This window comes from Labilibacter marinus (genome assembly GCF_001659685.2).
GTDB classification, from domain to species: Bacteria; Bacteroidota; Bacteroidia; order Bacteroidales; family Marinilabiliaceae; genus Saccharicrinis; species Saccharicrinis marinus.
Genome location: NZ_LXYE02000024.1, coordinates 1 through 57,671, shown reverse-complemented (window position 1 = coordinate 57,671; position 57,671 = coordinate 1). Strand labels below are relative to the sequence as shown.

Sequence of the window (57,671 nt, the reverse complement as noted above, 5' to 3'; positions counted from 1 at the left end):
GGAATTGGTATTGCGGAGGATAAACAGAACCAAATATTCGAAAGATTTTTTCAAAACGAGAATGGCGAAGTTACCCAGCACAGTGGTAGTGGCATAGGGCTGGCACTTACAAAAGAGTATGTGAACCTACACAAAGGCACCATTGAGGTTAACAGTACCATCGGCAAAGGAAGTTGCTTTTTAGTTAGCATACCTATTGTAATTAACCAAGAAACAATAAACACCAAAGTAGAATCTACTACATTTAGTCTACCTAAGATATCGGTAGAAGATAAGCAACAAAATAGCAAGCCTAATATATTGATTGTTGAAGACAATGACGATTTAAGGTTTTATTTACTTGAAAACTTAAAAAGTAAATATAATACCCTTGAAGCCAGTCACGGTGAACAAGCGTTGAGTATAGTAGAATCGACCCATATTGATTTAGTAGTTAGCGATGTCATGATGCCTATGGTGGGAGGTATTGAGCTATGTTCAAAATTAAAACAGAATAGTAAATATGCGCATATTCCTATAATATTATTAACCGCAAGAACTACCAACGAGCAAAAGCTAGAAGGCTTAAAAGTGGGGGCGGATGATTATATTACTAAACCATTTAGTTTTGAAATATTAGAAGTTAAAATACAGAATATCATCAAGTACCGTAAAAGTTTACAGCGTAAATTTGTCTCTTCTGACCCAATTACCCCATCTGAAATATGTGTTACTTCTTTAGACGAAAAATTCCTTCAGAAAGCACTTGACATTATGGAAGAGAACCTAAGTAACAGTGATTTTTCTATTGAAAAAATGGGGCAATTACTAGGAGTCAGTCGCGCTCATCTATATACAAAACTAATGGCTATAACTGGTAAAACTCCAGCTGATTTCATTAAAATAATGCGCTTAAAAAGAGCTACTCAATTAATTGAAGAAAGTCAAATGACCATATCGGAGATTTCATATGAAGTAGGCTATAACGGTCCAAGGTATTTTACCAAGCACTTTAAGGGTTATTATGGTGTTACCCCTTCTAAATACCTACAATCAAAAAACTCTTCGGAGTAAACAGAATTGCATTTTTCGTTTAGGAGTAGCCATCATACTATAACGAAATACACCAAATAAAAAGGCTATGTTGTAAGTTTTTGCCTATTAAAGCAAATTAACTTAACAACATAGCCTAAAGCAACTAATGGTAGTTTTATATTATTTAATTTCTAGCTTTACTTCTTTTACATCCGCAGAGCTATTGCCTATCATTATCTTAAAGTCACCAGGTTCGGCAACAAACTCTTTATTAATATTCCAAAAGGCAAAATCTTTGCTCGTTAATTGAAACTCCACTGTTTTCTTTTCTTTTGCTTCCAATGTTATTCGCTTAAAAGCTTTAAGCTCTTTTATCGGACGAGTAACAGAACTAACCATATCACGAATGTAAAGCTGAATCACCTCATCACCTTTTATATTACTTGTGTTAGTTACTTCAACCTGCACAGCGATGTTCTCTCCATTAACTAATGTTGACTTTGATAAAACAGGTGTTGACATTTCGAAAGAAGCATAGCTTAAACCGTATCCAAAAGAATATAGCGGAGATATTTCATCATTTAAATAACCCCTTCTATCGAAAGGTTTATAATTGTAATAACAAGGAATATGGCCTACCGAACGAGGTATTGAAATTGGTAATTTACCTCCAGGATTGTATTCGCCGAATAATACTTGAGTAATAGCTGTACCACTCTCCTGCCCTAAATACCAACATTCTAATAATGCGTCAGCTTCCTCCGATACTTTGTTTACCGATAATGGTCGCCCATTATTTAAAACGACCACCACTTTTTTTCCTAAAGCCTTTAAACGATCAAATAATTCTTGTTGGCGTCCAAATAAATCAAGACTGGTTCTATCACCCATGTGATTGTATGCCCATGCTTCTCTTGATGTTTGTTCGTTTCCTCCAATGGCCAAAACAATAATATCCGCTTTTTTAGCTGTTTCAATGGCTTCTTCAATTAAAGCGTCGTCTTGTTCCTTCGTAGGTAATCCAACTTTAGCAGTATTCCACCCATCGGCACTGGCCATTTTATTTCCTTGCTCATCAATACCACTGGTCGTAGTTATTTTACACCCTTCTGCGTATAACACATCAACCTTATCACCTACTGTATTTTTTATACCTTCTAACAGAGAAACATCGAATTGTGGCCAACCACTATAACCTCCTAATAAAGAACGATCGGCATTAGGACCTATAACTGCAATAGACTTGTATTTTTTTATTTCAAGAGGCAAAGTATTATTTCTATTTTCTAATAGAGTAATTGATTTTAAAGCTGCCTCTAAAGCCAACTCTCTATGCGCCTTTCGGTTTACCACCTCGTGCGCCTTATCTGCATTAACATATGGATCTTCAAACAAACCCATTTTAAACTTTTGAATCAATAAGGGTAAAACCAATTCGTTAATCCTTGATTCTTTTACCTTACCTTTTTGAACCATCTCAACTAAATAAGGATAACAATCGGGTTTAGGTAACTCAATATTAACACCTGCATTTACAGCGAGAGCTGCTGCCTCAGATGGACTACCTGCCACCCAATTACCCCAATCTTCTACTTTCTGATATAGTTCAGATACTGCATAATAATCTGACACAACCACTCCTTTAAAGCCCCATTCTTTACGAAGAACATCGTTTAGCAACCATGCACTAGCATGTGAAGGAACCGCATCAATCTCATTATACGAAGCCATTACATTCATTGCATTAGCTTCTTCAATACACCTTTTAAAAGGAGGAAAAAATACTTCACGCAGTACTCTTTCTGAAACATTAACAGGTCCACAATTTGTTCCTGACTCTGGTTGTCCATGAGCAGCAAAGTGCTTAAGGGTAGCCATCACCTTGTCTTTATTTTTAAAGCTGGCATCACCCTGAAAACCTTTTACAGCTGCTACGCCCATTTCCGATACTAGATAAGGATCTTCGCCAAAAGTTTCTTCCACACGTCCCCATCTTGGTTCTCTAGCTACATCAACAACAGGTGTTAAAGCCAAATGACCTCCCCTAGCACGTATCTCAGAAGCCGACATACCATAAAGCTTTTCAATTAACTCAGGATCAAAAGTTCCTCCTAAAGCAATGGGTTGAGGAAAACTTGTTCCTTCAAGTGCGGCATGGCCATGCAAACTTTCCTCATGGAAAATAACTGGAATACCTAAGCGTGTTTCCTCTATAAAATACTTTTGAATGGTATTAGTATACTCCACCATTTCTTTGGCCGTTAGCTTATTTTTAAGCTTACTCGGTCTGCCTAACTGGCCAATACTATTGGGAAAGTTTTGCTTTGCCTTATTGGCATCCCACTGTCCTTTACTATCAAGTAACTCCTGCGCATTTTCTTCCCACACACAGGTCATTTGAGCAATTTTTTCCTCTAAAGTCATATGCTTTATAAGGTCGTATGCCCTTTCCTCTGGAGATAATGAGGAATCCTTGTATTTCAATTCACTTTTAAATGCTCCCATAACGATTATTATCACTAAAGAAGTTATAAGTATTTTATTCTTCATCTTAAATTAACTTATGTTTTTATCTCTATTGATTAATACTCACTTCTTTCGATAGAAGTATATTATCAGAGGAATTACCTATCATCAACTGATAATTACCAGCCTCCAATTTCCAACTATTGGTACTTTCTTCAAAATAAGAAAGATCCTTAGCATCAATTTTTAGTGTGATCGTTTTCGTTGTTCCTGCTTTCAGAAAAACCTTTTTAAAGGCGCGTAGTTCTTTTTCAGAACGTAACACTTTTGAATCCTCCAAATGACTGTATAATTGAACAACTTCCGCGCCATCCGTTTTTCCTGTATTCGTAACAGTTACATTAATACTTATCTCTTCAGAAGAAGATACTTCCTTTTGACTTAAGCTAACATCAGAAAAATCGAAGGAAGTATAGGATAATCCATGACCAAAAGCATATAGTGGCTTTATATTTCTGGTATCAAACCATCTATAGCCAACCAAGATATCCTCTTCATATTTTGCGATGTTGTTTTCTCCAGGAAATAGGTTTAAATGATGCGCAGGAGAATCATCTAACTTAACAGGTAATGTAAATGGCATTTTTCCTGAAGGATTCACCTTTCCAAATAAAACATTAGCCATTGCTCTACCGCCTTCAGAACCGTTTAACCAGCCCCAAACAATACTTGGTACCTGATTAGCAAAAGAGCTCATATCCACGGGCGAACCAGCATGCATTACCACAATAGTATTAGGGTTTGCTTTAAGTACTTCTTGAATAAGTACATCCTGACCGTATGGAAGTTTCATGTCTGGTCTATCTAAACCTTCAGAATCATAATCATGATTTAATCCCCCAAAAATAATGGCTACATCACAGGTCGCAGCTTTCTTAACAGCTTCTTGAATAAGTTTTTCGTTCACCGTATTATTTGCCGATAAAACAAAATTATTCAATTGAGATGTTTTTTCGTAGCCTTGTGCAAACTCCACTTTTACATCCTCATTCAGCTCCTTTTTTAAACCTTCTAAAGGTGTAATTTCATATTTCGCTTTTACACTTGAGCTAAATCCTCCTTCGCAATGCTTGCGGGTAGCATTATCTCCAATTACCGCAATCGATTTAATCTGATTTTTATCTAAGGGAAGTAATGCTTTATCATTTTTTAATAATACAATAGCTTCTGCAGCCACATTGTATGCTGCCTGATAATGTTCTGGAGTATTATAAGATCCTGCATTTCGATTCGCTTCAAACATATTCGTTTTCAACATAACTCTTAGGATGCTCTTTACCTTTTCATCAATTATTTCTTCCTTAACATCGCCATTTTCTACAGCCTTAATTAATGGGTTGGCAAAATAATAATCGTCATAGTTATCAACCACTGTTCCCATTTCTAAATCGAGACCATTATTGGCTGCATCTACAGTACTATGTGTGGCATCCCAATCAGAAATAACGATACCCTCAAAGCCCCAATCATCACGTAAAACATCTCTCAAAAGATATTTGCTTTCGCAACAATATACACCTCTAAATTTATTGTAAGCACCCATTATTGTGTATACTTCACCTTCTTGAACTGCTGCCTTAAAGGCTGGAAAGTATATTTCCTGCAGCGCTCTTTCGCTCAAATAAGTATCAACTGTTGTTCTATTGGTTTCCTGATTATTAACAGCCCAATGTTTTACACAAGCAGCTACATCTTTGGACTGAATCCCTTTAATATAAGGAACACACATTACCGCATTGAGTAATGGATCTTCACTCATATATTCAAAATTTCGTCCGCATAAAGGTGTACGTTGAATATTAACACCTGGTCCTAACAAAATATCTTTATTTCTGGCTCTTGCCTGCTCTCCTAAAGCTTCGCCTGTAGCTAATGCCAACGAAGGATTCCATGTGGCAGAAAGCGCTGTACCAGTAGGAAAATACGTAGAAGAATCATTGGTCCAACCAGCAGGATCCCAAGCGTGTGGTAAAATCTCTTCTCTAACTCCGTGAGGGCCATCACTTAATTTTAAGTTTGGAATTCCCAATCGCTCTACTGCAGCTGTACTAAATTTTGAGTTACCGTGTAACATCGATACTTTTTCCGCCAAGCTTAACTGACTGACTAAACTATCTATTTTTGCATTTACACCTGCATCTATAGTACTAGAATTAGTTGCATTATTTTGACAAGAATACGATCCTAATAAAACTAGGATACAAACCTTTATTATACTTAATCTATAAATACTTTTTATCATTGTAATTTGCTTTATTTAGGATTGGAATACCCTTGGTTTTTGCGTAAAATATCTCTTATATAAATACCCGATTCATTTAACTCATCGCTAGACCAACCTCCTTTAGTATTAGCTCCTGGTAATAATGCGGCTGATGTTTCTGCCTTATCTGCTACCGACCAATTACACCAACTTAGTTTATGCAAATCCATAAAATCAAGCCAATCCTGTGTATAAGTTTTATTAAAGTTACCATCTCCGCTTGCCTCACTTACACCCCACTCTGTAACAAAAACAGGAATGTCTGCATCAATAGCATCGCTAAGCTTATCAAATAAACGGTTATAATGATCTTGTTCCGAAGCATAAAAATGGAATACATAAGCAATGTTTGTTCCTGATATCGTATTACCTATCACATCATCAATGTTTTGCGACCACTTAGGCGTACCTACTAAGATGATATTATCCGGATCTTTCTCTCGAATTGCATTAATAACCCTTTCAGCGTATGGCTTAATCGTTCCATTCCATGAAACATCTAAGGGCTCATTATAAATTTCATAAATTACATTAGGATATTGGCCGTACTTCTCTGCCATTTCGCTAAAAAACTCTACAGCTTCTTGCGTGTAATCTTCAGCATGGTGCGAATGCCAATCTATTAAAACATAAATACCTTTAGCTATAGCTGCATCTACAATGGTTTCTACCTTTTGTTTTTCGGTTGCGTTAAATATGTAGCCTCCGTTTTCATCAACACCCATTGCGGCTCTTACCACATTAACTTCCCAATCAAGCGTCAACCAATTAACCACATCCGTATTCCAATACTTACCCATCCATTGACTCCAAAAAAAACTCATTCCCTTTAATTGAACAGGAACATCGTTTTCATCAATAATGCGTTTCCCTTCTACACTTAAACTACCAAATACATCTACAGGAGTACTTCCATCTGCTCTAAATACCGCTTTTATTGAACGATCCTTTGTGATACTTAATACTGGATTTTCTTCAGGAATATAAGTATCATCTTCCCAGAATCCTGAAAAATTAAATCCATCTTCAGCAACAGGAACTAGTTTAACCTGAGTTCCTTCTGCTATAGAGTCGATATTTGCAATCTCCTCATTATTTGTTTTATCATATACAGCAATACTACCTCCTTCTTCTGGAACAATTTCCAACTCTAATTGGTAATACTCTGTTTTTGCCGTGACTTCTTCTTTGCCACATGAAAAAATCAAATACGCTAATGCTATAAATACTAGTGCTTTAATATTCATTGTATTTTATTTTTATACCCTTTGGCTTCAAAAAACAAATTGAAACCAAAGGGTTTGCCTATGCTTACTTAGAATTGAATCTTCTTATTTATCCTCAAACCTAAAGTTGGTTGTTGAACACTTAATGGTTATTTCAGCATCGCCACTATTGACAAATGCATATTGCAATAGTAAAGGATCATCTGATTCAAACACTTCCTGAGTCATCTGTGGACCATCATCACCTAAAGTGAAATGATTCATTGTGACAGAATATGTATCCCACTTACCTCCAGTTGGTTTTAAATCTTTTACAATAAATTTATATTCTCCTAAAGATGATTTCCATAATAACTGAATCCATGGAGAATCGCCAATTAAAGCATACTCAAACTTAAGTTCCTTGATGGCTGGATTTCCTTGACGATGTTCGTTAGCATCAAACTGAATACCTCCGTCTAAAGTCCACCAAGTATTACCAAAAGTTGCTTCAACATACTTATATGGTCCGCCAACCAGATCAAATTCCTCTTCTGGTCCATCTATAGATGAATTCCACCAAGCACCTTGTGTCGGATAAATGTCACCCCAATTCAACTCAATTACACCATCATCCAATCCAAACATAAAATCAGATTTACTGGCTCCACTTTTTGAACTGGTTACGTAAATATGATCTTTTGAATAACCCTCTGGTACTTTTACAGTGATATAATAAGGATCAACCTCAAGAATTTGGGCTTGGTCATCGCCAAACATCACAGATGTAATGTTGTAGAAATAATCTCCTTTGATTGTTACGATAGCACCTTCTCCAGCATACTGAGGAGAAGTAGTTGTAATTTCTGGCGCAGGAGGAGCTATCTCCAAAACGCTAGTGGCATCTCCTCCATCCGTGCTAACAACAACCTCGTTACTTGCCTCTTCACCTTCAAAAGGCGTATCTGTTGAAACAACCACAACAATACTGTTATTCGTAACCATGGTTGTTTTAAAAACACCTGGATATCCATTAAAAGTGATTTGTTTTACGGTTTGTAAATTCTCACCAATAATAGCAATAGTCTGACCCAGGTTGGCATACGTTACAGGGTCTTCTGATGATGTATACCTTATGTATTCAATACTAGGAACACCTACTTCTTCATCCTTATCACATGCCGTATTAAACAGAATTAAGAATGCCATTGTTGCAGCAAATAAGCAACGTGTTATATTATTTTTACTCATAATAATATCTTTAATAAATAATAACTAAAGCCGATTTAGTAATATGGAACCGGATCTTCTTTTAATAAAGGATTTTGATCAATTTCGGATGTTGGAATTGAGAATTTAACCGCATTACAGGTAAATTTCTGAGATAATAATTCATCTCCAGAGTATCTTCCTCGCTCTACATTACTCAAATAATCTTTGGCTCCTTGTTCTCCTAAAAGTCTTACTAAATCGTATAAAAACTGACTTTCAAAGGCAAATTCAACTCTACGCTCTTGCAATAAATCATCACGTGTAACGGATGTTTTAGTAGCCAAACCAGCTCTTCTTCTAATATCATTATAATAACCTAATGCTTTCGAATCACTCGTATTATCATCATTACCCATAACGGATTCAACATACATCAATAAAACATCAGCATAACGGATAATATCAGTATTTATACCAGTCGACATAAAACCAACATTGTCATCATCAGGACTACCAACCACATATTTCTTTATTCCAGAATTAGTCTCAGAACCATACTCTTCTAAATCAAAAGTAAATCCACCTGTTGCAGATAACAGCTCATCGTAATAGTCTCCATCCTCCATTAAGATTTCGTGCTTTCTTAAATCGCCATTTTCAAAGGCATTTATTAAGTCAACTGAAGGTTTTACTGTTCCCCAGCCATCACCAACCATGGTTATATCACCTGTGATAGCAAAAAATGCTTGATGTGTATTTTGAGTGGCCCATCCTTGATTAGCTACCCAACCCCATGCAAATATTGATTCTGCATTATAGTTACTCTCTGAGGTTAAAAACAAATCGCGATAATTATCAAGCAATTGATATTGATCAGATCCTATCACTTGCTCAATCTTTGTTTTTGCGGCATCGAAATTTTTTAATGACAAATACACTTTTGCCATAATTGCCTTAGCAGCTCCACTTGTAACTCTACCAGCATTGCTACCGGTGCGTTCAACAGGAGAAAATTGCTCTGCATACTCCAAGTCTTTTAATAAGAAAGTATAAATATCCTCCTCAATGATACGAGGGACAATTGGGTTAGCTGCAGCATCTGCTCCATCTTCGATAATAGGTACTGAACCAAACAATTGAACCAAGAAGTAATAGGCTGTACCGCGCATAAACCTAGCTTCGGCTACACATTGATTTATCACAACAGGGTCTACACCATAATCGCCCGCAATACGAGGCAAATTATTGATGATATTATTAGAATGAGCTATAGTTGCATAACATGCACTCCAGGCTTCAAACATTCTAATATTGTTTTGAGCAACAGTGTAATTATGGAAGTTAATAAGTTCGTCACTCGTAGTAAACATATTACCCGAATAAATATCGCCAATAGCGTAAGATGCTTTATCGTTAAAATTAAACCACGAAAAACCATACAACGGGGCAGTAGCCTGCAAGCATTGTGCTTCAGTTTTAAAGTAACCATCTAAGGTTAATTGATCTTCTGGCACTACGGTTAAAAAGTCTTCACATCCCATTAAAAAAATGACCAGAAGAGTAGTGCAAAGAAGTTTTATTTTAGTTTTCATTTTTCTGCTTTTTAAAATTTATAAAACTTTATTAAAAAGTAATATTTAAGCCAAATAAGTATGTTCTTGGCATAGGGAATCGTCCATTATCAACTCCTGTTAGTAGGGCATCTTGATTAAATGAACCAACCTCTGGATCGTACCCGCTATAATTAGTAAAAGTATATACGTTTTGAACTTTTGTAAATATTCGCAGACTTGACAGAGGCGTCTTTTCTAAAATTTTGCCCGGTAGTTGGTATCCGAAAGTGATATTACTAATCCTCAAATAGGAACCATCTTCTACATACCTACTAGAGATTCTAGTATTCTGGTTGGGATCTGATTGAACTAAACGAGGTACATCCGTATTGGTATTTTCAGGTGTCCATCTATTGGCAACTGTCTTTAATTGGTTATTATATAAATCAGACATGGCTTCTGTTTTTATTCTTTGAAAGTTAAAAACATCATTACCGTAAACGCCATTCAAATAAACCGACAAATCAAAATCTTTGTAAGTAAAAGTATTGGTCATACCATAGGTGAAATCAGGATTAGGATCACCGATATAGGTGCGATCGTTATCATCAATAACCCCATCATCATTTAAATCCTTGTATTTGATATCACCTTCCCAAGTACCATTTAATTCATTTACTGGTTTTTGAGTTGGGCTATTACGCACCTCATCTACACTCTGAAAAATTCCCTCTACCTCATAGCCATAAAACTGACCAATTGGTTTTCCTACAGCCGTTTTTGTAACAAAATCATACCATTGTACCTTACGGAAGATAGATGCGTTATCTAACCCTAATGAAGTAATCTTATTTTTATTTTTGGAGAACGTTAAACTCGTATTCCAAGTAAAATTATCGGTTGTAACATTAACCGTATTTAATGTAAACTCAAAACCTGTGTTCTCCATTTCACCTAAGTTAGAATATGGAGGCTGAATCCCTTGCCATCCTTGACCAATACCATTTAAAGTACCTAAATAATCTGGAACCGGTTGAATTAAAAGCATATCCTTAGTATACTTTTGATAATACTCTGCTATTAACTCAACTCTATTATTAAATAGTCCTAAGTCAAGCCCTAGATTCCATTGTGTAGTAGTTTCCCATTTAACATTTGGATTTGGTATATTATTTAATAAAAACCCACCTCCATAAGGAGTTGCTCTTACTTGTAATGAGGATCCATAACTATAGTTACCAATTCCATCGTTACCAACCTGTCCCCAACCTGTACGAAGCTTTAAATTACTTAGCCAGTCAAAATCTTGCATAAAACTTTCTTCTGCTGCTCTCCATGCCAAGGCAAATGATGGAAAATATCCCCATTTGTTATTTGGTCCAAACTTTGATGAACCATCTGCACGATATGTTCCTGTTAATAGATACTTTCCTTTGTAGTTATAATTAAGTCTACCGAAATAAGAAACCTGGGTATTAGAACCCGCATTACTAGTAGCTAATTGATTGTCCGTACCTCCTGCAGCTAACTCTTGTATATCATTGGAAACAAAATCCTGACGTTGTCCATTTAAACTCTCATAACGAAATTTCTGAGACTCTTGTCCTGCCATCACCTTTAATGAATGACTATTAAACTGTTTATCAAAAGTCAAGTAGTTTTTCTGAATCCAGAAAGTATTATTTGAAAATTGTCTTTGCGACTTAGCCAATGAGTTACTACTTTGTCCCCACTCATACATAGGTAAAAATCCGTAGTTATTATTAAAACTCATATCAGTTCCAAATTCTGACCTTAAATCTAAAAATGGAAACAAATTAAAAGTAGCGTATACATTACCTAGCACCCTTGTTCTAACTAAGTCGTTAGAAATTTCGGTGGCTTTAGCCACAGGGTTAATTCCTGTACTAGGATCATTTCCACTTGGCCCGGTCCATGATCCATCCACTGAACGTACTTCCTGATAAGGAGACATTAACAAAGCGGTGGTAATAACACCATCATCTGAATCGGTTAAATTAATTGTTTCTTCACTTCTACTGGCCGAAATATTGATACCAACATTCAACCATTTTTTTGCTTGAGAAGATACATTAACACGACCAGTAACACGATTAAAGTCAGAACCTAAAACCAATCCTTCTTGATCTTTATATCCTCCAGAAATAGAATATTGGGTTTTCTCGGTTCCTCCAGAGATAGATAAATGATGCTCAGACATAATAGCCTGTCTGAATAATTCATCTTGCCAATTAGTACCTTCTTTGGGTACTAAATTTAAATCTTCAAACTCAGGTCTTTGATCAATATAACCTTGGTCTGCCAGTTCATTTTGATATTCAGCAAATTCCTTTAGATTCATTACATCTAAATATTTAGCTGGAGTTTGAATACCATAATTAAAATTGTATGCTACGACGGCATCTCCGTTTTTTCCTTTTTTTGTGGTGACCAACACTACACCATTAGCACCCCTTGAACCATAAATAGCAGTTGAAGAAGCATCCTTTAAAATCTCAATTGAAACAATATCTGCTGGATTAATGGTAGATAAAACATTAACTGCTGTTTGACCATTACCACCTCCGGCCCAATCGAATCCTGATGAAGTTTGAGCTGCATCAGAATTCACAGGAACACCATCAATTACGTATAAAGGCTCATTATTTCTTAATGAATTAGCCCCTCGAATACGAATAGAAGTAGCGGCACTTGGCGAACCTGAGTTTTGAGATACTTGAACCCCTGAAGCTTTTCCTTGGATCGCTTGATCTAAAGAGTTTACTACTTCCGCTTTCAGCGATTTTTCATTGATTGAAGTAACCGCTCCTGTTAAATCACTTCTCTTGCTGGTACCATAACCAACAACAACTACCTCATCTAATGATTCAGTACTTGATGCTAAACTTACATTAAGAATAATCTCATCCTGTAAAATAATTTCTTGTGTGGTAAATCCAATAAAAGAGTATACAAGCGTTTGCCCTTTACTCGCGGATAATGAATACTTACCATCAAAATCTGTAATTGTTCCTTCTGAAGTTCCTTTAATTAATACAGAAACCCCAGGAATTGGACTACCATCAGAAGAGTCGGTAACCAGTCCACTAATTGACTGCTGCGCAAAACTGGAAGTTGTAGATAACACTAGAAAGAGAAATAAAGCTGTGATAACTTTACATCCTTTCCTAAAAAAATACCCTTGATTAAGCTCAAGAGATCTCCTTCTGTTTTTCATAAAATTGATTTTTGATTTAACTTAAAACATTTAGCTAATCGGTGTTTTTTTTATTGGCTTCGGCTCTCTTTTTTCACCAAGTCCATTTTAACAAAACAACCATATTCAAATTAAATCACTTATTTCTCAATAGAGACCACCTATCTGTCTATGAGTACATACCAATGCTCTTAACCTACCTACTTATTTGTATAAAATGACATACTAGTTTATCTAAACTACTCTGATTAGGTGATTTTACACAGAAAAAAACATGACTTTTTTCGTCATTAAAAAATGCTACTTCTCTATAATTTTCATTCCTAATGTAAAGTATCTTTAGCCATACTATAAGCTAATAATTATTTGAGATTAATCATTGTACCGAGTAGTTTTGTGGTGAAGATGACCTAAGAAAAATATCCTTACTGATCGAGTAAATGTTTTAGTAATTTTTATCCTTCTTTATTTATATTCAACCTCGCTGGGATTGCAAGAACTGGAGTAGAATACTAAACTCTATATACACTTAACTTCTCTAAGTTATTTATATTATACCCATAGGGGATACTTGTTTATAACTGTGATATCAACATCACAACGGAAAACCAGAGGAGTTAAAAAAAATTAGCCTGAAGATATTTAAATCTTCAGGCTAATGGGATTTCTGCTATTTATTGATGCAGGAAAGACATGGAACATGTCTAATTATTAATAACTGAATTGTATTACTACAGCATTATTTCTTACTTCCTCCTAGTAAAACAGCACTATTTATACCAGAAGACTTAACGGACAAAGCATAATTGCTTCCCTTACGTTTCACCTTTATTTTTGCATGTCCATTACACATCTGAACCTTTCTGGAACCAGCTATAGTTCCTAGATTTTGTATTAATATAGCATCCCCAACACAGGAAAACTCAAGCTGAATATTTGCATCCAGACATAAAATACCATTTTCATCTAATGCTTTAACAGATAACCAACTGTATTCTTCATCAATATCTATTTCTTCGATATTCATTTGAGAAACCTTTCCCCATTTTGTTGTCTGATAGGTTAAAATAAGCTCATCTTTTACCTCTTTTCCTTTTATTTGACCTACAGCCAACAATGAATTTACTCCTTTTTTAAACTTAATATTCCAGTATAAACCACATGCAGGAAATACATCTGTATTCCTATTTTTACGCCCCAAGCTTTCGCCGTTTAAAAATAACTCTACTTTGTCGCAGTTGGAATATACTTTCACCAAGCGATCTTCACCTTCATCTCCCCACCTAACAGGCCAACTGTGGCCATAAATATGCACCATAGGGTCTTTTGTCCAGTACGATTGAAAAATATAATAGCTTTCTTTTTTCGTTAAATCGCGCTGCACAACTCCTTTCTGGTTCATATAAGGAATAGGGTTTTCAGGACGTACAGGTGTAGAAAAATCCTTAAAAGCCCACTGTGCAGCACCCGTTAGCCATGGCATGTTAATTTGTTCTTTTAAATGCCAATCGAATAAATTACAGATATAAGTCTCTGACCAATTACCATCTTTTGATACACGAGCAGCGCCTCCTATTAACGAGGCATCTCCAGCTCTTTCATCTGCTCCTTGCCCCGTTTGTATCAATTCTAAACCTTTATCTGGGTTCTCATCATGTCGCCCTGCATGACTGCTTCCGCCCCATTCCATATGAAAGAAATGATCTACTGCTTCCATGTTCTTTCGGGATACCTCTTTATACTCTATAAATTTTCCTCGGTACCAACCAGCCCAAATAGATGGCGAATAAACATCAATAATATCTTTACAAAAATCACATCTTCGGATGCCTGTTTTGCGTTCAGCATCTAACTCATGAGAAAAATCGTTTAATTCTCTCATAAAGTCTTTAATTTTTTCTTTGTCAAACTCAGGATAGTCACCAGGCCAATCATTTTCATTACCCAATCCCCATATTATTATTGATGGATGATTAAAATGCTGGTTTATCATGTTACTTAGCATACGTTTAGCTTGAATTTTATATACATCACCTCCTAAGCCACCTCTACACCATGGAATTTCTTCCCACACTAAAATCCCTAAACTATCACACAGGTTCAACACTATCCTAGATTGCTGATAATGGCCTAAACGGATAAAATTAACGCCCATATCTTTCATCAACTGCATCTCCGTTTTTATCATTTCTTCTGTCATTGCGGCAGCCACTCCTGCATGATCTTCGTGACGATGAGTACCGCGCAATAGCAAGCGTTTCTCGTTTAAATAAAAGGGCCCATTCTTCTCAAATCTAAAGCTTCTAAAGCCAAACTTATCAGTATAGGTTTGACCACCACTTTTATTTAATGATGTAATATTTAAACTATATAAGGCTGGATTAACATCAGACCATTTAGTGATTTTTTTCAAATCAAAATTGTGTTCAATTTGGGTGGATGAAGTAGTTAGTTTTGTTACGTAAACCGTATTGCCCAAAGGATCATTAACCTCAACTAACAATTCTAGCTCTGCCTCATCTTTATTTTGCAAATCAATCTTTAAATTTACATGACCTCCTTTTTTGTTTTGGATGCTTGGCTTGGCATGAACTTGCTTGATATAACACTGTGGAACATAGGTTAAATTCACATATCGATAAAGCCCTCCATAAATATTAAAATCAGATAAATCAGAAGGAATCATCTGCAAATCGCGCGAATTATCGCATCTTATTGAAAGAGGAATTTTTCCTTCTTCATTAAGTGCATCCTTAATAAAATCGGTAATATCAACCGTCCACTCATCATAACCTCCAACGTGATAAGCTACTTTGTTTAATCCAATATATACTTCTGTTTTTTGGCCAGCCCCCTCAAAATGTAACAAAGTACGTCCATTAGCATATGGATTTTCAATTTTAAGTTGTGTACGGTACCATCCAGGCCCTTGATAATAGTTCACATCAGGATCAACCGCATCTTCGGCATTAAAACAATGCGGGAGTTCAACCTTTGTCCACAATGGCACCGTTTCTGGTCGGCCTGCTTTTACAGGACGAATAGCTTCCCAAATACCCCCCAAATCCTGACGGACAAATTCCCAATTATGTGAGATTCGATGGGTTTCTTTTGATATAGTTTGAGCATTAACCCAAGAAACAAGAGTACACAAGATACAAAGTAGTAATATTTTCATGGCAATAAGTTTTTCTATTTATCCAATCATTTAGTTTTAGGATGGTTTGTAATTTAATAAACATAGGGCAGGATATACTCCTGCCCTATGCATTTGGAAAACTAAATTAACTAATTAGTAAATCGATGTGAATTTACCAACCTGGGTTATTAGTGTTAATCTCTGTGTTATAATCAAGTTCTCTTTGAGGCAATGGGAATAATGGATCTAAGGTTAAATTACCAATTGGTGCATCAAACTTAGAACTTGAACTAGCATCCATAAAGTCAGAATGATAATGACGCTTCACCTTGGTTCCATCACCAAATACATCATCTACTATTCCCCAACGGATCAAATCATAAAGACGAAGCCCTTCCATGGCTAATTCTACTCTTCTTTCGTGTCTAACGATATCCACTAAATCACCATCAGCAGTAGTTTTATCAGGCATACTTACCGATGCCCTTGAACGCACTTTATTCACCCAAATTAAGGCATCATTATCACCTTGTTCTGCTAATGCTTCTGCCAATATTAAATATACTTCAGCCAAACGGATAACTGGTATATCCATTCCATCCCAACGTACATTTGATAATTCATTTACTGGTTGAACCATCTTTTTTACATTCATACCAGTGGGCGACCAACGATAATCATATTCAACCATATCACCAGGTTTATACGTCACCTCCCACGAAATTTCATTACCGCTTTCATCCATCTTGATATGCGTATAGGTAAAGTCCTCTGCTCCATTATAAACTTCGTAAGGTTTTTCTGGAGAATAAATGGTAAACTCTCTTCTTGGATCACCATTTTCATAGGCATCATATAAATCCCGCTGAGGTAATGCATATCCCCATCCATCGCCACCAATACCAAGTTTTAAAGGCCCTGGTAAATCACGACATAAACGTTGGATAGTCATATTTTGGCTATATTCTTCAATATTTGGAACAAAGGTCCAGGCAAACAATACCTCTTTGTTATCTTCGTTATTCCAGATATCTAAATACTGATCTTCTAACATATGACCTTCTCCTTCGGCTATTGTGATGGCTTCTAACGCAGCTACTTCTGCCTTAGACCAATCTTCTAAAAACAAATATGTTTTAGCTAAAAATGCTGCCGCTGCCGCACTATTAGGAGGTCCTTGAACGGTTTGAGTTGCAGGTAAATTATCCATTGCAAATTCAAAATCGTCTACTACTTGTTGCATTACGGTAGCCTTTGGTGAGCGAGGTGTATTATACGCCTCTACATTGTCGGCAACACTTGTTAATAATGGCACATCTCCATAAAAAGTTGTTAAAAACAAGTAAGAGTATGCTCTAAAGAATCTTGCTTCCGCAATATAAGGTGCTTGTTTCTCGGCCGTAAATCCACCATCTGAAGATAAAGGAATGTTCTCTATCGCAAAGTTAGCTGCATTAATACATTCGTAAGCATACCTCCACCAATCGGTTACATTATTGTGTGTTGGTGTTATATTCCACTGTTCTAAAGCTATAGAAGATCCTCTATTAGGTCTCCAATAACTATCATCAGTCATGGCATCCATCAATATAATCATATCTCTTTTAACCATTTCCCAATCGCCCCATACCCAAGGGTGGTAGCAAGCATTAACTGCCATACGAGCGGAAGTTTCATTCACAAAAAAGTTATCTGGACTAGGTGAATCCTTTGGGTATCTATCTAAAAACTCACTTTCGTTACATGCACCTAACAAAAGAAGCATTGAAATGGCTATCGCCAGTTTTCTATATATTTTATTCATAGTATTATAATTTTTTGGCATTATTAAAATGATGCTTTTAATCCCAGTGTCCATGTTCTTGGTTGAGGAATCGTGTTATATGAGTCAGAAGCTGAAGAATCCACATCAGGACCTGTAAAGCTTGTAAACGTATATGCATTTTGCACACTTAAATAAAAACTTAAGCTTTGCATTCCGACCTTTTCACAATGTTTGGTAGGGACTGTATAATTTAAGTTTACGTTTCTGATACTTAAATAAGAAGCATCTTGCAACCAAAATTCAGAAAACTCAGCATTGCTACCGGATTGATCTTTAGATAAACGCGGCCATTTTCCGTTAGGGTTAGCGGTTGCATGATATCTATCGTAAACACGTGCATCTTCGTTACGAGCCCATGACGACATCAATTGAACCACATCGTTATTGCCTCCCACATGGGTTTCAAAATCGATACCTTGAACTCCTTGTAGCTGCACCTGTAAATTCCAGTTTTTATAACCTACGCTACCTACAATACCATATAAAAAACTAGGGTATCTATCACCTATTAAAGTACGGTCAGCAGCATCTACCTTTCCATCAGGCTTTCCTGTTAAATTACCTTCTTCATCATAACCATCAATATCTAATAAATTAATATCGCCAATTTGCTTTTTACCAAATGGTCCTTCTTGATATACACTGAGCTGACTTTCGTTTTTAATTAATCCATCAGACTTATATCCGAAAAAAGATCTTAATGGCTGTCCTACAACCATACCTGATGTTCTTAAATCGCGACCACCTAAATCAGTTACTTTATTCTTTACATGCGAAATATTTCCGCTGATATCATACGACCAATCACCATTTTTCACTCGGTAACCTAAATCGAATTCAAAACCTGTATTTTGCACTTCACCTGCATTAATAATAGGGCTCTGGTTTAATCCTGTAGAAGCTGCTAATGGATCACGAAAAAGCTGATCGGAAGTTACTTCGTTAAAAATATTTAAACTAGTATATAACTTGCTATTAAATAAGGTAGCATCAAAACCGAAATTTCTTTTTACCGAAGTCTCCCATACTAAATCCTTATTAACCGCAGCAGTTTGAGTATAACCTAATGCTCCACCTTGGTTAAGTACTGCCTGACGAGCTGTTAAAGAAGGAGAAGTTGCATATTCACCAATACTTAATATGTTACCTAAAGTACCAAAACTTGCACGTACTTTTAAATCATCCAACCAGTTTAACCCTTGCATAAAGCTTTCTTCGCTCATACGCCAAGCTAAGGATGCAGAAGGAAAAACACCATACTTATTTCCATCTGCTAATCTTGATGTTCCATCACGACGAACTGTAAAAGACGCTAAATACTTGTTTTTAAAATCATAATTAACTCTTCCAAAAACAGAAGCAAAAGCCCAATCTTTAAAACCATTTTCATTAATCTGGCTCAATGGATCACCAGCGCTTAAAAAACGAATATCATCATTTGGTGTACCTGTACGCGAACCGTATAGATTTTCTCTAGTATCCTCCTCTACCGAATACCCAAGTAATGCTTTCAAATTATGTCCTCCGTTAAATGATTTTTCATAATTGAATAAAAAATCTCCAATCCAGTGCATTCTCTGTACATGTTCTTTCTGTACTGTATTCACAGTAGTTCCTTCCCATCCGTATTGTGGCGGAACACCAGAACTGAAGTACGTATCATAAAGTGTACTATAATCCATACTACCACGAGCCGTAAAAGAAAGCCCCTTTAACAGATCAAGCGTTAAGTAGATGTTACCCTGCACTCCTCTCCCAACACGGTCGTCTTGAATATTTTTAGCCAACCATACTGGGTTTGCATGAATATGCTCCAGATTAGCATTATAAATAACTCCATAATCACCATCATCTTCATAAGCTTTAGACATAGGAGATTTACGCAAGGCATAACGATAAGCATAATCACTTCCTTCTCTTTTGGTACTATATAAATTTAAGGAGTTACCAATTTTTATTCTTTTTCCAATTTTATGGTCAGAGTTAAAATTCAAGGTAAACTTTTCAAATCCAGTTTCTATTACCATTCCTTTTTGATTCAAATAACCTGCCGATAAAAAGAAGTTTGAACTTTCACTTCCACCAGCAACAGAGATATCATAATTTTGAATAACCCCTGTTTGTCTCATCAAATCTTGCCAATCGGTATCAACCCCATCATAATAAGCTAAAATATCATCATCCCAAGGAATATCAAGTCCTGCATTTTCATGCGATTCTGTCCATAACTCAATAAATTGATCCGCATTTAATTGCTCAAATTTTAAGTTACTTTGCGTTTGAATACCATAATAAGCATTTAAACTAATTACAGGAGTTCTTTCTCCTGCACCTCTTTTTGTAGTTACAATAATTACCCCATTGGCAGCACGGGCTCCATATATAGCTGCTGCCGAAGCATCTTTTAATACTGATACCGATTCTATATTATTAGGGTTTAAATTATCAATACCTGTAGTAATAACTCCATCTACTACATAAATAGGTTTATTAGTACCATTAATTGAAGATGTTCCTCTAATTAATACATCACTACTTGAACCAGGCATACCTGAGCTTGTAGTAATTTGTACCCCTGAAGCTCTACCTTGAAGCGCCTGTAAAGGTGAAGTAGCTGGTACTTTATTAAAGTCATCGGTATCAACCGTTGTTACTGCTCCTGTTAAATCGCCTTTTTTAGCTGTACCATAACCAATAGCAACTACTTCTTCGAGACCAACAGCATCGGGTTCCATTGTCACGTTTACTTCTGTTTTTTCAGCTACATCCACTTCTTGAGTTTTCATTCCGATGAAAGAAAAGGTTAACATACTATTACCTTCTACTGCTTTTTTAAGGCTAAATTTCCCATCAATATCTGTAATAGTACCACTTGTGGTGCCTGTAAAAAATACAGTTACTCCTGGAAGTGGAGCTCCTGTCGTATCTGTTACCTTACCTGTAATAACCGTTTGCTGTGCAAAGGTCATCAAAGTAGACATGAACAGACTCATTGCGATGAGTAATCTTAATCTGTTTTTCTTTTTCATAAATTGTAGATTTTATAAAGTGTTTAGATGTGATTTTCGTAGAAACATTTCAATGAAATAATAGTCTGCATAAACTAAGGGTACATCAATTTCTGAATGATGCGGCTTTGAACCTGTTGAATGCATCAGAAGAAATCCATGATTTTTAATCGGGTCAGCTAAAAATTCAGGACTAGATAAACTTTCTAATATTTTATCCGCCGCTTTTAAATATGCTTCTCCATTATTTGAATATGTACTTAGTTCATACAATGCTGAACCAATAACTGCAGCTGCCGAAGCATCATATGGTTCGTTAGGAATTTCTGGAGCATTGAAATCCCAATAGGGAATTTTATGCTCAGGTAAATTCGGATGATTTAAAATGAATGATGCAATCTTTTCAGCCTGAGCTAAGAAAACAGAATCTTGTGTTTCTCTAAATACCATTGTATATCCATATAAACCCCAAGCTTGTCCTCTACTCCATGCACTTTCGTGGGCATAACCTTGATGAGTATGTCTATTCTCTACCTGGCCTGTTTCTGGATGATAATCAACTACGTGATATGTGGAATGGTCCTCTCGAAAATGGTTTTGCATTGTAGTTTGTGCATGACGAATAGCTATTTCTTTATACATCTTGTTGCCAGTTTCTTTTGCAGCCCAAAACAGCAACTCCAGATTCATCATATTATCAATGATAACTGGATAATCCCACTTGTCTGAGTTATGATCCCAAGAACGTATGCAACCCACACTAGGATTAAATCGAGTAGCTAACGTTTTTGCCGATTGAACAAGAATATCCCGATATTGAGGATTTTTAGTTAGCTCCCAGGCTTTGCCAAAACTGCAATAAACCTTAAAGCCCATATCATGGGTTTTTCCATTCAATTTTTCCTGTTCAAGAGGCAAAGTATATTTTGTTGCTACCTCTTTCCAAAACTCATCCTTTGTAAGTTCATACATCATCCAAAGTTCTCCAGGAAAAAATCCGCTAGTCCAATCTTTTGCTGGTACCATAATAATAGAGTCATCTTCTATTGATCGAGGCGATATAAACTTTTCGCTACGCTCTTCATCAAAAATATCAACTGAAACTTTAAGTTTTTCCTCGACCTCGTTAATAGTCAACATTGTGTTATTTGTATCTTTTTTAATACTACAAGCACAAAATATTAAGGCAAGAATTAGAAATTTAATTTTATTCATTTTGTAAGGGATTTTCATTTATTACAACTACTCGTAACTGCTAAAACCATTATTCCATAACTAAGACCTATTTTTAACATGGTCATTATGTATAATCAAATATACCCTTGCATTGCTAACATATTTTTACACTAATGTCTTATTACTCGCATTATTGTTGCGCTTTTTTACTATTGTTTCAACAATACAACAATAGTGATATAGGGAGTTAAGCTACTATTACTATTTTTAGCATCTGTTTACATTTTATTCAAACTATGAGCGAAACAAACTTTAAAAAATATCTGCTTTTATTACTGATAGTTAATTTCACATGTGTCAGTGCTCAGATTAATGATATTAAGTTCCGCAGAATATCACCTGTAGGTGGTTTCACCTTAAAAGGTATTAATAGCATTACTCAAGATAACATTGGATATATATGGATTGGTACAAATCAAGGTTTAATAAGATACGATTCGCAACATACGAATTGGTTTATTCCTTCCATTAAAGAATCCTTAAGTCTCCCTAATGAATTTATAAACGATGTATTTGCTGATGGGGAAAACAATTTATGGGTATCTACTAACCAAGGTTTATGCAGATTTAACCGACAGGAACAAAACTTCAGTAAAATAAAATACACCTACGAAGATCAATCCATAGCGAATGATTCTGTTATTACAGTGGCCAAAACAGCTGACAATAAACTATTAGTAATTGATGCATTTCATTTTGGCATTTTAGATATATCAAGCCAAATAATGACTCGAATCGGCACACATGTTATTCAATCACCCAATTATTTATATACAGATCATCAAAATAGAGTATGGATAGGAACCAGAACTGGTGACGTATTTAGGTTTTATCCTAAAAGCAATAAGCTAACGAAAATAATAACTAAGCAATATAATATTAACTGCATATATTCTGATTATAGACATATATGGGTTGGTACAGAAGGAAATGGAGCTCATTTATATGATATAGAAGGCAATTTTATTCGTAAGATCTCATTCAATAAAAATTGCAAAGCTAACAATGGCCATGTGAGGATAATAAAAAAAGATACCTATGGAAGAATATGGTACGGTTGCTACGAAGGGCTTTTTATGGATAATGGAAAAAAAATTAAGCACTTTAAACAAGATGATTATAATGGTTTACCACACAACTCTATTTATGAAATATTTGAAGATAAGCAAGGTGGTATCTGGATTGGAACTTGGTCGGGTGGCGTTTCCCTTATACACCATTCGGATAACAACTTTAAATCTTTCAGGCACCAACCACTAAATAATTCTATCAGTAACAACACGGTAAGTTCTTTTTTGCAATTAAACGATCAGGAAATACTAATAGGAACTGAAGTTGGTGGCTTAAACACCTTTGATTTAAATACACAAAAGTTTTCAGCTATAGAACTAGGTAATGATGCCAATATTCAAAATATTAAAACTATTTGTAAAGACATAAATAATGATATTTGGGTGGGTACTTTTAGAAATGGTTTATGGCGAAAAAAAGCAAAGAACAAGAAATTCGAACCTATAGATTTATCTATAAATGGTCAGCAATTATCATCTTCTACAAGCGTGTATTCATTATGTGCAGAAGATTCTGGCATTTGGGTAGGTACATTATATCAAGGGTTATTGTTTTATCATTTTAACACAAAAACTACCACACGATGCTTTAACACAACACCCATTGGGAAAACTCTATCAGACAGGCCCATACAATCCATTCTTAAAGATTCTAATTCCAATTTATGGTTAGGAACTTTATTTGGTTTTTTATACAAAATTGATCTTCCTACAGGACAGGTGAGCCGTTTGGCCAACAAGCAGTTTTTATCAGAATATAGGCAAGCGTCTATTTATTGCCTATACGAGTTTTCTTCAGGTGAAATATGGATAGGTACTAAAAACAATGGCATACTTATTTATCATCCGGGTTCTCACGAATACGAAACATTTGATGCTAATGGTTTATTAAAGGGGAAAGATATATATGGTATTATTGAAGATAAGCAGAAGCGAATATGGATTACTTCAAATGATGGTTTAGTATTGTATCATCCAACACAAAATTCCTTTCGTCACTTTTTACATGCCGATGGAATACAGAGTAACCTATTTTGTCCACAATCAATTTACCAAGATAGTAACTCAAATTTATACTTTGGAGGAACCAATGGATTTACCACCATTAACCCTTTCAATGTTAAAATTAACACGAAGAAACCTACTACCTTTATTAATCATATCACATTAAATAACAACGAAAAAATACATTTAAACTATTCCTTTAATAAACTAATTGATCCCATCATACTAAAACCCAATAACAACACCTTTAGGATTCATTTTTCTGCAGATAATTATCTTATGCCGGAAAAAAACAGATATAAATACAGACTTGCAAACTATAATGACAACTGGATACATACCAATAGTGTAGGTTCTGCTTTATTTAATAATATGAAAGCGGGAGATTATATTTTTGAAGTAAAAGCGTGTAATAACGATGGAATTTGGAATGACACACCTACTCAACTTAATATAAAAATTGAAAATTTTTGGTACAAAACCCCTTGGGCACTTTTAATATACACCATGCTATTAGGCTTATTTATTTATTTTATCAGCCATTTTTATATTGAGCGAATAAAGTTACAACGCGCCATTTTACATGAAAAAAACCAACGCGAAAATGAAGAGCAAATACATGAAATGAAACTCAAATTCTTCACAAATATATCGCACGAATTCAGAACTCCATTAACACTTATATCTTGGCCTATTAACAAATTAATAAAAGCCGATAATATTACGCATGACCAACGTGAAGAATTAGAAGTAATTAAATCCAGCTCAAACAGATTATTACAACTAATTAATCAGATTATTGACCTTAGAAAACTGGAACGAGGAAAGAGCAAATTAAATATTTCAAAATTTGATATAATTGAATTCACCAAGCTAATACAAAAAAGCTTTTCCTCAGAATCAAAAGCTCGTCAAATTGATTTTATATTAGACAGTTCCTTTGACTCAATTAGAATTGAAGCCGATCGTGAAAAAGTAGACACCATTATTTATAACCTATTATCCAATGCATACAAATACGTATCAGATGGAGGAACCATAAAAGCTTCTATAAATAATTCTGTTAGCACTAATCGTAGTGATTACAATAGCCAATTAAGCTTTGGTGAATTACATGTGGACGAATATATTGAAATTGCTATTGAAGACAACGGCATTGGTATTGAGAGCGAAAGTCTATTTAAAATATTCAATCGCTTTGAGCAAGTAAATGAAGGCAATAAAAACCGAAAGACAATTAAAGGAAGTGGTATTGGCCTGTCTATATGTAAAGAGTTTACCTTATTACATCATGGTAAAATAATTGTTCAAAGCAATGCTGGAAAGGGTTCTTGCTTTACCTTATTGCTCCCAACCAAGCAAAAAGCACAAAAAATGCTTTATGAGAGTCATCAAGAAGTAAAAAACTATAACAAAGGACAAACGGAGCTTACCGCGATTGAAGCTAACAACACCCCTTTGGATAGTCACACTATTTTGGTAGTAGAGGACAACCCTGATTTTAGCAAATTTATATGTAAATATCTGAAACAGTACTATCAAGTAGTTTATGCCAGTAACGGAGAAGAAGCACTTCAGGTTATAAAAAATAGAAATATTGATTTAATTGTTTCTGATGTGATGATGCCAAAAATGGACGGTATAGAATTTTGTACTATTGTAAAAACCAAAGTAGAAACGAGCCATATTCCAGTTATTTTACTTACTGCTTTATCATCATCCGAAAATATGGTTGCAGGCTTAGATAAAGGTGCAGATGCTTACATTACTAAACCATTCGACGAATTGGTTTTATTAAAACAGATTCAAAATATTTTAAAACAACGCCAACGTATACGCGAAAACTTCAGCAAACAATTTACTTCTGAAAAAACCATAGAAGTGGGAAGTTTAGATAACTTCTTTTTAAACAGAGTGAAGGCTGTTATCGAAAAAAATATCTCAGAGGAAAATTTTGGTATTGAAATGCTCACGGAAGAACTCATGATTAGTCGAAGTCAGTTGCACCGTAAAATAAAATCACTTTCTGGTTTGAGCACATCCGACTTTGTTAATTTAGTACGTGTAAAGTTGGCCATTGAGCTCGTAAAAACCTCAAACTGTACTTTTAACGAGGTAGCCTTTAAAGTAGGTTTTAGCAGTCAATCTTACTTTACCAAATGCTTTAAAAAAGCTTATAATACAACTCCTAAAGCCTACTTTTACAAACACTAACTTTAATGTTAATTTACTGAGCTTCAAAAGTGAATAAAATGTTATAATAGCACCTGAAAGTAAAAAAGCACTCTGAACCCTATCTATCTTCACAAATGAAGCTTTGTAGCTTACGGTAAGATTCATAGATAAACTAAAAAAACATATAATTAAAAAACACCAAGTCATACATTAATACACCAAGTACGTTCTTATATACAAACAAAGAATTATAGGAGTCATAACTAATTAAAGATAAAGTCAAAATCCTTTTTATATCTAAAATAGTTCAGTGAACACAGGAGTGAACACTCCCACTCACAACTACATATTCAACACAAAATGTAACACTTAGACAATTTAGTTCCATTCCCCCTCTATTCTACCAATATACATGCACCTTAAATCTACTATTACTTGATCCGATTCCGACAAGCATAAATTAAAGATAAATTCCGTCGGAGAACATCCTCACCTTACTTAAAAAGGTCTCGATTTAGTCTCGATTGATATGCTACTTATTGTCTTATTTGACCCCCTTTTAAGCAACAAAAGCGCATAAAACCTATGTTTTATGCGCTTTTGTATCAAATTGAGATATTGCGAAGTGACCCCTACGAGATTCGAACTCGTATCGCTGGAACCGGAATCCAGTATTCTATCCATTGAACTAAGGGGCCTATTTGTGGTAGGTACACTAAATATCGTATATACGCTAGCTTTTTCCTAAGACGCGCAAATTTATAAAAACTTTTGAATAAAAGGCATGACATACAATTTACTCATAGCATTAAACCCGCAATATGCATTAGAAAACCTATTACGAAATGAAACTACTTCTAATCAAGAAGTAAACTAACTTGTCTCAACTCACCATAGCGGTGCTATGATTCGTCTCAACAAATCCTTGATTATTTGTATTTTCATTCCTCATTACAATACTCTAATACATAATCCGGGTTTAACTACTTACCAAACTACTTTTATCCTACGCTAAAACTCATTAATCATTTCTCGCTCAAATTCTAAAAGATTTTATAATTTCGCAGCTTCATGCTTAATGAGTAATTATTAAGCTTTATAGAAGAATATTAAGACACATACTAATATGGATTACAATTTTAAAGCCATTGAAACCAAATGGCAGAAGCAATGGGTAAAAAACAAGACCTACAAAGTTGAAATTGACAAAGACCGTCCTAAATTCTACGTTTTGGATATGTTCCCTTATCCATCGGGAGCAGGACTACATGTTGGTCATCCACTCGGTTATATTGCTTCCGACATTTACAGTCGTTTTAAACGATTAAATGGCTTTAATGTATTGCACCCAATGGGTTATGATGCCTATGGTTTGCCAGCAGAGCAGTATGCTATCCAAACCGGTCAGCACCCAGCAATTACCACTGAAAAGAACTTAGAGCGTTACCGCGAACAGTTGGATAAAATTGGCTTTTGCTACGATTGGGATCGAGAAATTAAAACATGTGATCCATCGTATTATCACTGGACACAATGGGCCTTCACCCAAATGTTTGATAGCTACTACTGTAATCAAGCTAAAAAAGCGGCGCCCATTTCAACATTAGTAGAAGCCTTTAATGCTGCGGGTACATCAGGTTTAGATGTAGCACAAACCGAAAAGCTGGCCTTTACCGCTGATGAGTGGAAAGTAAAATCAGAGAAAGAACAACAAGAAATATTATTAAACTACCGTTTGGCTTACTTGGCTGATACCATGGTTAATTGGTGTCCTGCTTTAGGAACCGTATTAGCCAACGACGAGGTAAAAGAAGGTATCTCGGTACGTGGTGGTCATCCTGTAGAGCAAAAGTTAATGCGCCAATGGTTGCTACGCGTTTCTGCCTATTCCGAAAGGTTACTACAAGGCTTAAACGATGTGGACTGGACAGACTCGCTTAAAGAGATGCAGCGTAACTGGATTGGTAAAAGCGAAGGTGCTGAGATGAAGTTTCAGGTAAAAGATTCAGACATTGTAATGGATATTTTTACCACTCGTGCCGACACAGTGTTTGGTGTAAGCTTTATGGTACTAGCACCTGAAAGCGATTTAACAGCTCAGTTAACAACGGCTGATCAAAAAGACGAAGTGGAGGCTTATGTTAAAGCTACTGCAAAACGTACTGAGCGAGAGCGTCAGGCCGAAGTAGATAAGGTAACAGGTGTATTTTCAGGTTCGTATGCTATCAACCCTTTAAATGGTGAAGAGATTCCTATTTGGGTGGGTGATTACGTGTTGGCAGGTTACGGAACAGGTGCTGTAATGGCCGTTCCTGGGCACGATACACGCGACTTTAAATTCGCTCGTCAGTTTAACTTACCTATTATTCAGGTGGTTATTCCTGAAGGAGGAGAAGCCAGCGACACGGCTACTTGGGAAGATTCAAAGGACTCCAAAGCGGGTACTATGATTAACTCTGATTTCTTAAACGGTTTATCTGTACCAGAGGCCATTGCTAAAACCAAAGAATATATTCGCGAGAAGAAAGTAGGCGATGTTCAAACCAACTATCGCTTGCGCGATGCTATCTTTAGCCGTCAGCGTTATTGGGGAGAGCCATTCCCAGTATATTATAAGGATGATATGCCTCAAATGGTAGATGCAGCTGATTTACCTTTGGAGTTACCCGAAATAGATAAGTTTTTACCTACCGAGCAAGGAGAGCCGCCTTTGGGACGTGCTAAAAATTGGGTATATAAAGATGCTTATCCATTGGAGTTAAATACCATGCCTGGTTTTGCAGGTTCATCGGCGTACTACCTACGTTACATGGATCCTAAAAACGACAAAGCATTAGTGGGTAAAGAGGCCAACGAATATTGGCAAGATGTTGATTTATATATCGGAGGAACCGAGCATGCCACTGGTCACTTGATCTATTCACGTTTCTGGAATAAGTTTTTATACGATATGGGTCATGTAATTAAAGATGAGCCATACAAAAAGCTAATTAACCAGGGTATGATACAAGGTCGTTCTAACTTTGTATATAGAATTAATGGTACCAATAAGTTTGTTTCTCTAAACCTAAAAGGAGATTACGATACTACCGCCATACACGTTGATGTAAATATTGTGAGTAACGATGTATTGGATCTTGAAAAGTTTAAAAACTGGAACCCTGAATACAAAGATGCTGAGTTTGTACTAGAAGATGGCAAATATGTATGTGGTTGGGCTGTGGAGAAAATGTCGAAGTCGATGTTTAACGTGGTTAACCCTGATGATATTATTGAGGATTACGGTGCAGATACACTTCGTTTATATGAGATGTTCCTTGGGCCATTAGAGCAAAGTAAGCCTTGGGATACCAATGGTATTGATGGGGTACACAAGTTCTTACGTAAAACATGGCGTTTATTCTACGATAAGGACGAAAAGCTTAACATCTCCGATGAAAAGCCAAGTAAAGATGAGTTTAAAGTATTGCACAAAACCATCAAAAAGATTTCTGACGATATAGAGAAGTTCTCTTTTAACACCTGCGTTAGTGCCTTTATGATTTGTGTAAACGAGTTAGGTTCGTTAAAATGCAACAAACGTGAAATACTTGAGCCGCTTACCGTATTATTAGCTCCTTTTGCTCCACATATGTCAGAAGACCTATGGGAGAAATTAGGTAAAACAGAAACAGTATGTGATGCTGAATGGCCAGTATTTGATGCTTCTCACTTAGCAGAATCTACTTTTAGCTATCCGGTATCATTTAATGGTAAAATGCGCTTTAAGTTAGATATGCCTGTTGATGCTACTAACGATGCCATTGAAGCCGCTGTTAAATCTCACGAAAGTGCTCAAAAATGGTTGGAAGGTAAATCAATTAGGAAAATGATTATTGTTCCTAAAAAGATTATTAATGTGGTAGTTGGATAGGCTTTTAAATGCTTAAGCTGATAGACTTTAGATAAGATACATATTTGCATACAGATGACTGTGCAAGTATGCTTTAAATAGATAAAAAGTATAGGGAACTCCATAATGAGTTCCCTATTTTTTTATCATTAATATACGTATTGTGGTAAATATATTCATATAGGCGTATACTAGTAAACTCCTTACCCCCCTAGTAATACATTAGTTAGCCACTCACTAACTACAAATTAAATACAATAAAACTTTATAAATCATTAGCAATAATTAATAATATACATTAACTTGTTATAAGTGTACTATATCTTAATCTACTTAAAAACTACATTCACTGCCTTAATATGGCAAAGTGTAGTAAGTAATAAAAGATAATTACACTAGCGAATACTCTAACGGAGGTTGTTTGGATACTTTGGAGAACTGGGAAAGTAAAGCATTGAACTTCAATGCTACATTAAACAGCTTGAATAAATAAACTATGTAACATACTAGTACTATTATACCTAAATAGTATGTCATATAATTAATTATTAACCAAATAAAGTATTCTTATGAAATTACCTTATTTTCTTACAAAGTTGTACCTAACAGGTAGCGAAAACAAGTATCGTGCGCAAGTACAAAAACAAGAAGTACTTAGTCGTGAAGAGCTGGCCAAACGTATGGCCAACAAAAACACAGCCTTTTCAACAGCTGACATTAGTGGTGTTTTTAACCTGATGCAAACATGCATTATTGAGGCCATTGAAGAAGGCTATGCAGTAGATGGTATTATGGGCATGCTTAAATACTCTATACAAGGTTCGTTTGAGAATATAGAGGATAGTTTTGATCACTCACGCCATGGTGTTAAGGCTAATATTACATTGTATCGTAATTACATTGACGCTATTAATAAGATACAGGTAGAAAAAGTAACGGCTACAGTTACAGGGCCTAATATTTCCTTAGTAAAAGATGGTACCGACCACGAAGCTGAGGTAGATACGCTTAAAACAGGTGGTATTGCCAAAATTATTGGGGAGAATTTGAAAGTGATAGCAGGAGAAAGCAGCAATGGTCAAGGTATTTTCTTTATCAATAACAGTGGGGTAGAAACAAAGGCTGACCTTATTATTGATAACAACCCATCCAGACTTACCATTGTTATACCCAATAGCTTGGTAGCTGGCAATTATAATTTACAGGTACGTACCTACTACAACAAGAGCCAAGTATCTAAACAATTACTTAAAGGGATATATGATAACAATATTCAATTGGTAGCTCCTTAAGCAATAGGTAAACACCTCTTTAGGCATTAAGGAGGTGCTCCCTTAAGCAATAGGGAATTTCTCCCTTAAGTAGTAGGGAGCATTTCCTTTAAGCATTAGTATTACCATTATTTAAATATAAGTATTGATTATTTGCATAAGTAAAATGAGTATATCTTTAATTAATACAAGGTAATAGATGGCCCACCATATGCAAGCAATAAGTTAAGCATACCCCAATTGTATGGGCAGTAATAATAAGGTTAACTTAAAACTTATGAGCATAAAAAAAGGGAATCCGTATTCGGATTCCCTTTTTAGTTTTATCAATAATAAAGCAACTACTGCATATCTCCCATGGATGGTAGACCCTCTAATATAGAAATACGTAGCGCACTTGCTATATAGTTTTCTGCATTATAGAACTTAGATGCTACTTTAGTTCCTTTTAGTTTCTTCACTTTTTTATAGTATGTCAACACTAGTTTGTCATTGGCTTTTTTAAGCTTTAATATACTAGCCATTAACTCATCGGCCTTTTCATCTGTAATAGACCCTAAGTTTTCAGTATAGTCATTTAAAAGATCATATCTCTGCTTACCTAATTCTTTTCTTTTTACTTCATACTCATCGTACACAGTCCAAAATGAGTCGGCATAATCTATTTTCATAAACTCCTGAACAAAAGCCTTTTTTTCTGTTCCAAAAATAGATTGAATAAAATCAATCTCAGCTTCGCTAGTTTGAGCTACTGAGTAAGTTAATGACATTAAAAATAACGTCGCGGCTAAAAATAATTTCTTCATGATAAATTCTAATTTTTATTAATTACTATTTGTATTCTTTATTCATCAGGAATATCCGTTTAACTAAGTTCTGTATTCCTTTATAACGAATGTACACAAAAAATATATACTAGAAATGAATTGTATTATATGTTTTCATGGTATATATTCAATTATTGTATATTCATATGCTGTTTGTATGTAATAACCACAAAATACACTTTGTGTTCAACTAAACATTTACTTACATTTGCCCATAGGTGTGCATGATTAATATAATTCCTATAACATCTACTTTTATAATATGATACACAAATTATATCACTATAGGTTTGAAAGTTTTCTGTTAAGTCAATTGGCTATTTTGTTTGGGTCGTTATTAATGCCATTAAGTTATTTCGATATCATGTCTCCAATATTCTTCTTCCTTAATATTATAACCGGAAGTTTTTTTATTGGTAAAAAAGATCGAGTACCTGTTTGGTTTATCATTGGTGTACTCATCATTGTTGGGGCTATACTGTATCTTTCTGTATATAACGAGCCTCCTTTCAAATTTTTAAGAGTAGGTGTATTATTTAGCTTTTATCTACTTTCTACCTATAGGCTTATTAAGCAAATTTGGGAAGCTAAAATAGTTGATAGAAAGATTATACTAGGACTGATAAGTGGTTTTATATCCTTGGGTTTTGTTGGCTTTTTTATATTCTTTAGCATTGAATTAATAACCCCAGGCTCATTTTCGGGCTTACCTACCATTCAAGATACCACAAATTCCATCACCGAAAGGTTGATGTATTTTAGTTATATAACCTTACTTACTATTGGTTATGGCGATATGTTACCATTAACACATTTGGCTCAAAAGGCAACCATATTGGTGGGCTTAATTGGGCAAATATATTTAGTTGTTATTACCGCTATTGTGGTTGGTAAATACATTAATCAGTTACCCATAAGTAAAAAGGAATAATACCATTATTGCATCACGTTAATCATTACACAAAAGCCTAGTCATATTCTATTACTTTGGGCTTTCCTATGCTTAAATCTTTAAATAGTTTGGGGTCGGATAAGGTAAAATTAAAACCCCAAAAGCCATTGTAGTTTGAGTTACCTGGATAATAAGATGCCCGTATAGAAATGGTGCTAAAGGCTAAACTTTCGTTTCTAATATTAAAGCCTGTTCCTATACCTGCATTAAAGTTTTTACGCTGAAAGAAGTTTCTATCTGAGCCTATAAAACCGGCATCTAACTTAAGCACCGTAGCCATTCTGAAACCATAAAAATACCAAGGGGTAAACAATACTGTTTCCGATCCGAAAACCAAACGACTTTCACCTCCAATAGATTTATGCTTTAATCCCTGAATGGGTTTACTCATGGTAAGTTTATTATACTCGAACATGTCAGAACCATGCACGTAGCTAATATTAAAGAACTCACGTAATTTATATCTACCTAAATAAAATAGGTTAGAAAAGGTTTTAATACGAGTACGAAAAACGCTATTCACCATTTCTCCTTTATCAAGGTAGGTACCATAATTACTAATTATTTGAAAGTAGCCCAACTGCCTTAAATACTTGGCATAGCCAATATCAAATCGCATATATGGATATTCAAAAAACTCGCTCTTTTCATATCCTAAGGTTCCTTGCAAAATAAAACCATAGGGCACATCCTCGGTTATTCCGAAGCCCAACAGGTATCTACTTTTTAAATACTGAACATTATAATACAACAACGAGCCAAAGTACTGCTGCTTACGATGAAAAACATAGTTGGAATCGGGAGATACAAAAGGCCTATCATCAAACCGTTCGTTGAAGTATCTTGCCTTTAAAATGATGTTTTTATTAGACTTGTTGTTTTTAAATACCTTGTGCCCTACCCAATAGTCCTGAAATATAGAGCTTATAACTGTATCAATTTGTACATCTTCGGGACCAACATTTGCTGTATAGGATTTATAACCTAGCTCAACTGTACCACCAGTATTTACCGTGGGAATGGTTAAATCGCGCTCAAAGCGTCCTTTAAACTCACTACTAGGGTCTGTTAATTTTAAGGTAAGATCAAAATCAACAAAGCTACCCTGAATATTTTTATATTTATAGTTACCTATATAACCCCAACTAGGGTCGTACTCCTTTTTATGCACTATGGTATTTTTCCATTCGGTACCCGTACCTAAAAAGTTTTTATTATACACCCCTAGCTTAAAATCCCTAAAGCCATTAAAAGATCCATCTATACCCACCGGAAACACATCAATAGTAGTCACTATTACATCCACCGTATCTGTATTACCATGGCGTTCCACAAGGGTTATTCTAGCATCTTCGAGTGCAGCTAACTGACGCAGTATCCTCTCATTCTCTGCCAGTACAAACGGATTAACCTTTTCTTCGGAATGAAAGGTTAAGTTTTTTTTGATGATTCTTTTTTTAGTAGTTACATGTACATCGGCAATAGACTTATTGAGCAAACTATTCTTTTTAATGGAGTCTTCTAACTCTATTGAATAGAGGAAATCTAAGTTGGATATATGAATATCCCCAATAACCTTGCCTTCATATTTCCTAAAAGGATCTTGACTATTCTCTAATATCTTATCTGCCTGTGTGGTATCTTTCTTTTCCGGACTTCGAAAAATGAACTCATACAGTTCACTGGTTATCCAGTTGTTTTGAGACTTATTGTATATATTTCCGTAAAACTGAGATGTTTTTTGGGTTTTATTTTCAGATATCTTATACTTCTTGCTGGTTTCTAAAATAACAACCGTATCCCGCTCAAAGTATAAAACCGTATCCTTGGTAACAAAAAAACTATTGGCTTCTACAGCAATAGTGTCCATTACCTGTGCTTTAACCTGTACTGGAATTACAGCAAGCAACAACACAAGCGATAACAGTAAATATCGTATAATTAAGGATTTCATTGGTGATGATTAATTCAAGCACAAATATATTAATTATAAGTTGGGCTAAAACTCAATCAACAAAAAAGCCATCCTGAATTATATTCAAAATGGCTTTTTAATTAATGCTTTGTTACTGGTAAAGGTAAATCGTCGAGATCCTTTTTAAGCGGTTTATAAAACTCTTTAAATCGTTTTGCATCTTCTTTTTTAACCGGTTCAACGGGTGGTGCCTTTACTTTAAGTGGGTCAATGGGTTTGCCATTTTTAAATACCCTAAAATCTAGGTGAGGCCCTGTTGATAAACCAGTAGAGCCAACATAGGCAATTAACTGACCTTGCTTTACTTTATCTCCTTTACTAATACCTTTGGCAAAACCATTTAAATGCATATAAACCGTAGTATATACACTATTGTGTTTAATCTTTAAGTAATTACCTCCTCCTTTGGCTTGATATGCTTTGGCAATTACCCTACCATCACCAATAGAGAACACGTGAGTTCCTTTGGGTGCTGCGTAATCTATTCCATGATGTGGCCTGCGTATCTTTAAAACGGGATGATATCTACTATTGGAAAAGCGGCTGCTGATACGTGAGAATTTAAGCGGGGCTTTTAAAAAGGCCTTTCTAAGACTCTTTCCCTTTTCATCAAAGTAATTATACGTAGCGCTGTCCTCCTGAAAGTTAAATGCGTAATAATCATCTCCTCTATGATGAAACAACGCGGCCTCTATAGAGCTTATTCCCACCGAGACAGAATCTACATAATCTTCGGTATACATCACCTTAAAAAAGTCGCCATTTTCTATACCAAAAAAGTCTACAGTCCAGGCATAAATATCAGATAGTTCAAGAGATAAAACAGGGCTCGCATTATTTTCCGTCATGGCATTCCATAAAGAAGAGGTGATTACCCCTGTTGCTGTTTTCTGTACCTTTCTTACGGGCTTTTGTCCGGTAGTAACAGTAATAGAATCGCTTAAATCATATACTACATAATTCACTTTATCAATTTCATACACAAAATAGCGTGCATTGCGCAAGGTATCCTTATCCATAAAAACAGTATATGGATTACCTACCTTTATTTTTCTAACATCAAAAGTATCTTTGCTCTTGTTGGCCAATAAATCTATTTGCTTGTAAGGAATGTCGTATCTTAATAATATAGATGCTAAAAACTCATTTCGTTTTACACGACTATTTTCAATATTAAAAGAGTCTACAGGAAGTCCAAATTTTAATTCAATTGGCTCGGGTACTTCCTTCACTACTAAAGAATCTGCCATTACTTGTTCAGCATCCTTTTTTTTCTTTGAGTTACAAGCCGAAAAAGAGATGGCAATAATTGATATTAATACAAAAGAGGTCAGTCCGTTTTTTAATAACTTAAGCATGATACGAGTTGAGTTGTTGTGTTTATTATTAGAATTCGCAAGTTATTATATCATACGAAGAAATCAAGCCTAAATTGCATCAAAGCTGAGTTTTTAGCGAAGAAATTATGCTTTTATCTTATCAAAACCTTTACCAAAAACATTAGACACATTGCCCATGGTAACAAAAGCTTCAGAGTCTATATCCTTAATTAGTTTAAAAAGTGTGGAGGAAGTGCGTTTCTTAGATATAATCATCAGTATTTTTCTACTTTCTTTAGTATAACCGCCCACGCTATCAATAATGGTAACCCCTTTATCAGCCACCGTTAATATTTTCTCAGCAAGCTCTTCATATTTATCACTAATAACAAATATTTGAACAGACTGCTTATTTCCGGTTATAACCATATCTATACAATAGCTAAATATAGCCATAGAGATAAGACCGTACATGATTTTTTCTATATCCTGAAAAACGATATAACTGGTTGAAATAATAACAATATCAAAGCCAAGAAGTAATCTACCCAGACTGATATTCTTGTATTTATTAACAACCATGGCTATAATCTCCGTTCCTCCAGTACTACCTCCATTAATAAATAATAAGCCTGTACCAGCACCGCCTAAAGCAGCTCCAATAAGTGTAGCCATAAAAATATCGCTTACCAAAGGTTCGGTAAAATGCTTCGTTAAAATAGATAACAACAGGGAGAAGATAACAATGCAATAAACCGTTTTTACACCATAGGATAATCCTAAAATGCGTATAGCCATTAAAATTAGAACGGCATTAATGGCTAAGGATGTAACACCAATATCCCATCCCCATAAAAAATAAAAGGTACTCGACAGACCAGTTACTCCTCCTCCAATAATATCTGATGGTATTAAAAACCCAGCCCACCCTAAGCTGGATATACCTACAGCTATGGTTAATATAGCATATGATTTTATTTCGCTGAGTACCTTGCTTGAATTCATTCAGTTCTTTTTATATTAATTACGCCTTTATTTGGTCAAAACCTTGACCGTATACACCAGAAACACTACCCATGGTAACAAAGGCCTGGGGATCGATATCTTTAATTATCCTGAATAGAACAGATGAAGTTCGTTTTTTAGAGATAACCATCAACACCTTTTTCTCTTCACCAGAATACCCACCAACACCATCTAAAATAGTAACACCTTTTTCCGCCGTATTAATTATTTTATCCGATATTTCTTTGTACTTATTACTAATAATAAACAGCTGCACTGTAGATTTATTACCACTCATCACCATATCAATGGCATATCCAAAAATAGCCATGGTAATAAAACCATACATTACCTTCTCAATATCTTGAAAAACAATATATCCCGAAAAGATAATAAACACATCGCAAAGTAGAATAATCTTTCCAAGACTGATATTCTTATACTTATTTATAATCATAGCAATAATATCAGTACCACCTGTACTACCACCATAAACAAAAATCAGTCCCCCTCCTGTTCCTGCTAACGACGAACCAATTAGAGTAGCCATAAAGGTATCATCGGTCAGCGGCTCATGAAAGTAGCGCGTTAATACCGATAGTAAAACACCAAAAAGAGCAATACAATAGATACTTTTTATGCCAAATGAGAACCCCAACATCTTGATGGCCAACACAACCAAAAGCACATTAACGCTCATAGAAACCAAACCAACATCCCATCCCCATAAAAAATGACAGGTACTAGCCAAGCCAGTAATACCACCTCCTACAATGCCAGCAGGGATAATAAAAGCGGTCCAACCCAAAGATGCTACGCACAGAGAAAATGTCAGCATTAAATAGGACTTAATTTCTCGTATTAACTTTTTTCTTTCCATTACTTTATAGATGACTACAATCAGGTCTTACAACCCTAGTTTTAAATCAGTTAAATTTTCGGCAAAGTAAAGCAAAGGTGATGAGATAAAACCAAAACGATTGTCATGTTTTAGCTATATTCTATTATGATTTTTCTCAGGGTAATGTAAAAAAGAAAGGCTAACTCATATGGAAACGAGTTAGCCTTAAATATATAATTAGTTTATTTTCTTAATCGAGTTTAAGAACCGCCAAGAAAGCTTTTTGAGGAACTTCTACATTTCCTACTTGCTTCATACGTTTCTTACCTTTCTTCTGTTTCTCAAGTAGTTTACGCTTACGACTGATATCACCACCATAACATTTAGCAGTAACATCTTTACGCACTGCTTTAACTGTTTCTCTGGCAATAATTTTTGCTCCAATAGCTGCCTGAATAGCAATATCAAATTGCTGACGAGGAATTAATTCCTGCAGCTTTTCGCACATTCTTCTACCTAAAGTATAAGCATTATCAAAGTGAATTAAGGTAGATAAAGCATCCACACTTTCTCCATTCAGTAGGATATCTAATTTAATTAATTTCGCTTGTTTAAATCCGGTAGAATAATAATCAAAAGAAGCATATCCCTTTGAGATACTCTTAAGTTTATCATAGAAGTCAAAAACAATCTCTGCTAAAGGCATAGTATAATTTAACTCTACTCTATCCGAAGTTAAGTAATGCTGCTTTTGAAGCTCACCTCTTTTATTTAAACACAATGTCATTACCTGTCCTATAAATTCAGATTTAGTAATTATTTGTGCATGAATATAAGGTTCATCAATCCGGTCAACCACAGTTGGCTCTGGCAAACCAGAAGGGTTATGAACCTCTAGCTCTTCTCCTTTTTTAGTATGAACAATATATGGAACGTTTGGTACGGTAGTAATCACATTCATATCAAACTCACGGTCTAAGCGCTCCTGAATAATTTCCATATGAAGCATTCCCAAGAAACCACATCTAAATCCGAAACCTAACGCCGCCGACGATTCTGGCTCAAAAGTTAATGAGGCATCATTCAATTGCAGCTTCTCCATGGAAGCACGTAAATCCTCATAATCATCACTATCGATAGGATAGACGCCAGCAAAAACCATTGGTTTCACTTCCTCAAAACCTTCAATTCGCGCATCACAACCACCCTTAACCTGGGTAATGGTGTCTCCTACTTTTACCTCTTTACTGGTTTTAATACCTGAGATAATATAGCCTACGTCACCAGTTCTTAAAACCTTCCTCGGCTCCATATCTAAGCGAAGTACACCAATTTCATCGGCGTAATATTCCTTACCCGTAGCCATAAATTTCACAAGATCCCCTTTGTGGATTTCTCCATTTACAACCTTGAAATATGCTATAATTCCTCTAAACGAATTAAATACTGAATCAAAAATCAAACATTGTAAAGGCGCTTTATTATCACCTACTGGAGCTGGAACTTTATCAACAATAGCTTCTAGAATATCATCAACACCTTCGCCTGTTTTACCACTCGCTCTTACAATTTCGTCTCTATCACAACCAATCAAATCAATAATCTGATCCTCTACTTCCTCAGGCATCGCATTGGGCAAATCCATTTTATTCATCACTGGAATAATATGTAGATCGTGCTCAATAGCTTGATAAAGGTTAGAAATTGTTTGCGCCTGAATTCCTTGTGTAGAATCCACGATTAAAAGTGCCCCTTCACAGGCAGCAATTGATCTGGAAACTTCATAAGAAAAGTCAACGTGCCCTGGGGTATCAATTAAATTAAGAACATATTGCTCACCATTTAATTCATAGTCCATTTGAATAGCATGGCTTTTTATGGTAATACCACGCTCTCTTTCAATATCCATATCATCCAACACCTGTGCCTGAGCATCTCTTTCTGAAACGGTTGAAGTATACTCTAACAGTCTATCTGCAAGCGTACTCTTACCATGATCGATATGGGCAATAATGCAAAAATTCCTTATATTTTTCATTTATTCTATAATTCTAACTTCATCAATTGGGCAAGCCCCTCTTATTTGAATTTGCAAAGATACCTAAATCATTGTAATTTGATTTCTTTTGTTTCTTAAATTAACACAAATAGTACAATATTCGACACTAAAATAAAATGTAAGGCCTTCTACTTAAATTATCCATTGTTTCATGTAAAACATATGTGGTACCGTTATAGATATATGTATATTTAGCAAAAAATACGAGCCTTCATGAGTAAGATACTAGTTACAGGTAGCGCAGGTTTTATCGGATCGCACCTTTCAGAAACGTTATTAAAAAATAACCATGTTGTTGTTGGAGTAGATTGTTTCGATGAATTCTACAAAAGAGAACTAAAAGAAGATAACCTTAGTAATTTCTCTAATCATCCTAACTTCACATTTCACGAATTAAATTTATGCAATGAAAAGGATGTAAAAGAAAAGCTATCGGAAAAATTCGATTGTATTGTTCACCTTGCAGCTAAGGCAGGTGTTCGTCCTTCTATTGAAAATCCTCAAAGTTATATTGACTATAATATTAGTGCTACAAGAAATTTAGTGGATTTAATGAAAGATACAGGATCAAAGAAAATGGTTTTTGCCAGCTCTTCGTCTGTATACGGTAATATAACAGAGACACCATGGAGTGAAAACTTGGATGTTTCCATGCCTATATCGCCTTACGCTTTTTCTAAAAAATCCTGCGAATTAATGAATCATACGTATCATCATTTATACGAACTCGATTTTATTAATGTAAGATTTTTTACGGTTTTTGGCCCTCGTCAACGACCAGATTTGGCCATCAATAAATTTACTCGCTTATTATATGAAGGAAAAGCTATTCCAATGTTTGGAGATGGTTCAACTGCTCGCGATTATACCTTTGTGCACGATATAGTTTCGGGTATAATTAAATCGATTGAATATTTGCAACAGAACGATGGCATTTTTGAGAATATGAATCTCGGAAATAACACTCCGGTTAAACTAAAAGAGATGATAGAAACCATTGCGGAGGTAACCGGGAAAGAGTTGAAAATTGAGCAACTGCCAATGCAACCTGGTGATGTAAATATTACATTTGCAGATATCTCTAAAGCCGAAAAGATGTTAGGTTATCAACCTAAAACTTCTTTTAAAGATGGCATTAAGGCATTTAACCAGTGGTATTTGAAAAAGAAAGAAATGTTATAAAATCAGACTCAGTTAGCAGTATGCTGAACTATACGCATACTGCTAACTGAGATTTATATTTTTTACCCAACTAATTCTTGAACTAAATCAGAAGCCTCCTTTAAAGTAATTGCGGAGAATACTTTTAATCCTGATTCATCAATAATCTTTTTACCTCCTTCGGCATTTGTTCCTTGTAAACGCACAATAATTGGCACATTAATTTCACCAATCTTTTTATAAGCCTCTACTACTCCATTAGCTACACGGTCGCAACGAACAATACCTCCGAAAATATTAATCAGAATAGCATTTACATTAGGATCCGATAGAATAATTTTCAGACCAGCTTCCACCGTTTGGGCATTTGCACCACCACCTACATCTAAAAAGTTTGCCGGATCACCTCCCGATAACTTGATGATATCCATAGTAGCCATAGCTAATCCTGCTCCATTAACCATACACCCAACATTGCCATCTAACTTAACAAAGTTCAAATTGTGCTTTGAAGCTTCTATTTCCGATGGATCTTCTTCACTTAGGTCACGCATTTCTGCAATATCGCTATGTCTATATAAGGCGTTATCATCAATATCAATCTTAGCATCGATAGCCATGATTAAATCATCCGATGTTTTTAACACTGGATTAATCTCCATCAATGAGGCATCAGAACCTACATAAGCGTTATAAAGACCTGGAACAAATTTGCTCATTTCTTTAAATGCTTTGCCAGATAAACCTAAGTTAAATGCAATTCTTCGCGCTTGAAAAGGTAACACTCCAGTAGCAGGGTCGATTTCTTCCTTATAAATTAGGTGAGGTGTTTCTTCAGCTACCTTTTCGATATCCATTCCTCCCTCAGTAGAATACATGATAATATTTCTACCTGTATCTCTATTTAAAAGCACACTCATATAGTACTCTTCTGGCTCTGAATCTCCAGGATAAAACACATTCTGTGCAATTAAAACTTTATTAACTAGCTTTCCTTCCGGTCCAGTCTGATGAGTTACCAACTGCATTCCTATAATCTGCTTGGCCAATTCTTTTACTTCATCTAACGATTTAGCTACTTTAACTCCTCCTCCTTTTCCTCTTCCTCCAGCATGTATCTGAGCTTTAACCACCCAAATATCCGTTCCAGTTTGTTGAGTTAATCTTTTAGCTGCATCTACAGCTGCATCCGGATTATCCGCGACTATTCCTTCGGATACTCTAACGCCATACTTTTTCAGGATTTCCTGACCTTGGTACTCGTGTATATTCATGGAAGATTTCTTTTAAAGGTTACATAACTTAATTATTATTGTAATGTACAATTTTGAAATTAGAAATAAAAAGCTCAAAATGATTATTTTTGCAGCTGAAACAATTTATATTAAATGAGAAAACTGCGAAACAAAGAACTAAACAGATTAAGCGTAGAAGAGTTCAAACAAACAGAAAAAACACCAATAATTGCTGTTTTAGATAATATTAGAAGTTTAAATAATGTGGGTTCGGTTTTCAGAACTTCAGATGCACTTTGTTTAGAGGAAATATTTTTATGTGGAATTACTCCAACCCCACCACATAACGACATTCATAAAACGGCCTTAGGTGCAGAGGACTCCATGTCTTGGGAATATTACGAAGATACTTTAAGCGCTATTGAGCACCTCAAGAAAAATGACTATAAAGTGTATTGTGTAGAACAGGCAGAAGGCAGTACTTCACTAATTAGTTTTAAACCACAACTAGGAGAAAAAGTAGCCCTTATATTTGGCAATGAAGTAAAAGGGGTACAGCAAAGTGTAGTAGATGCCTCAGATGGCTGTATTGAGATTCCACAATTTGGCACCAAACACTCTTTAAACATTAGTGTTAGTGCAGGTATTGTACTTTGGGAGGCAACCAAACACATTAGAGGATTACAGTAAACCTCTTTCTTGTTAGAAACCGCTGCTTAGTGATTAAAACATGATTTTTGAATTTGAAGTCAGGAATTTAAACTTCCATCGACTATTCATCAAAACTAAAAACATCCTATCATGAAGGCTATTTGGAATAACAAAGTAATTGCAGAAAGTACAGACATTGTAAATATTGAAGGAAATGCATACTTCCCTATTGAATCAATAAATACTGAGTATTTTAAATCTAGCGATACCAAGTCTGTTTGCCCATGGAAAGGAACGGCATCATATTATCATCTTCAAATGGAAGGTTCGGAAAATAAAGATGCAGCGTGGTTATACCAAACACCAAATAAACTAGCTGAAAGCATTACAAATCGTATCGCTTTTTGGAAAGGAGTTGAAATTATTGATGATTAAGAATATAAGATGGAGCTAAATTAAATTGGTATTCGTATAGGAATTGCAGCTCCATCTAAAACTATGAATATACATCCTCCAACCTGCTATATCTCGTACTCAGGAAGCATGTGGTTCATTTCTCGAGAAGGAAATTGACAACTTGGGTCTCCAACTACTTTTGCAGGCACTCCTACCACGGTACTATGCGGTGGAACGTCGTTTAAAACTACACTTCCTGCACCTACTTTTGCACCTTCGCCAATTTCAATATTGCCTAAAATCTTGGCCCCTGCTCCAATTAATACGCCCTTCCTAACTTTTGGGTGACGGTCTCCATGGCTTTTTCCTGTACCTCCTAAAGTCACTTCATGCAACATAGATACATCATCATCAACAACCGCAGTTTCGCCAATTACAACAGACGTACCATGATCCACCATGAGTCCACAACCAATTTTAGCTGCAGGATGAATATCTAAACCAAATAATTCGGATATGATGCCTTGAAAATGTAGCGCTAAAACCTTACGATCCTTTTGCCATAACCAATGCGAAATACGATATGCTTGAATGGCATGAAAACCCTTAAAATATAGAAAAGGAACAATCAATGAGTCAACCGCAGCATCTCTTTCTAAAATAGCATTTAAGTCGCACACACAGGCCAAAACAATATCAGGATTGGATGCATAACACTCTTGAGCAATCTCTCTAACCTTCATACCTCTCAAGGTATTTGAAGACAATTTATTGGCTAAATGAAAACTAAGCGCCTCCTGAAGAGAAGAATGAGACAAAATTGTTTCATAAAGAAAACTACCTAAAATTTGCTCTTCCTTAGCAAATGCCTCCGCCTCATTAATTAATCGTTGCCACGAACTTTCTATGTTATTTCTATTTTCCATCTTAGATATAAAATAGTAACCCTATTAAATTTACAAACCTGAATTCATCATTCTCAAATCATAATATACTAAAAAAGGCCGATCTTAACAGATCGGCCTCTTATATATATCGTAATCTTAATTACTGAATAATAGCTTTGAAGCTAGCATCTTCTAAGAATTTACCAAACTCTTTATCTTTAGCAGCATCTTCTTTTAAAGAACCTTCAAGCTCAACAGCTTTACGTAAGCTATCAAATACCATATCGTTATCAGCAGTGCGAGCACCAACAATAGCTTTTAAGTAATATTTGAAACCAGCTTCTTTAGTGTTAGCGTTTAATGTAGAAAGAGCAGCGTCATACTTACCAGCTAAAATTTTAGCTAATGCAGCATTACAAGTTGTGCTATTTCCGAAATAACGCATAGCAGCATCATAATCTCCTTTGTGGATAGAAACAATACCTAAGTTATTATCTAACTCTGCACCAACACCAGCAGCAGCACCGAAGTACTCTTCAGCTTTTGCTAAATCACCTTGACGTAAAGCAACAACACCTAAGTTGTTATTTACAATTGCATTGTTAGCGCTTAACTCGTTAGCTTTTTCTAAAGCAACTTTAGCATCATCTAATTTATCTTGTTGAACTAAGACCATTGCGATGTTGTTTTGAGCTCTCCAACACTTAGGAGTTTGAGCAGCAGCTTTTTTGTAGATATCTAATTTAGCATCTAAATCTTCCGTTAAAGTAGCAGCATAAAGAATTTCTTCGATATTTAACTCAGTTGGGTTAGAAGAAGCTAACTCAGCAATTTCTTCGTCAGACTTACCGATAACCTCAACATTAACAGCAACTTTAGAACGACGTAACTGAGGTAAAATATCGTCAGCGATTACTTTATAAGTCTCTGACATGTTCTTGATTTCTTTTTCACGTACTTCAGGATCTGAGTACATAGAAAGAACTCTTAAGATTAACTCTTTATCTTGAACTTCTGAAGCTTCCATTAAAGCTTTAAATCCTTCCCAATCTTCAGGAGTATTTTTTAAGCTAAAGAAATCTTCTGCAGAACCGTCAACTTTAGCTCTTTTTAATTCTTTAGCTAAATAAGACTTAGTAGATTTTTGTCTTTTTTCTGATAAAGTTGTATTTAAATCAGTAGGACCATCTGGAGATGCATAAGCCGATACATCAACTCCTTTGAAGTTTTTGTTTTCAGCAGCTTCTGCTTCTAAGATATAATCTTTAAGCGCTTTAATTTCTTCTTTTCTCAATTCAGTACCACGTAAAGCAGCTTGTTGGATTAAGAAATAGATTTCAGCGTCTTTGCTCTCTGCAATAACTCTTTGGAAATTATCTTTTCCAATAGCTACCATAGCACCTTTATCTTTTACAAGATCAGCTGTAGCAATTACACCTTCTGCAATTTTTACATCTTCAAAATCAAGACTCTCGCCACCTTTAGTTGCTTTAATACGCACAACTAAATCAGACACTTTCATGTTTTGATTGTAAGGTACAGAACCAGTATAAGTATACTGACCACCATTCGTGTAAGAAATTACTTGGTTGTTTCCGTCAACACTTTCCCCTTGAACAGTTTTAGAAGGAAATGCGGTTTCGCCACCTTCATACTTTAATACAGGAGTTAGCTCAACAGTAGCTTTTTTATCCATGTAACTTTCAGGTACTTTCACCTTAACAGTAACATCCACTTTTCCAGCATGAGCTTCTAATACTTCTGGAGTAACCGTGTAAGTTACGTCTGTTGCTTTACTTTTCATTTTGTTCAAGCCTGCACAGCTAGCTAGTAAGGCTGCTAAAGCTATCGAAGCAAAAACGTTGATTCTTGATTGTTTCATAATATTAACCTAATTATGTGTTTTCAATTAACTTTCGATAAGTTTTTACAAATTTAATAATGTTTTAAAAAAATAAAAGACTTGCTTTCATTTATTGCAAATATAGATATTCTATGAAAATAATAGCAATTCCCGCAGAATTTAATCAGATTATTTACGTTTTAAAGGAGCAATAATAGAAAAATATTACAACTACTTCTTTTACTTAATAAATTCCCTATATAATTTTAATATTGGTTACTCCATTTTTATAGGAATTATCCAATAGATTCACAAACTTTTTGTAATGTGATTCTGTTTTAAAATCTACCTGTGTTGCGTCTATCACCACAACAGGAAAATCTCTTACTTCTTTAAAGTAGTCAAAGTAGCCTCTAGTAACCGACGACAAATAGTTTTTATCCAGACCCATTTCGTACGAACGTCCTCGCTGTACAATATTACTCAATAATCGATCTTCATCTCTATGAATATAAAACATGACATCTGGCTTAACAGAAACTGTTCTAATCATATCGAAGAATTCCCTATATAATCTAAATTCATCGTCCGATAAGGTAATTTTAGCAAAAATAAAGGACTTCATCAAGTAATAATCAGCAATTATTAGACTATTAAATAAATCTCCTTGTTCTAGATCTTCCTTTAGCTGTCTGTATCTAGCTGCTAAAAAGGACAATTCCAAAGGAAATGCATATCGTTCTTGATCCTTATAAAATTTTGGTAAAAACGGATTATCCTCAAAAGTTTCCAGTACAAGTCGTGCATTTAGATCCTGCGAGACCTTTTTTGACAAGGTAGTTTTACCCGCGCCAATGTTACCTTCAATAACAATAAAACGATTTTCCGCCCCTTTATTCTTGCTCATTCAACTTTACTAATTATAAGATATACTTTCATTCATATTATAAAACATGAATGAATAAATGTCAGCCGCAGATTCTATTTGTTTGCTCGTCGGCTTCCCTGCTCCGTGGCCTGCTTTACTTTCAATTCTGATAATAACAGGGTTATTTCCATTATACTTATCCTGAAGCTCTGCTATGTACTTAAAGGAATGCGCTGGCACTACTCGGTCATCATGATCGGCAGTCATCACCATAACTGCAGGATAGTCAAGGTTTTCTTTTACATTATGAATCGGCGAATAACCATATAGATAATCAAACATTTCTTTATCATCTTCCGATGTTCCATAATCTGCAGCCCAAAAGCGACCAATCGTAAATTTATGGTAACGTAACATATCCATTACTCCTACCGCAGGAATAGCCACTTTAAATAAATCAGGACGTTGATTGGAAACAGCACCTACCAACAATCCACCATTAGAACCTCCATGAACAGCTAATTTTTCTGGCGAAGTATATTTATTATCTATTAAGTATTCTGCTGCTGCAATACAATCATCAAATACATTTTGTTTTTGCAGCTTTGTACCAGCCTCGTGCCACTCTTTACCATACTCACCACCGCCACGAAGATTTACCATGGCATAAATACCATCGTTCTCCAATAAAACCATTCTACTTAAAGAGAAGGTTGGTGTTAAACTAATATTGAAACCACCATAACCGTATAACATGGTAGGATTATTACCATCAAGAGAAATTCCTTTTTTATGAACGATAAACATCGGAACTTTTGTTCCATCCTTGCTTGTAAAAAAAACTTGCTTGGTTTCATATTGATCAAAATCAATATCTATTTCTGGTTTCCAATAAAGCTCAGTTGTGTTTTTTGCAATATTGTATTTATATATAGCCGATGGATATACAAATGAGTTGAACGAGAAGTACGTTACTTCATCTTCTTTTTCCCCTCCAAATCCACCAACAGAGCCAATAGAAGGTAAATCCACATTATATAAGTGCTTTCCATTTAAATCAAAAACCTTCACCACATCATGAGCATCTGTCATATATTGTACAATCAATTTATCTGACTTTACAGAAACGGTACTCAATACATCTTTGCCTTCTGGTATAACATCTTCCCAATTTTCCTTTTTATATGTATCTATACTGAATTTTGCAATTCTTTCCTTTGGTGCATTATAATTAGTTTTAACCATAAACTCACCATTGGCATGATCGATAATAGAGTAATCATACTCAAAATCTTCAATTACCTTAACAATTTCAGCTTCTTTCTCATTCAACGACTTCAAGTAAAGTGCATTTCCGCTGGTTGATTCAGTTAAGTGAATTACCAGATAAGCTTCGTCATCCGTAACGCCAGCGTTAATTAAGCGCTCTGGATTAGCTGGATCCTCATAAACAACTTCAGCATCAGCTACATCATCTCCCAACTTATGATAACACAATTTTGGATTTTTGTTAACGCCTTTCAGCTCATCGCCCTCTTTAGGCTCATCAAATCGAGAAAAGAAAAATCCATCTTTATACCATGAAATACCGGAGAACTTAACCCATTCAATATGATCATCAAGCACTTTATCCGAAGCAATTTCTTTTACAAAAATCTCGCGCCAGTCCGAACCACTCCGCGAAATAGTATAACCTAAATACTTCCCATCCTTAGAAATACTAAAACTACTTAAAGCCACCGTACCATCTTCAGATAACTTATTGGGATCAATCAATACCTTCTCCTCTCCTTCTTCACTGGTTTTATAATAATAAACAGCTTGATTTTGCAAGCCATCATTTTTACCATATACAATTAATCCCGACCTATTAACAGGAGCACCCATTTTGGTATAATCCCAAATTTGAGTTAATCTATCCTCAATGGCTTTTCTATAGGGGATTTTAGAAAGCAAACTTTGAGTAACTTCATTTTGCGCAATGACCCATTCTTTGGTTTCTTGCGACATATCATCCTCTAGCCAACGATATGGATCAGCTACTTCAGTATTGAAGTAATTGTCAACCGTATCGACCTTTTTTGTGACGGGATAATTCAATTTTTCCATTTTTGGAGTGTTGTTACAGCTCATTAGAGCAATGCCTATGGCTAGGCAAGTGATTTTGTTGATTAAATTGGAGGTCATATTTATCTATTTTAATAAGATGCATCGTACAAAAACGACACCTCTTAAGTTAATTCTGCCACTATTTTTACAATAGAGTTTCTTCAAGCACAACAACCTCCCCTTGCTCTATTGTTATTTTAATTAAATTTTAAACAAGAATTAAAATATTTGGTTTAATTTTCTCATCTTCTCTTCTTTCATCTTTCCAGCAAACCATCCAGCCAATACTCCTATTAGCCAGCCTAAAATTAGTCCGCCCTTCAACGTTTCTGCAGATACAGCTAAACTGATTAAACTGCCTAGCCCAGCTCCAATGGTCATTCCAACTACACAATATACAGCCACCATATATCCACGAGGTCTGATTCCATGATGAGACTTTAAATGTTTTAGAATCTCTTCTACCAAGTTATCAAAATCCTTAGAAAACTCGTTACCATCATCAAAAAACTGGTCTAAATGCTCTGTTGACTCTTGCAGTTTTGCCCAATACAATTTGCACTCTGGACAATCCTCAGCTTTTTCGGATAGTAATTTACCCAATCTGGGCAACACCTCAAAATTCGAAATTACGGCTTGAATTCTTGATATCTTACTGGCTTTTTCATCCAGTTCTTCCATCCAATCATCGTAGGATAGTAAAATAAATACCATTCTTAATTTATTAACACATTACTACCAACAAAAAAAGGCCTTACGGCCTTCTTTTGATTATATATAGAACTAATTATTAGTCTTTTTTAGGCTTGCGCTCTGGGCGAGGTAATAAAACCTTGCGTGATAACTTCAGTTTTCCTGAACGTTGATCTACTTCAATCAACTTCACTTCAACTTCTTCACCTTCTTTTAGCACATCTTCAACCTTCTCAAGTCTTTTCCACTCAATTTCTGAGATATGAAGTAAACCTTCTTTTCCAGGAATGATTTCAACGAAAGCTCCAAAAGGAACAATTGATTTCACTTTACCTGTATAAACTTCACCAACCTCAGGAACTGCAACAATACCTTTAACCTTAGCTAAAGCAGCATTGATGGAGTCAGCATTGGTAGCAGAAATACTCACCTTACCAGTATCACCATCTTCTTCGATAGTAATTGTAGATTCAGTAGTAGCTTGAATTTCTTGAATAATTTTTCCACCAGGTCCGATAACAGCACCAATCATATCTTTAGGTATGATGATAGTTTCCATACGTGGAGCATGAGGCTTAAGGTCTGCACGTGGCGCATCCATTGTTTCCTCAATTTTATCCATAATATGTAAACGACCTTCACGCGCTTGCATTAAAGCTTTCTCTAATACCTCGTATGGTAATCCGTCTACTTTAATATCCATTTGCGTAGCTGTAATACCATCTCTGGTTCCAGTTACTTTAAAGTCCATATCTCCTAGGTGATCCTCATCTCCTAAAATATCAGAAAGAACAGCAAAGTTCTTATCCTCATCAGTGATTAAACCCATTGCAATACCTGTTACTGGCTTTTTGATAGGCACCCCAGCATCCATCAATGCTAATGTTCCAGCACAAACAGTTGCCATAGAAGACGAACCGTTTGACTCCAAAATATCAGACATGATACGCACTGTATATGGATAATCCTTTGGTAACATATTTTTAAGTGCTCTAAAAGCTAAGTTACCGTGACCAATTTCACGACGACTTGTACCTCTTGACATACGTGCGTCACCAGTTGAAAATGGAGGGAAATTATAATGTAATAAGAAACGCTCTACGGTTCTGTTTAAAACATCATCCACTAATTTTTCATCTAACTTAGTACCTAAAGTAACTGTAGATAAAGATTGAGTTTCACCACGTGTAAAGATCGATGATCCGTGAGGACCCGGAAGATAATCTACTTCACTCCAGATAGGACGAATCTCATCTGTTTTACGACCATCTAAACGTACTCTCTCATCAAGAACACAACGACGAACCGCTTCTTTTTCTACATCATGATAATATTTGCCGATTAATTCCTTAGGAATTTCTACCGTTTCATCTTCTGAATTATAGTTAGCTGCAACATACTCTTCTTTAATGGCAGCAAATTTCTCTGCACGCTCATGCTTTGGAAGACCCGCTTTTGCAACTTCGTATACTTTATCGTAGGTAGCTGCTTTAATGTGATCGAATAACTCAGCATCATTTACTTCGTGACAGTACTCACGTTTTTCAGTTTTGCCAACTTCTTCCATCAACTCAATCTGAGCCTGACACTGAATCTTAATCGCTTCGTGTGCAACTTTCATAGCTTCAAGCATTTCTTGCTCTGAAACTTCTTCCATTTCACCTTCAACCATTAAAATATTGTCCATTGTAGCACCTACAACAACTTCCATATCAGCTTCAGCCAACTGAGATCTTGTTGGGTTTACAATTAACTCACCTTCAACACGCGCAACACGTACTTCAGAAATAGGTCCGTTAAAAGGAACATCTGAAACAGCCAAAGCAGCCGAAGCAGCTAAACCTGCTAATGCATCCGGTAAATCCTCCGCATCCCCAGACACTAAGCTGATAGTTACAAATGTTTCTGCATGGTAATCATCTGGAAACAAAGGACGCAATGCTCTATCCACCAAACGACATACTAATATCTCATTATCAGAAGGACGAGCCTCCCTTTTCATAAATCCACCTGGAAAACGACCAATAGCCGAGAACTTTTCTCTGTATTCTACAGATAAAGGCATGAAATCAACACCTGGGGCTGCATCTTTTGCAGACACTACAGTTGCTAATAAATAAGTGTTGTTCATCTTAACAACTACTGAACCATCAGCTTGTTTAGCTAATTTTCCAGTTTCAATGGTAATGGACCTTCCATCACCCAGATCAATCGTTTTTTCAATTGCTGTAATCATATTTTTTTCTTTTCTCTTTATATGCCCCCAAATATATGTAATATGATTATATAATAATGAGATAAGCTGATTTATTTTTCAGTTAACATATAACCGTTAATTTTAAATCCTACTTTACTTACATTTCTCTACCTACTGCAAAAAATATTTACTCCTTATCCTCAATCGAACAAGAATACATTTTTTTTTGCTTCATTCACCTTGAAAGATTAACTTGTAGAAGAAGGAACTAATCTACTCGGTTATGAAAAAATATTTACTTGTAATATATGTATTCTTTTTACCCGTGCATTTGGCACTTACTCAAGAAAATGTTGAAAATTCATCTCAAAACGTTTCGCTTTCTGACATGGTAAATATGAGTTTGGATGAATTATTAAACCTAGAAATGGTTCAGTCTTCATCCTTAACTTCCAGCTCGGTTAAAGAAGCACCATCTAAAGTAACCATTATAACCAGTATTGATATTGAAAACTCTGGAGCACGCCGGTTAACTGATGTACTTGAGATCTTCGTTTCAAATTTTCAGTTTCTGAATCAATTAGGTATACCGTGGCAGATGGGTTCACGGGGTATTATGTCAAACGACAAGCAATTACTTCTTGTTAACGGTCGTAATGTTTTACAACGAACAAGGAACGGAATATGCTCAGAACTGGATTTACCTGGTTTATCAGACATCAAATATATAGAAGTTTCTCATGGGCCTGGTTCAGCTACCCATGGCCCAGGAGCATTAGGCATGGTTATCAACATTGTTACTTTTAACCATACAAGTTTCGATGGTCTAAAAACTGCCGTTAGAATTGGTGGAATAGAAAATTACCAATCTGGAGAAATCGCCGCAGCACACTCTTTCAGTAAGGATCACGGATTATTTGGCTACTTTAATATATCATCCAGCCAAGGCGCTAAGCGCGAACAAGCACCATTATACCTTGGACGTGATGACCCTTTGGGTGAATATAAAGTGGGTGAAAACCTGATTGACAGAGGCAAATACTATCGGATGCAAGCCGAAGAAGGAGCGCCACGTATAAAAACTCATTTACAGTACACCAACAAAAACTTTGAAATATGGGCTAGATATATGGATGGGGGCGAAAGACACAACAATGGTTTATACGAAATTGAAAAAACTAAATACGGGCATGCCAATTTAAATGCTACATACAAATTAAACACAAGCGATATTCACCAATTAAAATTTGTAGCAGGGTTTGATAACTTTTGGATGAACTGTAATTACATTTCTCCAGATGGAACAACAGGTTCTCTATGGCGATCATCAGAACAAGAATACAATGCGCAAGTATTTAGCCAGTGGAATTTTAACGAATCTCTAACCGCAATTGTTGGTGTTGAATTAAGATATGATCGCTTAGGCTTGCCTTATGATGGTATCACCCAAGTAGAATGGACTCCTACTTTGGATTCTATCATTGGTGCACCTTGGAATACAGTAGCCTATGCTGCTACAGGCGAAATAGATTGGAAACCATCCGATAAAGTTAAGTTTGTTATTGGTGGTAGAGTTGACAAACATACTTACACCAATTACCTTTTTTCTCCACGAGCAAGTCTACTATATTCGCCTAACGAGAAAAACATCATTAAATTCATTTTTGCAAAAAGTTTAAGACTAACATCAGGAACCGAATTACGCATAGATTCAAGAAGAGGTCATGAAGGAAAGAGTGCTGTTGAAGAGCTAATATCTTACGAAATTAGTGCAGGACATCACCACAACGAGAAGTTAAATTTTAACGCCAACGTTTTTTATCATGACTGGAAACCTGTTGGTTTTAATAACGAAACTGACTACAGAACCTATGCTGGTCATATAAATAGCTGGGGGTATGCCTTAGAAGCAAATTACAAAACAGGAAAATTACGCATGCGCGCAGGCCATTCTTATACTAAGCTACTGAGTTTTGAAAAATACGAAGGTGCCGGAAGGTTATACCACTACTCCACTGCAGACAACGGCATAGGTAATGACTTTACTTATTGGCATAATCATAACACAAAAATCTCCAGTTTTTACTCTCCCAACGAAAAGCTCACACTAACAGGTTCTCTTAATATTTTATGGGGATCACCTGGCGGCTATAATTTTGCACTTACTGTTATAGATGACACTTATGATCCTGGTAATTCACCTGAGCACTACACCTTGGATGACAATAAACCTTTTCAAGAATCGGTTTATCTTAACCTAGGAGCTCATTATAAAGTAACCGATAAACTGAAAATATTGGCTGACATACACAACGTAGCGGGTATGTTTAACGAAAATTGGAATAAACGATGGATATGGACCGTATTCAGAGATGCTGGCAACCATGTTATTCAACCTCCTGCATTTTCAATAAGTCTGGTTTATAGTACAGGAGGTGCATTAGGTAAGTAGGATTACATCCCTATAAACTAATCTACTGGTATATTTATGGTAACAGCGGTATAACTACCTTGTTTGGATTCTATATTAAGTTTACCTCCGTGCTCCTGAATAATATTGTACGTAATCGACAAACCTAAGCCCGTACCTTCTCCAGGAGCTTTTGTACTGAAAAATGGATCCGCAACCTTAGCTAAATTCTCTTCACTAATTCCACATCCATCATCACTCACCACAACGGTAATTCTATCCTTAATATACTGTGTAGAAATTTCTATTTCACCATTTTCACTGAGTGCTTGTGCCGCATTAGACAATACATTAAGAAAAGCTTGATGTAACTTAGAAGAGTTACCTTTAATCTCAGGTAAACCTTCCTGATAGCTTTTTACAATGGTTATATTCCCTTTTAAATTATTATTGATTACAATAAGACAATTATCAATGATCTCATGAATAGAACAAGATTCGTTAAAATCGTCTTTTGAACTACTTAAGGCATTCAATCCTCTAACTATGCTTGTCGCTCTGCTTACCCCTTGATCAATACTCTTTATGGCTACCTTAATTTCACTATCATCCGACACATCAGCATTTTTAAAATATTCCTTTAAAATAAGGAATCCTCCCAAAATAAAATTAAGTGGATTATTTATTTCATGTGCTATACCATCTGTTAATATACCCAACGAAGCCATTTTCTCCGCTTGTAAAAGCTGATCCTGTGTTCCCTTCAAGTGATCCAGCGCTTCACTTAACTCAATATTCTGCCTATTGATAATCTCATTTTTGGTATTTAACTCTTCAATGGCATCCTTTAATTCATTATTGGCGTTTTGAAGCTTAATACTGAGTTTTCTTTTTATATAGAATAATCTAAATACCGCAAAAGCCGTTAGTGCAATGCCACTTAGCATACTAATAAAAAGCCATAATAATCTACGCTGACTTTTTATGTACTCCTCTTTTTCTACTAATACCTGATTCTTTTGATCTACCTGACCTTTTAACAAATTAGCTTCACTACTTAAGGTCGCAATACTATTTTTCAGTTGATCTAAATCATCCTGTTTTTCTTCTATATCTTGGTATATAGCTTCTAGTCTTAGGTTTTTCGCATCAATTTGCTTCTCTTTATCCTGTAAAGCTTCCTTTTGCTGCTGAGATAAATCAGCTTGCTTTTTAGATTCTTCCGATAGCGAATCTATTTGTAATCGATGCTGCTTCATTACCACTTCCTTTTGAGCAATCATCAAATTTTTCTCTTCCAGGAGCTTTTCTTTTCTCTTTAATTCATTTTCCGAAGCCCTTAACTTTGCTCTACCATCCTCTAATTTATCATCAAACTCCTCAAAAGCTGTTTTAATATCAACAACACTACCTCCATTTAATAAGATATTTGGCATTACCTCTAATTTGGCTAAAGTAAGATTTGCCATATTTATATCAAAAGCCATGCGAGCTCCTTCTTGCATTAAATTTACATGTACTTTTAATGCATCCTCAAAATCATCGGTAATTAAAAGAATATTGTTTAAGCGAGCTTTATCAAAAACCTGATTAATATTACTCAGCTCGTACTTATTAAAATAAACTGCATGGCAATTTAATAACCTATCAAAAGAGTCAGCCTCTATTAGCTTAACCTTTTTACCATGAATTTTAATAGTTGACTCAATGGATTTTAGTACTTTAAACACGGCTCTATCATCAGTTAGAAAACCAATTTTAAATTCATTTTCATCATACTTAGGCCATTCTATATTTTCGCACAAGTGTAAAACAATAGCTCCCTTTAGTTCATCGGAATTAACCTGAGAAAAAGCCTTACCCGATAAAAAACACATCAGTAACACCATACATACCTTTTTAAAAAAAGGCATTACGCTGTATAAATATGTTTTATGCTTAAAACGGGTTTCCATTGTTGTACTTTACTTATTGCCAATGTTCGAGCTTGGATACTACAAACATATCGATTCATTTATTGTTCGAGATTACATTATAAATATAATAATATTATGGCTCGTATTTTACATTTTTAGCAACAGGATTACTTCTCATTATAATTCATTCGAGCCAAAATTTAAAAACACAGTCTACGCCTTCTTTTCTATCTGAAAAACAATGCCCGTTGTATCCATGATTAAAATTATTTTATCACCCGCCTTCTCTAGTTTTATTTTCATGATACTCTTACCAGGCTTTTGCTTATTTTTCTTCCATTCTCTTATCGACACCTTTTTTTCCAACTCATCATAAACCCAATAGCCATTTTCAATAGCAAACTGTTTATAATCCATAATCAATGCAAACTGGTTGTTATCACCAAAAACATATTCGGCTTCTAAAAAAGCGGCTCGCATATCTTCAAATGCATTTCCTTGTTCCGAATCACCTGACTCTTCAATAAATTCAAGAACTCTTACCACAGACCAACGACCTTTTATTTCTTCCGAAGTTAATGTTTGGGCTATAGCAACACTCCCTAGTAATAAATTTAAAATTAGGATAATCAATACTTTTCTCATTTTACTATTTAGTTAAAGAATTAATAATTGTAGACATCCACTACCTGAGATGTTATTTTATAACAATATTG

34 protein-coding genes and 1 tRNA gene (1 of these 35 running past the window's edge) are annotated in these 57,671 nt (G+C 35.4%); 9 read left to right on the top strand and 26 right to left on the bottom strand.

Annotation, left to right across the window (positions count from 1 at the left end):
- A protein-coding gene (locus tag A8L32_RS11200) for a hybrid sensor histidine kinase/response regulator transcription factor (protein WP_066630621.1) crosses the window boundary here: on the top strand, positions 1 to 1,053 show its 3' end. 3,066 nt of this gene lie to the left of the window's left edge; only the last 1,053 of its 4,119 coding nucleotides appear in the window; its start codon lies beyond the left edge, outside the window; the stop codon is at positions 1,051 to 1,053.
- A 141-nt stretch (positions 1,054 to 1,194) separates the two neighbouring features.
- Here the strand turns inward: A8L32_RS11200 and A8L32_RS11195 are convergent, their stop codons facing one another.
- From A8L32_RS11195 to A8L32_RS11150, 10 genes are all read right to left on the bottom strand, one after another.
- Positions 1,195 to 3,564, bottom strand: a complete 2,370-nt coding sequence (locus A8L32_RS11195) for a glycoside hydrolase family 3 N-terminal domain-containing protein (protein WP_066630617.1) — start codon at positions 3,562 to 3,564, stop codon at positions 1,195 to 1,197.
- A gap of 25 nt (positions 3,565 to 3,589) precedes the next feature.
- Positions 3,590 to 5,782, bottom strand: a complete 2,193-nt coding sequence (locus tag A8L32_RS11190; RefSeq protein ID WP_066630616.1) for a beta-glucosidase — start codon at positions 5,780 to 5,782, stop codon at positions 3,590 to 3,592.
- Between the two features lie 11 nt (positions 5,783 to 5,793).
- Positions 5,794 to 7,050 (bottom strand): glycoside hydrolase family 5 protein, encoded by a 1,257-nt coding sequence (locus tag A8L32_RS11185; RefSeq protein WP_083631280.1) that lies wholly within the window; start codon positions 7,048 to 7,050, stop codon positions 5,794 to 5,796.
- A gap of 84 nt (positions 7,051 to 7,134) precedes the next feature.
- Positions 7,135 to 8,259: an IPT/TIG domain-containing protein gene (locus A8L32_RS11180; RefSeq protein ID WP_066630614.1), complete on the bottom strand. Its 1,125-nt coding sequence runs from the start codon at positions 8,257 to 8,259 to the stop codon at positions 7,135 to 7,137.
- 35 nt (positions 8,260 to 8,294) lie between these two features.
- Positions 8,295 to 9,812 (bottom strand): RagB/SusD family nutrient uptake outer membrane protein, encoded by a 1,518-nt coding sequence (locus A8L32_RS11175; RefSeq protein ID WP_066630613.1) that lies wholly within the window; start codon positions 9,810 to 9,812, stop codon positions 8,295 to 8,297.
- 31 nt (positions 9,813 to 9,843) lie between these two features.
- Positions 9,844 to 13,011 (bottom strand): SusC/RagA family TonB-linked outer membrane protein, encoded by a 3,168-nt coding sequence (locus A8L32_RS11170; RefSeq protein ID WP_066630608.1) that lies wholly within the window; start codon positions 13,009 to 13,011, stop codon positions 9,844 to 9,846.
- 718 nt (positions 13,012 to 13,729) lie between these two features.
- Complete coding sequence (locus A8L32_RS11165; RefSeq protein WP_066630607.1) at positions 13,730 to 16,168, bottom strand: glycoside hydrolase family 2 protein; 2,439 nt, start codon at positions 16,166 to 16,168, stop codon at positions 13,730 to 13,732.
- Between the two features lie 133 nt (positions 16,169 to 16,301).
- Positions 16,302 to 17,933 carry a RagB/SusD family nutrient uptake outer membrane protein gene (locus A8L32_RS11160; RefSeq protein ID WP_066630892.1) on the bottom strand — a complete coding sequence of 544 codons (1,632 nt, stop codon included), beginning with the start codon at positions 17,931 to 17,933 and terminating at the stop codon, positions 16,302 to 16,304.
- A 23-nt stretch (positions 17,934 to 17,956) separates the two neighbouring features.
- Entirely contained in the window at positions 17,957 to 20,983 is a 3,027-nt protein-coding gene (locus A8L32_RS11155) for a SusC/RagA family TonB-linked outer membrane protein (RefSeq protein WP_233145481.1), read from the bottom strand.
- A 12-nt stretch (positions 20,984 to 20,995) separates the two neighbouring features.
- Positions 20,996 to 22,177 (bottom strand): glycoside hydrolase family 88 protein, encoded by a 1,182-nt coding sequence (locus tag A8L32_RS11150; RefSeq protein WP_143525078.1) that lies wholly within the window; start codon positions 22,175 to 22,177, stop codon positions 20,996 to 20,998.
- A gap of 257 nt (positions 22,178 to 22,434) precedes the next feature.
- On the opposite strand from A8L32_RS11150, the gene A8L32_RS11145 reads away from it, so the two are divergent.
- The gene (locus tag A8L32_RS11145) at positions 22,435 to 26,487 is read left to right on the top strand and encodes a hybrid sensor histidine kinase/response regulator transcription factor (RefSeq protein ID WP_066630604.1); all 4,053 of its coding nucleotides are present in this window, start codon (positions 22,435 to 22,437) and stop codon (positions 26,485 to 26,487) included.
- 587 nt (positions 26,488 to 27,074) lie between these two features.
- On the opposite strand, the gene A8L32_RS11140 is transcribed toward A8L32_RS11145, so the two are convergent.
- Positions 27,075 to 27,146 (bottom strand) — tRNA-Arg (locus tag A8L32_RS11140).
- Positions 27,147 to 27,574: 428 nt separating this feature from the next.
- Between A8L32_RS11140 and leuS the strand changes: the two genes are divergently transcribed.
- The gene (gene leuS / locus A8L32_RS11135; protein WP_066630602.1) at positions 27,575 to 30,361 is read left to right on the top strand and encodes a leucine--tRNA ligase; all 2,787 of its coding nucleotides are present in this window, start codon (positions 27,575 to 27,577) and stop codon (positions 30,359 to 30,361) included.
- 548 nt (positions 30,362 to 30,909) lie between these two features.
- The gene (locus A8L32_RS11130) at positions 30,910 to 31,632 is read left to right on the top strand and encodes an HU family DNA-binding protein (protein WP_066630597.1); all 723 of its coding nucleotides are present in this window, start codon (positions 30,910 to 30,912) and stop codon (positions 31,630 to 31,632) included.
- Positions 31,633 to 31,952: 320 nt separating this feature from the next.
- Here the strand turns inward: A8L32_RS11130 and A8L32_RS11125 are convergent, their stop codons facing one another.
- Positions 31,953 to 32,417: a hypothetical protein gene (locus tag A8L32_RS11125; protein WP_066630595.1), complete on the bottom strand. Its 465-nt coding sequence runs from the start codon at positions 32,415 to 32,417 to the stop codon at positions 31,953 to 31,955.
- Positions 32,418 to 32,700: 283 nt separating this feature from the next.
- Here A8L32_RS11125 and A8L32_RS11120 point away from each other — a divergent pair, with 283 nt between their 5' ends.
- The gene (locus A8L32_RS11120) at positions 32,701 to 33,369 is read left to right on the top strand and encodes an ion channel (protein ID WP_075590579.1); all 669 of its coding nucleotides are present in this window, start codon (positions 32,701 to 32,703) and stop codon (positions 33,367 to 33,369) included.
- A gap of 37 nt (positions 33,370 to 33,406) precedes the next feature.
- Here A8L32_RS11120 and A8L32_RS11115 read toward each other — a convergent pair whose 3' ends face one another.
- The 5 genes from A8L32_RS11115 to lepA all read right to left on the bottom strand — a co-directional run bounded on the left by A8L32_RS11115 (position 33,407) and on the right by lepA (position 40,568).
- Complete coding sequence (locus A8L32_RS11115; RefSeq protein WP_066630591.1) at positions 33,407 to 35,344, bottom strand: hypothetical protein; 1,938 nt, start codon at positions 35,342 to 35,344, stop codon at positions 33,407 to 33,409.
- 101 nt (positions 35,345 to 35,445) lie between these two features.
- Positions 35,446 to 36,723 (bottom strand): M23 family metallopeptidase, encoded by a 1,278-nt coding sequence (locus A8L32_RS11110; protein WP_066630589.1) that lies wholly within the window; start codon positions 36,721 to 36,723, stop codon positions 35,446 to 35,448.
- Between the two features lie 105 nt (positions 36,724 to 36,828).
- On the bottom strand, positions 36,829 to 37,689 hold the full coding sequence (locus A8L32_RS11105) for a YitT family protein (protein WP_066630587.1): 861 nt from the start codon (positions 37,687 to 37,689) through the stop codon (positions 36,829 to 36,831).
- Positions 37,690 to 37,708: 19 nt separating this feature from the next.
- Positions 37,709 to 38,569 carry a YitT family protein gene (locus A8L32_RS11100; protein WP_066630585.1) on the bottom strand — a complete coding sequence of 287 codons (861 nt, stop codon included), beginning with the start codon at positions 38,567 to 38,569 and terminating at the stop codon, positions 37,709 to 37,711.
- Positions 38,570 to 38,780: 211 nt separating this feature from the next.
- Positions 38,781 to 40,568: a translation elongation factor 4 gene (lepA, locus tag A8L32_RS11095; protein ID WP_066630583.1), complete on the bottom strand. Its 1,788-nt coding sequence runs from the start codon at positions 40,566 to 40,568 to the stop codon at positions 38,781 to 38,783.
- Positions 40,569 to 40,802: 234 nt separating this feature from the next.
- Here lepA and A8L32_RS11090 point away from each other — a divergent pair, with 234 nt between their 5' ends.
- Positions 40,803 to 41,771: a GDP-mannose 4,6-dehydratase gene (locus A8L32_RS11090; protein WP_066630582.1), complete on the top strand. Its 969-nt coding sequence runs from the start codon at positions 40,803 to 40,805 to the stop codon at positions 41,769 to 41,771.
- A 62-nt stretch (positions 41,772 to 41,833) separates the two neighbouring features.
- Here the strand turns inward: A8L32_RS11090 and sucC are convergent, their stop codons facing one another.
- On the bottom strand, positions 41,834 to 43,024 hold the full coding sequence (gene sucC, locus A8L32_RS11085) for an ADP-forming succinate--CoA ligase subunit beta (protein ID WP_066630581.1): 1,191 nt from the start codon (positions 43,022 to 43,024) through the stop codon (positions 41,834 to 41,836).
- Between the two features lie 114 nt (positions 43,025 to 43,138).
- Between sucC and A8L32_RS11080 the strand changes: the two genes are divergently transcribed.
- Both A8L32_RS11080 and A8L32_RS11075 read left to right on the top strand, forming a co-directional pair.
- The gene (locus tag A8L32_RS11080) at positions 43,139 to 43,675 is read left to right on the top strand and encodes an RNA methyltransferase (protein WP_066630580.1); all 537 of its coding nucleotides are present in this window, start codon (positions 43,139 to 43,141) and stop codon (positions 43,673 to 43,675) included.
- Positions 43,676 to 43,786: 111 nt separating this feature from the next.
- Positions 43,787 to 44,071, top strand: a complete 285-nt coding sequence (locus A8L32_RS11075; protein WP_066630579.1) for a DUF427 domain-containing protein — start codon at positions 43,787 to 43,789, stop codon at positions 44,069 to 44,071.
- A gap of 86 nt (positions 44,072 to 44,157) precedes the next feature.
- Here the strand turns inward: A8L32_RS11075 and cysE are convergent, their stop codons facing one another.
- From cysE to pnp, 6 genes are all read right to left on the bottom strand, one after another.
- Positions 44,158 to 44,958, bottom strand: coding sequence for a serine O-acetyltransferase (gene cysE / locus A8L32_RS11070; RefSeq protein WP_066630577.1), 801 nt, complete (start codon positions 44,956 to 44,958; stop codon positions 44,158 to 44,160).
- Between the two features lie 121 nt (positions 44,959 to 45,079).
- Positions 45,080 to 46,801 (bottom strand): hypothetical protein, encoded by a 1,722-nt coding sequence (locus tag A8L32_RS11065; protein WP_066630575.1) that lies wholly within the window; start codon positions 46,799 to 46,801, stop codon positions 45,080 to 45,082.
- Between the two features lie 217 nt (positions 46,802 to 47,018).
- On the bottom strand, positions 47,019 to 47,669 hold the full coding sequence (locus A8L32_RS11060; RefSeq protein WP_066630573.1) for a deoxynucleoside kinase: 651 nt from the start codon (positions 47,667 to 47,669) through the stop codon (positions 47,019 to 47,021).
- 9 nt (positions 47,670 to 47,678) lie between these two features.
- On the bottom strand, positions 47,679 to 49,817 hold the full coding sequence (locus A8L32_RS11055; protein WP_143525077.1) for a prolyl oligopeptidase family serine peptidase: 2,139 nt from the start codon (positions 49,815 to 49,817) through the stop codon (positions 47,679 to 47,681).
- A gap of 141 nt (positions 49,818 to 49,958) precedes the next feature.
- Complete coding sequence (locus tag A8L32_RS11050; protein WP_066630571.1) at positions 49,959 to 50,453, bottom strand: anion permease; 495 nt, start codon at positions 50,451 to 50,453, stop codon at positions 49,959 to 49,961.
- Between the two features lie 76 nt (positions 50,454 to 50,529).
- Positions 50,530 to 52,668 carry a polyribonucleotide nucleotidyltransferase gene (pnp, locus tag A8L32_RS11045; RefSeq protein WP_066630569.1) on the bottom strand — a complete coding sequence of 713 codons (2,139 nt, stop codon included), beginning with the start codon at positions 52,666 to 52,668 and terminating at the stop codon, positions 50,530 to 50,532.
- Between the two features lie 244 nt (positions 52,669 to 52,912).
- Here pnp and A8L32_RS11040 point away from each other — a divergent pair, with 244 nt between their 5' ends.
- Positions 52,913 to 55,081 carry a TonB-dependent receptor plug domain-containing protein gene (locus A8L32_RS11040; protein WP_066630564.1) on the top strand — a complete coding sequence of 723 codons (2,169 nt, stop codon included), beginning with the start codon at positions 52,913 to 52,915 and terminating at the stop codon, positions 55,079 to 55,081.
- 17 nt (positions 55,082 to 55,098) lie between these two features.
- Here the strand turns inward: A8L32_RS11040 and A8L32_RS11035 are convergent, their stop codons facing one another.
- Both A8L32_RS11035 and A8L32_RS11030 read right to left on the bottom strand, forming a co-directional pair.
- Positions 55,099 to 56,928, bottom strand: a complete 1,830-nt coding sequence (locus A8L32_RS11035; RefSeq protein WP_158027230.1) for a YfiR/HmsC family protein — start codon at positions 56,926 to 56,928, stop codon at positions 55,099 to 55,101.
- 240 nt (positions 56,929 to 57,168) lie between these two features.
- A complete protein-coding gene (locus A8L32_RS11030) occupies positions 57,169 to 57,600 on the bottom strand; it encodes a hypothetical protein (RefSeq protein WP_066630555.1) in 432 nt (143 codons plus the stop codon).
- Positions 57,601 to 57,671: the final 71 nt, after the last annotated feature.

What these genes read in the sequence shown, in the direction of transcription:
- A8L32_RS11080 (WP_066630580.1), top strand. Translation starts at nt 43,139, where the DNA reads ATGAGAAAACTGCGAAACAAAGAACTAAACAGATTAAGCGTAGAAGAG.
- cysE (WP_066630577.1), bottom strand. Translation starts at nt 44,958, where the DNA reads ATGGAAAATAGAAATAACATAGAAAGTTCGTGGCAACGATTAATTAAT.
- A8L32_RS11150 (WP_143525078.1), bottom strand. Translation starts at nt 22,177, where the DNA reads ATGAATAAAATTAAATTTCTAATTCTTGCCTTAATATTTTGTGCTTGT.
- A8L32_RS11145 (WP_066630604.1), top strand. Translation starts at nt 22,435, where the DNA reads ATGAGCGAAACAAACTTTAAAAAATATCTGCTTTTATTACTGATAGTT.
- leuS (WP_066630602.1), top strand. Translation starts at nt 27,575, where the DNA reads ATGGATTACAATTTTAAAGCCATTGAAACCAAATGGCAGAAGCAATGG.
- A8L32_RS11120 (WP_075590579.1), top strand. Translation starts at nt 32,701, where the DNA reads ATGATACACAAATTATATCACTATAGGTTTGAAAGTTTTCTGTTAAGT.
- A8L32_RS11030 (WP_066630555.1), bottom strand. Translation starts at nt 57,600, where the DNA reads ATGAGAAAAGTATTGATTATCCTAATTTTAAATTTATTACTAGGGAGT.
- A8L32_RS11190 (WP_066630616.1), bottom strand. Translation starts at nt 5,782, where the DNA reads ATGATAAAAAGTATTTATAGATTAAGTATAATAAAGGTTTGTATCCTA.
- A8L32_RS11090 (WP_066630582.1), top strand. Translation starts at nt 40,803, where the DNA reads ATGAGTAAGATACTAGTTACAGGTAGCGCAGGTTTTATCGGATCGCAC.
- A8L32_RS11075 (WP_066630579.1), top strand. Translation starts at nt 43,787, where the DNA reads ATGAAGGCTATTTGGAATAACAAAGTAATTGCAGAAAGTACAGACATT.
- A8L32_RS11110 (WP_066630589.1), bottom strand. Translation starts at nt 36,723, where the DNA reads ATGCTTAAGTTATTAAAAAACGGACTGACCTCTTTTGTATTAATATCA.
- A8L32_RS11115 (WP_066630591.1), bottom strand. Translation starts at nt 35,344, where the DNA reads ATGAAATCCTTAATTATACGATATTTACTGTTATCGCTTGTGTTGTTG.
- lepA (WP_066630583.1), bottom strand. Translation starts at nt 40,568, where the DNA reads ATGAAAAATATAAGGAATTTTTGCATTATTGCCCATATCGATCATGGT.
- A8L32_RS11160 (WP_066630892.1), bottom strand. Translation starts at nt 17,933, where the DNA reads ATGAATAAAATATATAGAAAACTGGCGATAGCCATTTCAATGCTTCTT.
- A8L32_RS11170 (WP_066630608.1), bottom strand. Translation starts at nt 13,011, where the DNA reads ATGAAAAACAGAAGGAGATCTCTTGAGCTTAATCAAGGGTATTTTTTT.
- A8L32_RS11100 (WP_066630585.1), bottom strand. Translation starts at nt 38,569, where the DNA reads ATGGAAAGAAAAAAGTTAATACGAGAAATTAAGTCCTATTTAATGCTG.
- A8L32_RS11040 (WP_066630564.1), top strand. Translation starts at nt 52,913, where the DNA reads ATGAAAAAATATTTACTTGTAATATATGTATTCTTTTTACCCGTGCAT.
- A8L32_RS11065 (WP_066630575.1), bottom strand. Translation starts at nt 46,801, where the DNA reads ATGAAACAATCAAGAATCAACGTTTTTGCTTCGATAGCTTTAGCAGCC.
- sucC (WP_066630581.1), bottom strand. Translation starts at nt 43,024, where the DNA reads ATGAATATACACGAGTACCAAGGTCAGGAAATCCTGAAAAAGTATGGC.
- pnp (WP_066630569.1), bottom strand. Translation starts at nt 52,668, where the DNA reads ATGATTACAGCAATTGAAAAAACGATTGATCTGGGTGATGGAAGGTCC.
- A8L32_RS11155 (WP_233145481.1), bottom strand. Translation starts at nt 20,983, where the DNA reads ATGAAAAAGAAAAACAGATTAAGATTACTCATCGCAATGAGTCTGTTC.
- A8L32_RS11175 (WP_066630613.1), bottom strand. Translation starts at nt 9,812, where the DNA reads ATGAAAACTAAAATAAAACTTCTTTGCACTACTCTTCTGGTCATTTTT.
- A8L32_RS11180 (WP_066630614.1), bottom strand. Translation starts at nt 8,259, where the DNA reads ATGAGTAAAAATAATATAACACGTTGCTTATTTGCTGCAACAATGGCA.
- A8L32_RS11060 (WP_066630573.1), bottom strand. Translation starts at nt 47,669, where the DNA reads ATGAGCAAGAATAAAGGGGCGGAAAATCGTTTTATTGTTATTGAAGGT.
- A8L32_RS11050 (WP_066630571.1), bottom strand. Translation starts at nt 50,453, where the DNA reads ATGGTATTTATTTTACTATCCTACGATGATTGGATGGAAGAACTGGAT.
- A8L32_RS11035 (WP_158027230.1), bottom strand. Translation starts at nt 56,928, where the DNA reads ATGGTGTTACTGATGTGTTTTTTATCGGGTAAGGCTTTTTCTCAGGTT.
- A8L32_RS11195 (WP_066630617.1), bottom strand. Translation starts at nt 3,564, where the DNA reads ATGAAGAATAAAATACTTATAACTTCTTTAGTGATAATAATCGTTATG.
- A8L32_RS11105 (WP_066630587.1), bottom strand. Translation starts at nt 37,689, where the DNA reads ATGAATTCAAGCAAGGTACTCAGCGAAATAAAATCATATGCTATATTA.
- A8L32_RS11055 (WP_143525077.1), bottom strand. Translation starts at nt 49,817, where the DNA reads ATGACCTCCAATTTAATCAACAAAATCACTTGCCTAGCCATAGGCATT.
- A8L32_RS11165 (WP_066630607.1), bottom strand. Translation starts at nt 16,168, where the DNA reads ATGAAAATATTACTACTTTGTATCTTGTGTACTCTTGTTTCTTGGGTT.
- A8L32_RS11185 (WP_083631280.1), bottom strand. Translation starts at nt 7,050, where the DNA reads ATGAATATTAAAGCACTAGTATTTATAGCATTAGCGTATTTGATTTTT.
- A8L32_RS11130 (WP_066630597.1), top strand. Translation starts at nt 30,910, where the DNA reads ATGAAATTACCTTATTTTCTTACAAAGTTGTACCTAACAGGTAGCGAA.
- A8L32_RS11125 (WP_066630595.1), bottom strand. Translation starts at nt 32,417, where the DNA reads ATGAAGAAATTATTTTTAGCCGCGACGTTATTTTTAATGTCATTAACT.